A 57,671-nucleotide genomic window follows, 5' to 3' on the forward strand; every position below is an offset into this window, starting at 1 on the left:
CGGTACTCGGTCTGTGGGAGACCGCGGCGCGGGGTGATTGGTAGCCCACAGTGCGCTTACCCCTCGGTGCACTGGTCCGAACCGGTGATGTGGCACCCTGGATGCCGTGAGCGACACCTCCCAACGTGAGCGCGACGCGCGCACCGGGGATCCGCGTCGCCCGCAGGAGCGCCGCACCTCGGGTGAACCGCTGGCCGCCTCCTGGGCCCCGAAGCCACCGCCTCGCCGTCGTCCCGCCAGGTCCAGGGGCGCGCGCGGCATCCTCGCCACCTACGGCTGGCGGGTCTACGCCCTGCCCATCCTCCTGGCGGTGACCGCGCTCGTCGTCGTCCAGACAGCGGGGGAACAGGTCCCCGACACCACGGCCGCGGCCAACACCGAAGCCGTCATCGGACCCGGCCCGACCGAGGAGACCTCGCTCCCGCCGGACGTCCAGGAGACCCCACCCGCCCCCGTCGACGTGAACATCCCGTCGGCGGAGCTGCCCAACGGAGGCACCTACACGCAGGCAGGCGCGGGCAAGTGGCACGTCGTGCCCGGCGAGACCCCCAAGGTCGGCACCGGCACCAAGTTCTTCACCTACACCGTCGAGGTCGAGGACGGCATCGACGCGACATCGTTCGGCGGCGACGACACCTTCGCCAAACTCGTCGACCAGACCCTCGCCGACCCGCGCGGCTGGACCGCGGGCGGGCAGATCTCGGTGCAGCGGGTCTCGGCGGACTTCCCGAACCCGAGCATCCGGATCAGCCTGACCAGCCCCGACACCGCGCACCGCAGCGACATGTGCGGCTACTCGATCAAGTACGAGTCCTCCTGCTGGCGTGGCCCGGAGAAGCGGCTGATGATCAACCTCGCCCGCTGGGTGCGCGGCGCGGTGGCCTTCGGCGGCGACATGCTGACCTACCGGCAGTACGCCATCAACCATGAGATCGGCCACGCTTTCCGCAACGGCCACGTCGGCTGCGCCCAGGAGGGCGCGCTCGCGCCGGTGATGATGCAGCAGAGCTTCGGGGTCGCGAACAACTACGTCGCCCAGCTCAACCGGGCTGTCGGCGTGCGCGACGCGGTCAAGGCGGACGGGCTCACCTGCAAGCCGAACGCCTGGCCTAACCCGACGGCGAAGCCCGCGGGCTGATTCCCGCATGCTGGAACCCGGGGAAGCCCGAGTGGGATTTGGGTGTTGCATCGGATGACAATCGAGCACATATCCGTGTTCTAGGAGGACCTGATGCCAGGCACTTTGCCGCCGCTCGTCGAGCCGGCGCAGGAGCTGACCAAAGAAGAGGTCGAGCGGTACAGCCGCCACCTCATCATCCCGGACGTCGGCATGGCCGGGCAGAAGCGGCTGAAGAACGCCAAGGTCCTGGTCGTCGGCGCGGGCGGCCTCGGCAGCCCCGCGCTGCTGTACCTGGCCGCGGCCGGGGTCGGCACGCTCGGCATCGTCGACTTCGACGTGGTCGACGAGTCCAACCTGCAGCGCCAGGTCATCCACGGCGTCTCGGACGTGGGCAAGCCCAAGGCCCAGTCGGCCAAGGAGTCGATCGCCGAGATCAACCCGCTGATCAACGTGGTCCTGCACCAGGAGCACCTGAACTCGACCAACGCGCTGGACATCTTCGCCCCGTACGACCTGATCCTCGACGGCACCGACAACTTCGCCACCCGCTACCTGGTGAACGACGCCGCGGTGCTGCTGGGCAAGCCGTACGTCTGGGGCTCGATCTTCCGCTTCGAGGGCCAGGTGAGCGTCTTCTGGGAGGACGCGCCCAACGGCCAGGGCCTCAACTACCGCGACCTCTACCCCGAGCCCCCGCCGCCCGGCATGGTCCCGTCGTGCGCCGAGGGCGGCGTGCTGGGCGTGCTCTGCGCGTCGATCGGCTCGATCATGGTCACCGAGGCGATCAAGCTGCTGACCGGCATCGGCGACCCGCTGCTGGGCAGGCTGATGGTCTACGACGCGCTGGACATGACCTACCGGACCATCAAGATCCGCAAGGACCCGGAGACCAAGCCGATCGAGGGCCTGATCGACTACGAGGCCTTCTGCGGCGTGGTGACCGAGGACGCGCAGAACGCCGCGGCCGGGAACACGATCACCCCGCGTGAGCTCAAGGAAAAGTTCGACAAGGGCGAGGACTTCGCCCTGATCGACGTCCGTGAGCCGCACGAGTACGAGATCGTCAAGATCCCGGGCGCCGTCCTCATCCCCAAGGACCGCATCCTCTCGGGCGAGGCGCTGGCCGAGCTTCCGCAGGACAAGCCCATCGTCCTGCACTGCAAGTCCGGTGTCCGCTCGGCCGAGGCGCTGGCCGCGCTGCACAAGGCGGGCTTCGCCGACGCGGTGCATGTCGGCGGCGGCGTGCTGGGCTGGGCGCGCGATGTCGACACCAGTCTGCCGACGTACTGAACCAATGAAGCTCGGCACGGCACAGTGTCGATGAGCCGCGGGGAGGCGGAGTCCGGGTAGCGTGCGCGCCCGTGAGTACTCCGCCTCCCCAGCACGTCCGGGCCGCCTTCGGGGCCAAGAACGCGGAGCCCGTGCTGATCGAACACGGGCCGGTCTGGCGGTGTGACGACGTCGCGCTGCGCCCGGCGGCGAGTCCGGCCGAGGCCTCCTGGGTGGCGCAGACCCTGGGTGACCTCGACGTCGCTGACCTGCGGATCGCGCAGCCGATCCGGTCCAGCGACGGCCGCTACGTCGTCGGCGGCTGGGTGGGGTTCCGGTTCATCGACGGCCGCGCGGAGCCGCGCTACGACGAGGTGGTCGCCGCCTCCATGCGCCTGCACAAGGCGACGGCGGACCTGCCGAGGCCGCGTTTCCTGAACCTGCGCACCGATGTGTTCGCGCTCGCCGACCGGGCAGCGTGGAACGAGGAGCAGCCCGCGCTGGACCCGGATCTGGGCGGCAAGCTGTTCGACAAGTTCGCCCCGTCCAGGGAGAAGATCCAGGCCCGCCCCCAGGTCGTCCACGGCGACCTCTTCGGCAACGTCCTGTTCGCCGGGGACGCGGCGCCCGGGATCATCGACTTCAGCGCGTTCCACCGGCCCGCCGAGTGGGCGGCCGCGGTGGTCGTGGTCGACGCGATGGCCTGGGGCGGCGCCGACGACGGCATCGCCCAGCGCTGGTCGCACCTGCCGGACTGGCCGCAGTCGCTGCTGCACGCCTTACTCTTCCGGCTGGCCGTCCACGCTCTGCACCCGAAGTCCACGACCCGGTCCATGCGCGGTCTGGAACGCGCGGCCCACCGGATCGCTGATTTCCTTTAGGCCGCGCGTGTCGAGAGGGTCCCGCGTGGGCGTGACAGCGACACTTCGCTGTGATGTGCGTGACGTTACGTAAACCGCACAACTTGCCACACAGCGTCGAAGAATGTGGTGCTGGTCGCTTCTCACGGCCCAAAACAGGCCGCTGGGCAGGCAAGTTGTCCTGCCTGAAACATTGCCGAATCTTGAGGTAACACCGCGTCCTTAACGTCTGGATCGACCCACAAAGCCGATCCGGGAGCCCGGGATGACGCAGCTGGCCGCGCCCGCAGTCGACACGCACTGCCCGTACTGCGCCTTGCAGTGCGGTATGCGGCTGACCGGCGCCCGCGTCGAGCCGCGCCAGTTCCCGACCAACGGCGGCGGGCTGTGCCAGAAGGGCTGGACCTCCGGGTCGCTGCTGACCTCCGCCTCGCGGCTGACCACCCCGCTCGTGCGGGTGGACGGCGAACTGCGCCCGGCGAGCTGGGACATCGCGCTCGACCTGATCGCCCACAAGATCAAGGCGCTGCAGGCCATGCACGGCGCCGACTCCATCGCCGTCTTCGGCGGGGGCGGGCTGACCAACGAGAAGTCGTATCAGCTCGGCAAGTTCGCCCGGGTCGCGCTGGGCACCTCGCAGATCGACTACAACGGCCGCTTCTGCATGTCCTCGGCCGCCGCGGCGGGCATCCGCGCGTTCGGCCTCGACCGCGGGATGCCGTTCCCGGTCACCGATGTCGGCAAGGCCGACGCGGTCCTGCTCATCGGCGCCAACCCGGCCGAGACGATGCCGCCGTTCATCCAGCACCTGACCAACGCCGCCCGTTCCGGCGGTCTCATCGTCGTCGACCCGCGCCGCACGCCGACCGCGGAGCAGGCCACCCTGCACCTGCAGCCCCGCCCGGGCACCGACTTGGCGCTCGCCCTCGGCATCCTGCACGCCGTCGTCGCCGACGGGCACCTGCGCCATGACTACGTCGCCGAGCGCACCACCGGCTTCGACGCCGCCTGGCGCATCGCCGCCGCCTGGTGGCCCGAGCGGGTCGAGCGGGTGACCGGCGTCGCCGCGTCCGACCAGCGCCGCGCGGCCGCGATCCTGGCCGCGGCGAGCAACGCCTACGTGCTCACCGCGCGCGGCACCGAACAACACGCCCGCGGCACCGACATGGTCGGCGCCTGGATCAACCTGGCCATGTCGCTGGGCCTGCCTGGCACGCCCGGCAACGGCTACGGCTGCCTCACCGGGCAGGGCAACGGCCAGGGCGGGCGCGAGCACGGCCAGAAGGCCGACCAGCTCCCCGGTTACCGCAAGATCGACGACCCGGCCGCCCGCGCGCACGTCGCCGGTGTCTGGGGTGTGGACCCCGACTCGCTGCCCGGACCCGGCCGCTCCGCCTACGAGCTGCTCGACGCGCTCGGCACCGAGACCGGCCCGAAGGCGCTGATGGTCTTCGGCAGCAACGTGATCGTCTCCGCGCCGAGCGCGGGCTCGGTCGGCGACCGCCTGTCCTCTTTGGACTTCCTGGTGGTGGCCGACTTCGTCCTCTCGGAGACCGCCGCACGGGCCGACGTCGTGCTTCCAGTGACCCAGTGGGCCGAGGAGGACGGCACGATGACCAACCTCGAAGGCCGCGTCCTGTTGCGCACCAAGGCTCTCTCCGCCCCCGACGGCGTCCGCGGCGACCTGGATGTCCTGCGCGAGCTGGCGATTCGGCTCGGACAGCCCGAAGAGCGGTTCCCGGTCGAGCCCGAGACCGTGTTCGCCGAGTTGCGCCGCGCGTCGGCCGGGGGAGTCGCGGACTACGCGGGCGTCACCTACGACCGGCTGCGAGCGGGTGAGGCGCTGCACTGGCCGGTGCCGTCGGAGGACCACCCCGGCACGCCGCGGGTCTTCCTCGACCGCTTCAGCACCCCCGACGGCCGGGCCCGGTTCGCCGCGGTCGACCACACCGGCCCCGCGGAGCCGATCGACGACGAGTACCCGCTGATCGCCACCACCGGCCGCGTCCTGCAGCACTACCAGTCCGGTGCGCAGACGCGGCTGGTCGAGGAGCTGCTCAACGCGGTGCCGGAGGTCTTCATCGAGGTGCATCCGGACACCGCCGAGCGAGCCGGTCTCGCCGAGGGGGTGCTGGCCCGGGTGGTCTCCCGCCGAGGCGAGATGCGCGCGCGGGTCCGCCAGGTGTCGTCCATGCGCACCGACACGGTGTTCCTTCCCTTCCACTTCCCCGGTGAACAACGCGCCAACCTGCTGACCAACCCCGCGCTGGATCCGACCAGCCGGATGCCCGAGTTCAAGGTCTGTGCCGTCCGACTGGAGGTCTCATGAGCGCGCGACGGGTTGTCGTCGTCGGATACGGGATGGCGGGGTCGCGGCTGGCGGAGGAGATCCGCCGCCGGGACCGCGACGGAGAGCGCACCTCGGTCACGGTGATCGGTGCCGAGCCGCACCCGGCGTACAACCGGGTCCTGCTCTCGGCCGTGGTCGCGGGCACCATGACCCCGGAGTCCACCCAGTTGCATGACGCGGGCTGGGCCGCCGAGCACGGCGTCGACCTGCGCCTGGGTGTGTCGGTCACGTCGATCGACCGCGAGGCCCGTCAAGTCGCGCTCGACGATGGCTCCACTGTGGACTACGACGCGCTGGTGCTGGCCACCGGCAGCCAGGCCTGGGTCCCGCCGACCGAGGGCCTGCAGACCGACGACGGCTCGCTCGCGCCCGGTGTGGCGACCTTCCGCGACCTCGACGACTGCGCCGCGATCCTGGAGCACGCCCGTCCGGGTGCGCCCGTCGCCGTGCTGGGCGGCGGCCTGCTCGGGCTGGAAGCCGCACGTGGGCTGGCCGGTCGCGGCGCGCTCGTGACCGTCGTGCATCCCGTGGGACACCTCATGGAGCGCCAGCTCGACCCGGCCGGTGGCGCCGTTCTCGCCCGCGCCCTGGGTGAGATGGGCATCGAGTTCCGGCTCGGCCGCTTCGCCGCCCGCTACGTCCAAGGCGACGGGCTCAAGCTCGACGACGGCAGCCACGTCCCGGCCGACCTGGTGGTCGTCTCCGCCGGTGTGCGGGCCGACACGGCGCTCGCGGAGTCGATCGGCCTGACCGTGGACCGCGGCATCGTGGTCGACGACTCGCTGCGCACCAGCGACCACCGCATCCACGCCATCGGCGACTGTGCCAACCACCCGATGACCGTCTCTGGGCTGGTGCAGCCCGCGTGGGAGCAGGCCGAGGTGCTGGCCGACCTGCTGACCGGCGTGGACCCCGCCGCCCGCTATCGCGGAACGCCAGTCGTGACCCGGCTCAAGGCCAAGGGTGTGGACCTCGCCGCGCTCGGCGACGTGCACGCCGAAGTGGACGGTGACGCGGAGGTCCTGTGCCTGCAGGACCCCGTGCGCGGCCGGTACGCCAAGCTCGTCATCCGCGACGACCGGGTGACCGGCGCCATCGTCCTGGGCTCCCCGGACGCGGCGGCGACCATCACCCAGCTCTACGACGCGAAGACCCCCGCGCCGACCGACCGGCTGGGTCTGTTGCTGGGCCGGGCTTTGTCGTCCGCGGGCCCGGTGGCGCACAGCCCCGCGGACCTGCCCGCGTCCTCCGTTGTCTGTCGCTGCAACACAGTCACAAAAGGACAGCTGGTCAAGGCGTGGCGGGGCGGCGCGGCCACGGTTCCCGAGTTGGCCACGGCGACCCGGGCGACCACCGGCTGTGGTTCCTGCACGGACGCGGTGTGCGGAATCGTCGACTGGCTGGCCAGGGCCTGACCTCACCGGTCGGTTCAGCCAGACGTGCGGACATCGTGCCTTCCGTGTCACCGCGAGGTACATAAGCGAAATTTCCGGCCCGTAGCTTCTGCCGCAACGGCAGTACGAGGAGGACATCCATGAGTGTGGTAGCCGAGTCCCCGCCCACAAGCGAGCAGAAGACCAAGTCCCGCGGCGGACGCTGGATCGACCACTGGGAGCCCGAGAACGAGGAGTTCTGGGAGAAGACCGGCAAGCCCATCGCGCGCCGGAACCTGATCTTCTCCATCTTCGCCGAGAACCTCGGCTTCTCCATCTGGGTGCTGTGGTCCGTCGTCGTGCTGAACCTGTCGAACGCGGGTTTCGGTGGCGGCACGCCGTTCGCGGCCAGCGAGCTGTTCTGGCTGACGGCCCTGCCGAACCTGGTCGGCGCGACGCTGCGCATCCCGTACACCTTCGCGGTGCCGAAGTTCGGCGGGCGCCTGTGGACGACGATCAGCGCGGCCCTGCTGCTGATCCCGACGACCGCGCTGGCCGCCATGGTGCACTTCGACTTCGTGCGCAGCCAGTCCCATGACACGCAGTTCGTCATCCTGCTGATCGTGGCGTCGCTCGCGGGCGTCGGCGGTGGCAACTTCTCCTCGTCGATGGCGAACATCTCGTTCTTCTACCCGGAGAAGCGCAAGGGACTCGCGCTCGGTCTCAACGCCGCGGGCGGCAACCTCGGTGTCGCCACCGTGCAGTTGCTGACCCCGCTGGTTGTCATCATCGGTGTGCCGTACTCGATCGCGAAGAACCCGGTCCACCCGGTGCACCTGGCCTATGCGGGCATCATGTGGATGCCGTTCATCATCGCCGCCGTCGTGGGCGCGTGGTTCTTCATGGACAGTCTCACGATGGCCAAGGCGGACACCAAGTCCTACTCGACCTGCCTGAAGCACTCGCAGACCTGGGTCATGTCGATCCTCTACATCGGCACCTTCGGCTCGTTCATCGGCTTCTCGTTCGCGCTGCCGCTGGTGATCAAGCTGACGTTCCCGGAGTTCCTGATCCAGAACCCGTTCATCGGGACGTACCTGGCGGGCCTCGGCTTCCTGGGCGCGCTGATCGGCTCGGTCACCCGGCCGTTCGGCGGCTGGCTGTCCGACCGCATCGGCGGCGCGCGGGTCACGCTGTGGGTGTTCGTCGCGATGGCCGCGTTCACGATGCTGGCGATGTACGGGGTCAACCAGCGCAGCTTCCCGCTGTTCTTCGCCTCCTACATGGTGATCTTCGCGCTCTCCGGTGCGGGCAATGGCTCCACCTACCGGATGATCCCGGTCATCTTCGGCGCGCTCGGCCGCAAGGAGCACGCGGAGAAGGGCGGCGACCTCGACGCCACGCTGCTGAGCTTCAAGCGGCAGTCTGCGGCGGTCATCGGCATCGCGGGCGCGATCGGCGCCTTCGGCGGGTTCCTCATCCAGCAGATCTTCCGGCTGGCGAGCGTCCCGGCCAGCAGTGCCGTGGCGAGCGCGAAGACCCTGGAGGCCAAGGCCGAGGCCGCCGCGGCCAACGCCACCTGGTCCACGTCGGCCCTGGGCGTCTTCATCGTCGCCTACGTCATCTTCGGCGCGATGACCTGGTTCTTCTACCTGCGCAAGACGTCGGAGACCTCGCGGGTGCCGAGCCTGGCCTACGCCGGAGTCTGAGATAGGGACAGGGGAAATCCGGATGGCCCGCACTCGACGAGTGCGGGCCATCCGGCTGTTCAGGCCCGGTGGGCTTTCGCCGCGGCGAAGCAGTACACGCCGAACGCGGCCAGGCCCAGCGCGATCAGGATCAGCAGCGTCGCCCCATAGGGCTGGTCCGCGACGGTGTGCAGCGCCTTGTCCATCCCGCCGGATTCCGTGGGGTCGGCCGTGACCGCCGCCACGCCGACGAGCATGCTGATCACCCCGTAGGCCACGCCCTTGCCGATCCAGCCGACACGGCCTATGCGCTTCACCCATCGCCGCGTGCCGTCCGGCAGTTCCGACATGTCGAGGTCTCGGGTGAAGGACCGCTTGACGCCCTTGTGGAAGATGACCGCCGCGGTCACCAGGATGCCGATCGCGACCGCGCCCACCAGCCACTGACCGAACGGAAGCGCGAGCACACGCGCGGTGAGTTCCTGCTGCTCCCCGGTGGTGTCCGTGCCGCCCTGTCCGGTGACGATCTTGATGGCGCCGACGCCGATCAGCGAGGCTGTGACGGCTCGGACGGCCGCGCCGAGCCGCTTGCCCACCCGCTTGCGCTTCTCCGTGATGTACCGGAATCCCGAGGCCGCCTCGGCGAGCTGCCATAGGGCGAATAAGAGGAGGCCGATCGCCACGGTCCACAGCAGGACCGGGCCGATGGTGGTCGACGCGATCTCCGCGAGCGCGCCCTTGGAATCGGACTGGGCCCCGTCGCCCAGGGCTATCCGCAGGGCCAGCCAGGCGACCAGGACGTGCACCGCTCCGTAGAAGAGCATCCCCAATCGACCAGCCACTTGCACCGCGTTGTTGGTTCTGACCAAGTCGGCAGGGTTGTCCACTCAGAATAGGTACCCCGCTGGGATCCAGGTCACACGCACCACCTTTTGACCTGCGGCGGGAGGGATACGTAACAGCGGCGCAACATCAGAGACGTCGACCCGACACGGGCGGACCGCAGCATTACGGAAGCACCCAATCGAGGAGGCAGCAGTATGGCGCGGACACTCGTCGTCGTCGGCAACGGGATGGTGGGGCACCGGCTCGTCCAGGCTCTCCGCGACCGTGACGCCGAAGGCGGCTGGCGCGTCGTCGTCATCGCCGAGGAAGCCCGGCCCGCCTACGACCGGGTCGCCCTGACGTCCTATGTGGACTCATGGGACCCGATGACGCTGCAGCTCGAGGGCGCGGAGTTCACCGACGACGACGGCGTGGAGCTCCGGCTCGGCGACCCGGTCGTCATCGTTGACCGCGAGTCGAAGGTCGTGCGCACAGCAGGCGGGCTCGCCCAGTCCTACGACGCCCTCGTGCTCGCCACCGGTTCGGTCCCGTTCGTCCCGCCGGTGCCCGGCCGTCACCTGCCCGGCTGCCACGTCTACCGCACGATCGACGACCTCGACGCCATCCGCGACTCCGCCGCGCGCGCCCGCAAGGGCAAGGGCCGTGGCGCCGCGATGGTTCTCGGCGGCGGTCTGCTCGGCTTGGAAGCCGCGAAGGCCCTGCGCGACATGGGTCTGTCGCCGCACGTGGTCGAGCTCGGCCCGCGCCTGATGCCGCTGCAGGTCGACGAGGGTGGCGGCGCGCTGCTCAAGCGTCTCATCGAGGGCCTCGACGTGACCGTCCACGCGGGAACGTCCACCAGCTCCATCGAAGAGGACCGCGGCAGGCTGCTCGCCAAGCTGTCCAACGGAATCGAGCTCGACCTCGACCTCGTCGTGTTCTCCGCGGGCATCCGCCCGCGCGACCAGCTCGCCCGCGAGTCCGGCCTGACTGTCGGCGAGCGCGGCGGCATCGTGGTCGATGAGGGCTGCCGCACCAGCGATCCCGACATCTACGCCATCGGCGAGTGCGCCAACCTCGACGGCATGGTCTACGGCCTCGTCGCCCCCGGCTACTCCATGGCCGAGGTCGCCGCCGACCGGATTCTCGGTGGCACGGCGAGCTTCCCGGGCGCGGACATGTCGACCAAGCTCAAGCTCATGGGCGTCGACGTCGCCAGCTTCGGCGACGCGCACGCCGCCACCGAGGGTGCGCTCGACGTCGTCTTCAACGACGCGGTCAAGGGCTCCTACAAGAAGCTCGTCATCTCCGACGACGCGAAGACGCTGCTCGGCGGTGTCCTGGTCGGCGACGCGAGCGACTACGCGATGCTGCGGCCCATGGTCGGCCGCGCCCTACCCGGCGACCCCGGCTCGATCCTCGCGCCCTCCGGCGGCGGCGGGGGAGTGGGAATCGACGCGCTTCCTGACGAGGCGCAGGTGTGTTCCTGCAACGGTGTCACCAAGGGAGACATCAAGCACTCGATCCTCGAAGGCGGCTGCGCCGACGTCCCGTCGATCAAGTCGTGCACCAAGGCGGGCACGTCCTGCGGGTCCTGCGTGCCGATGCTCAAGCAGCTGCTCAACGCCTGCGGTGTCGAGCAGTCCAAGGCGCTGTGCGAGCACTTCGGCCAGTCCCGCGCCGAGCTGTTCGAGATCGCTCGGGTCACCGGGATCGCCACGTTCAGCGAACTCGTCGCCAAACACGGCAGCGGACGCGGCTGTGACATCTGCAAGCCCGCGGTCGCCTCGATCCTCGCTTCCCTTGGCAACGGCCACATCCTGGCGGGCGAGCAGGCGGCGCTACAGGACACGAACGACCGCTACCTGGCCAACATGCAGCGCAACGGCACGTACTCGGTGGTGCCGCGCATCCCCGGCGGCGAGATCACGCCGGAGAAGCTGATGGTCATCGCCCAGGTCGCTCAGGACTACGGCCTGTACACCAAGATCACCGGCGGTCAGCGGATCGACCTGTTCGGCGCCACCGTCGACCAGCTCCCCGCGATCTGGAAGCGGTTGGTGGACGCCGGCTTCGAGTCCGGCCACGCCTACGGCAAGGCACTGCGCACGGTGAAGTCGTGTGTCGGTGACACCTGGTGCCGCTACGGCGTGCAGGACTCGGTCGGCCTGGCCATCGAGCTGGAACTGCGCTACCGCGGCCTTCGCGCGCCGCACAAGCTCAAGTCGGCGGTCTCCGGCTGCGCCCGTGAGTGCGCCGAGGCCCGCGGCAAGGACTTCGGCATCATCGCCACCGAGAACGGCTGGAACCTCTACGTGGGCGGCAACGGCGGCATGATGCCCCGCCACGCCGACCTCTTGGTGTCCGAAGTGGACAAAGAGACGCTGCTCAAGGTCATCGACCGGTTCCTGATGTTCTACATCCGCACCGCCGACCGCCTGCAGCGCACGTCGACCTGGCTCGACGGCCTCGAAGGCGGCCTTGACCACCTGCGCGACGTCGTCGTGAACGACAGCCTCGGCCTGTGCGCCGAGCTCGAAGCCCAGATGGCGCAGCACGTCGACGACTACGCCGACGAGTGGGCCGGTGTGCTCGCCGACCCCCAGAAGCTCGCCCGTTTCAGCTCGTTCGTCAACGCGCCCGGCACGCCGGACCCGACGATCACCTTCCGCGAGGAGCGTGGCCAGAAGGTCCCGGTGCTGCTCGGCATCCCGGAGGTGAGTGCCCGATGACCGCTGAGGCCGTGCTGATCGAGACGACCTGGACCGAGGTCTGCCCGGTGGACGCCCTGGCCCGCGAGCAGGGTGTCGCGGTGCTGCTGCCCGACGGCACCCAGGTCGCGGTCTTCCGCACCCATGACGACGCGCTGTACGCCGTTTCCAATGTGGACCCGTTCAGCGGTGCGGCGGTGCTTTCCCGGGGTATCGTCGGTGACATCGGTGCGACGCCGGTCGTGGCTTCGCCGATGCACAAGCAGCACTTCGACCTCCGAACAGGTGTCTGCCTGGAGGATGCCGACGTGTCCGTGGCCACATACCCGGTCTGCGTCTGCGATGCGACCATCCTCCTGGGACAGCCATGACCATGCTCCTGGAGGTACCCGAGGTGACCGAGAGTCAGATCTCTCCCCTAGCCGGCTACACCATCGGCGTCACCGCAGCCCGCCGCGCGGACGAACTGGGTGCCCTGATGGAGCGTCGCGGCGCCACCGTGCTGCACGGCGCCGCGATCCGGATCATTCCGCTCGCCGACGACAGCGACCTGCTCGCGGCCACCACCAACCTGCTCGAAGGCGGCCCGGTCGACTTCGCCGTGGCCACCACCGGCATCGGCTTCCGCGGCTGGATCGAGGCCGCCGACGGTTGGGGCCTGGGCCAGCGACTGCTCGACGTCCTGCGCAAGGCCGACGTGCTCGCCCGCGGGCCCAAGGCCAAGGGCGCCGTCCGCGCCGCGGGCCTGGTCGAGAAGTGGTCGCCGGAGTCCGAGGCCAGCGCCGAACTGCTCGACTACCTGCTCGATGTGGGCGTCGAGGGCAAGCGCGTCGCGGTCCAGTTGCACGGCGAGCCGCTGCGCGAGTTCGTCGAGGCCCTGCGTTCCGCGGGTGCGGAGGTCGTCGAGATCCCGGTCTACCGCTGGACCGGCCCGGTCGACCCAGGTCCCCTGGAGCGGCTGATCGACGCGGTTCTGGCGGGTCAGGTCGACGCCATCACCTTCACCAGCGCGCCGGCCGCCGCGAGTGTCCTGGAGACAGCCGACCGCCTCGGCAGGCTGGAACCGCTGCTCGAAGCCTTGCGTGAGCGGGTGCTCGTGGTCGGCGTCGGCTCGATCACCGCCGGGCCGCTGACCAGCCTCGGCGTCCCCGTCGTGTGCCCGGAGCGCGCCCGCATCGGGGCCTTGGTCCGCGAGTTGGCGGTGACCTTGCCCCAGCGCGCCGTCCGGCTGTCGATCGAGGGCCGTGACCTGGAACTGCGCGGCCAGGCCGTTGTGTTCGACGGCGAACTCCGCCCGGTCCCGCCCGCCCCCATGGCCCTGCTGCGCGCACTCGCGGCGACTCCCGGCCGGGTGCTGTCGCGGCCCGCCCTCGCCGGTGTCCTGCGCAGGCACTCGGGCCGCGAGGCGGGTGTCGACGAACACGCCGTCGAGACCGCTGTCGGCAGGCTGCGCGCCGCCCTCGGTGACCCGTCGCTGGTGCAGACCGTCGTCAAACGCGGCTACCGCTTGGCGGTGCCGCTCGCATGACCCTCGTCCTGGTGGCGCACGGAACCCGAGCGGAATCCGGCGCCCGAACCACGCACGCCTTGGCCGACGAGGTGCGGGCCCTGCTGCCCGAGGTCCCGGTCAAGGTCGCCTTCGCCGACGTGCGGGCCCCCGACGTGACGACGGTCCTGCGCTCGGTGCGCGGGCCCGCGGTGGTCGTCCCGGCGTTCCTGGCCTCCGGCTACCACGTGCGGGTGGACGTCCCGGCCCAAATCGCCCTGTCCGGCGCGACTGACGTGTCGGTCACCCAGGCCCTGGGCCCGGCCCCCAGCCTGGTCGCCGCCATGCACGACAGATTGAGCGAAGCAGGCTGGCGCCCCGGCGACGCGGTCGTGATGGCCGCCGCGGGCTCGTCGGACCTACGCGCCCTGGCCGATGTCCGCCGCGCGGCCACACTGCTGAGCCACCGCACGGGCTCCATCGTCCGCATCGGCTACGCCGCCACGGCGGAGCCCCGGATCGCCGACGTGGTCGCGGAGGTCCGCGAAACCGCCGACCGGGTAGCCGTGGCGTCTTGGCTCCTGGCCCCCGGCCTCTTCCAACGCGCCGTCGCCGGTTGCCCGGCGGATGTCGTCGCCGAGCCGCTGGGCGATCACCCCCGCGTAGCCGATTTGGTAGTCCGCCGCTACGCCGAAGGCCTCTACTACCGAGCGGTGGCCTAGGTCGCCTCGGCCAGCCGCAGGTCGAATTCCCCGCTGTCGCCCATGATCTCGATGAGTTCAGCCGCCATCGGCCGCACGTCCTGATAGTGCAAGGCCTGGGCCGATCTCCGGTATACGGATGAGTCAGAAGTTCCGCTCGCGGGAAACGGTAGATCTTTGCCACCATCCCCGAACACGTCCGGCACTCACTACGTTGACGATCATGCTCACCGAGATCGTCGCCGGTGTCATGGCCGACTTTCGCCAGTTCGTCCTCATCGAGCCGGACGGCCTGGCCACTCTGTCCCCCCCTGAGCTGCGCCCGCACCGCCGGCGACATCGCGTTCGCCGGACCGGGTGGGGTCGTGTTCTTCTGCGCCGATCAGCTGCCGAAGCCGCGCGTGACGCTGCAGCAGTGGGCTGGCGAACCCGCGCGGCCATCGTCCCAGTGGCCGCGGACGTATGAGGGCGAGTTCACCGTGACCACGAGCCGGGTGATCCTCGGCTGTTTGACGGCGGCGCCCACTGATGTCGTGGTGGACCTGCAGGTCACAGGCACCTTTGGCATCCGCGTGCACTGGGAAGCCTGCGAGCGGGACGCCATAGAGGAAGACTGGCTTGTTGAACACTGGCTTATCCAAGGCTGGCCGATGCGATTGCCGGAATAATTGAACTCGCAACTAAGTTGTAGGGTTCAGCAGGCCACGCCGGGTGGCCGAGAGTGAGAGGAGGCCGAGATGCCTGCGATCACCGCCGACACCTTGACCCTGCCCCGTCTGCCGGACCTGCCGGAGTCGGCCACGTCATGGCGCGGCGTGCGCAAGGTCGTCACCGCCCAGCGGTTCTTCGAGGGCGAGGGCTTTCCGGTCCGCAGGCCGTTCCCGACCGTGGACCTGACCGACGCCGACCCGTTCCTGCTCCTCGACCAGATGGGGGCCGTCGAGTACGCCCCCGGTGAGGCCAAGGGCGCGCCCTGGCATCCGCACCGCGGGTTCGAGACGGTCACCTACATGATCGACGGCGCCATGCAGCACACCGATTCCATCGGCGGCGGCGGTCTCATCACCGACGGCTCCACCCAGTGGATGACCGCGGGCGCGGGCATCCTCCACAACGAGATGCCGCCGCAGGACATGGTCGCCAAGGGTGGCCTGTTTCACGGCGTGCAACTCTGGGTGAACCTGCCGCGCGCGCAGAAGATGATCCAGCCGCGCTACCAGGACATCGAGGCCCGCGACGCGAAGCTGCTCTCCAGCGACGACGGGGGCGCGCTCGTCCGGGTGATCGCCGGCGAGTTGGACGGCCACAAGGGACCGGGGTCGACCTACACGCCGATCACGTACCTGCACGCCACCCTGAACGCGGGCGCGCGGCTGACGATGCCGTGGCCCGAGGACTTCACCGCGATGGTCTATGTCCTGTCCGGCAGCGGAACCGTCGGCGTCGAGCGGCGCCCGCTGAACGAAGGCCAGTTGGCCGTGTTCGGCGCGGGCGAGGCCCTGACGATGCGCGGCGCCGACCGCCAGCCGGGCAACTCGCCGACCGGGTGGGAGGTTCTGGTGCTCGGCGGCAGGCCCATCCGCGAGCCCGTGGCCCGCTATGGACCGTTCGTGATGAACACGCGCCAGGAGATCCTGCAGGCGTTCGAGGACTATGAAGCCGGGCGGCTGGGCCAGATCCCCGCCATCCACCGCACGAGTTCGGACGAGGAGCTGACATGACCGATTTGATGACGCTGCTCGAGCAGGGCCGCCTGTACCGCGAGAGCGGCAACCCGTCGGTCGCCGCCCGCTACCTCGCCGAGGCGGCGGAGATGGAGCCACAGTCCCGCTCGGTGCTCACCGAGTTGGCGCTGGCGTACTTCCAGTCCGCGGCCCTCGGCCCCGCCGAGGCGATCGCCCGCCGCCTGGTCGACCTCGACCCGTCGGACGCCTACGCGCACACCCTGTTGGGCCGGGCCCTTGCCCGCCAAAGCAAGCACGGCGAGGCCCTGCCCCACCTGCGCCTTGCCGACGCGATGCTGAACACCGAGGAGTCCGCGGACGGTCTCGCTGCCTGCGAGGCACGGCTGACCCGCTGACTGTCCACTTGGGTCACTCAAGGATGGCGGTCGCCATCTCGGCGAACGCCTCCTTGAGGGCGAGCAGCGATTCCCGCTGGTAGATGACCTGAATACGGGTCTTCGGTGTCGACGCGTACAGCTCGACCGGACCCGTGTGGGCCGTCGGAAGCCGATAGGGCCGGACGCCGAGACTGCGCCGCTCGGCGCTGATCCGAAGCCCGGTCACCTCGACCGGCGCGTCATCGGCGAGACATTCATGCAGACGAGTGACGAGTGATTTATCAAGTAGCACCGTGTAATAGTCGGTAGCGCCCGGATAGACAGAGATTCTGCGCCGGTCAGTCGAAAGGTCGAACACGGTCGTGCAAGCGCCGAACGTCGGCGTGATTCCCTTGACACACCAACGACAAGCGAACCGCTGCATCGAAACTCCCCTGTGGACAACTGTTTGACCAGGTCAGGGTGAACGAGCACGCTCGGGATATGACTTTTCGAGTTGAACGACGTGCGAACGCGCACTGTGCGAGTTCGCACAGTGCGATGCGATCATCACCGCGTGACGCGGAAGAAACCGCCGTTCTTGCGGCGACGCCTGGGAAGACGGCTCGCCACCATGCGCGAACGCGCCGGCCTGACGATGGAACAGGCCGCTGCCCACCTGGAGAAGACCCGCACGGCCTTGTCGCGGATCGAGAGCGGCGACAGCCGGGTGGACGTGCACCTCGCCAAGTCGATCATGGAATCTACGACGCATACGAATCGGATCTGCTGGATCAGGTCCGTGAAGCGATGAAACCGAGGTGGTTCAGGGCGTATGGAGTGGAGGACCAGGGTTACGTGGACGTAGAGACCGAAGCCAACGTGGTGTGCGAGTTCGCGGGCTTGAACCTGCCCGGACTCCTGCAAACCGAGGCCTACATGCGCACGCTCCTGAAACGGGCCGCAGCCGAACACCCCAGGAACTAGAGAACGACGTGACGGTTCGCCTGATCCGTCAGAAGCGCCTGACCAGCGACGATGATCCACTCGAACTGTCGGTGGTGGTCGACGAGTCTGCCTTGCAGCGGCAGATCGGCGGGCCGGAGGTCATGCGCGACCAACTCGATCACATGGCCTTGGTGGCGGAATTGCCTACGGTCACCTTGCAGGTGCTCCCATACAGCAGCGGTCCGCACGCTGCGATGACGAGCGGCTTCACCTTGCTTTCGTTCCCGCAGCCGAATGATCCGCAGTTGCTGTTCATCGAGTACGTGACAGGCTCGGTTCATATCGAGAACGCGGAGGAGCTTCGTCGGGCTAGACTCATTTTCGACCAGCTTCGAGCCCAGGCACTCGGGCCGTCTGAGTCCATCGAGCTGATCAGCGAGCTAGCGAGGCGATAGCGGTGTCTGGCGAGGGTTTGGTCTGGCGCAAGAGCAGCCGTAGCGGCAACAACAGCAACGGCAACTGTGTCGAGGTTGCGTGGCGCAAGAGCAGCCGCAGCGGCAATGCCGCCAACGACAACTGTGTCGAGGTTACGATCACTGCTCCCGGCATCGCCATGCGCGACTCCAAGAACCCGCGGGGCGGTCAGCTCGCGCTGCCCACCGCGGGCTGGCACGCCTTCCTCACACGCACAACCAGCAGTACATCTGCTCCCCGCGCCCACTAGCCCGCCGCGCCAACGCGCTCAACGCCACCACGTCCTCGATCAGCAGCTCCACGTCCGCCCCGCCCTCCAGCGCGAACTCCTCGGTCTGGCTCCACGCGGGCACGACCGAGCGCAGCTGCGCCTCATCCGCCTCGGCCAGTGCGGTGAACAGCTCGTCGGTCACCGTGAGAACCAGCCGTTCCCCGTCGTCCGCCATCGCGATCATCGCCGCCGATCGCTCGTCTTCGATGACCTGATCCAAGGTTCGCCCGGTGAGCAGGGCCTCCAGCCTCGCCAGCTTGACCGCGGGATCGAGCCCCTTGAGCTGCACCGTGTCGAACTTCCCGCCCGGCCCGTCGATCGCCCCGGCGGCCGCCTCATCCGACGCGGCCGCGAAATAGTCCGTGAACATCCAGCCACCATGCAACGCCACTACCCTGACGCGGTGCGAACTGGTCAGCATCGAATCACTTTCACCGGCACCGGCGGAGAAGCCCTCGCGGGCACCCTCGACCTCCCGCCCAAGGAACCCGAGGCGTACGCGCTGTTCGCCCACTGCTTCACCGGCGGCAAGGACAACCACGCCACCCGCCGCGTCTCCCGCGCGCTCACCGACCGGGGTCTGGCCGTCCTGCGCTTCGACTTCACCGGCGTCGGCGACTCCGGCGGCGAGTTCGCGCACGCGACCTTCTCCTCCAACGTCGCCGACATCGTCCTGGCCGCGGCCCACCTGCGCGAGCACTTCACCGCGCCCTCGCTGATCATCGGCCACTCCCTCGGCGGCGCGGCCGTTCTCGCCGCCGCCGGCGACATCCCCGAGGTGCGGGCCGTCGTCACGATCGGCGCCCCCAGCGACCCCGCCCACGTCGCCCACCTCTTCGAGCACGCGCTGACCGACATCGAGCACGCGGGCGAGGCCGAGGTCAGCCTGGGCGGCCGCCTGTTCCGCATCCGCCGCGAATTCCTCGAAGACCTCCGCGAGCAGCGCCTGGCCAACCACATCACCCGCCTGGGCAAGCCCCTGCTGGTCCTGCACTCACCCGACGACGAGATCGTCGACATCACCAACGCCGCCGGCATCTACACCGCCGCCCGCCACCCCAAGTCCTTCATCGCCCTGGACGGCGCCAACCACCTGCTGACCTCACCGCTGCACGCCAAGCGCGTCGCCCAGTTGATCGCCGCCTGGGCGGACCCGTACCTGCCGGAGTCCTTCACCCCGGAGATCGACTGACCACCGCCTCTCGCGGCGGAGAGGTTCAGTCAGGCTCGTCGAGCCGCTGGAGCGCGCTGGTGAGGTCTCCGCTCCGGTGCATCCCAGCGAGAACTTGGAACATGTTCTCGATGCCCGGTTCGCGCACGATGAGGCCGTCCGAGACGTGGAAATACCGCCCGCCCAGCGCCTCGCCCGTGTCCTCCCACCGCTTCATCACCCGGTCGACCTCCGCGAGCGTCAAGATCGTCGCGCTGTACCACGAGCCGTCCTTCGACAGGCGCACTTCGACGTCCGCGTTGTCCACGTGGTCCGGGTCTTCGCCCGCACCGGGGAGGAACCTCGCTTCCAACGCGTCGGTTCGGACGACGTAGTAGGGCGTGTCCCACGCGCGTGAGATCACCGGCTCGTCGTTCACGGGCCCAGCTTAGGCGGGCCGAGTCCCGGTGATGAAGGAACCAAACCCCCTCCATCGCGTCCCATAGAACATGGGAATTGGTCTGCTCACGACCATCGTCGGCGCCGTCTTCCTGGTCGTGTGTCTGGTCTCGTTCTTGCGTCAAGATCACCCGTGACCTGGGCGAACACGCAGTGACCAACCGATGACCGTGCGGCACGCCTCCGTCTGGGGGGTTGTGGCGACCCCTATTGGGCTGAAAGAGTGAGCACATATTCCCGGCCGGCACGCCGTGGGATTCCCTGTGAGCAACCTCGATGCTCTTCGCGCGGCGGGCCGCCCCTAGGAAGGTTGCCCAGATGACGCTTGCCCACGAAGCACCCACGGTGGGTCGGATCGCCGCCGCCCGTGAAATCGAGTCGATGCACAACGCCGAGCAGTGCCACCGCGCCGCTCGCACCGTGGCCGACCACGCCGCCGACGCAGCCGACTGCCTGCAGCTCCTTGAGATGCTCGGCCTCGACCCCGAGACGGTCAAACGAGGCTAATCAATCAACGAACACCCCAGCGATAGGTCCGTAGATCGACCTTTTCGTTGACTGCCAGCACGCCCTCCGCCCGCAGCAGCTCCAACTGTCTGCGGGCGAGGTGCGGGGCAGGCGTCCCCGTCGCCCGCAGCACCCGGTGCCAAGGCAAGTCGTGGCCGTCCTCGGACAACACCCGACCGACCAGCCTGGGCGTCGGCGCCCGCGCGATGTCGGCGATGTCGCCGTAGGTCGCGACCAGGCCCGCCGGGATCGACCGGACCGCGTCACGGATCCGTTCGTGCAGGTGTTCGTCCACGCTCACCTGGCCACCTCACCCGCCGTCGACGCGCTCTTGTCGCTGATGAACTCGTCGATCAGCGCGGCGATTCCCGAGGGGTCCTCCAAGTAGACCATGTGCCCGAGGTCGAGCGCCGCGAGCCGGAAGTCGTCGCCCAGGGTGAACCGGCACGCCTTCACGAACTCGGGTCCCACGAACGCCTCGCGCGTCGCCTGCACGAGCAGGGTCGGCAGCCCAGGCGGAGGCAGCCGCGGCGCCCGGCACATCTCGCTCCACGCGGTGATCACCGCGGCCGGGCTGTAGCGCGGCCGCCAGTGGCCGTCGACCTCCACCCAGTTCGCCGCGACCTCTTCCTCGATGTGCTCCTCGGGCTCACCCGGCCAGTCGTGCCGCTGCGTCGCCAGGGCTTCGCCGCGGTCGTCGCGGATGACCTCCGCCGTCTGCGCGTACTCCGCCGCGTCCTCGGGAGTCACCTTCACCGCCGGATCCAGCAGCACGAGTCCGCGTACCCGCTGCGGTGCGAGCCGCGCCAGGTGCAGTGCCACCAACCCGCCGAACGAATGGCCCACCACCGGCACCGAATCGAGTCCGTGGACGTCGAGCACTCGCAGCAGGTCTGCGGCGTGCTGCTCCAGCGTCCACGGTGGGAGCCGGTCGGACAGACCGTGTCCTCGCAGGTCAGGCGCCACCACACGGTAGTCGCGGAGGTGATTCTCGGCGAGCCTGCGGAACCTCGCGCCATGACCGGTGATCCCGTGCAGGAACAGCACCGGCGGCGATTCGATCGACCCGTACGAGTGAACGTGTAAGGCATCGGCCATGTGCGGGATCATGCCATCTCGGCCTGCCCGGGCGTGCCGAGTCCAAGGCTGTCACCCCCTCGTGATGCAATCGGGTGTGGCCGCCGCGAGAACTCCCAACGCGCCGCAGCTCGTGCGCCGACCTGCGGCGCACCGGCAGGCCTCCGACTGGGGCGCCGAGGCCCAGCGGGTGCTCGCGGGCAGCGACGGCTTCGTCCGTGTCCTGGGCGGTCCGGGCACCGGCAAGACCACCCTGCTCGCGGAGCTCGCGGCCGACCGGATGCTGCGCGGCGGCGTCGACCCGGAGCAGCTGCTGGTGCTCACGTCGAGCCGCCGAGCCGCCGCCGACCTGCGCTCCCGCATCACCGCGCTGCTGACCGACCACGCCGACGAAGGCGCCCTCCGCACGGTCCGCGAACCGCTGGTCCGCACGGTCCACTCCTACGCCTTCTCGGTCCTGCGCATCCAGGCGATGCTCCACGACGAGCCCGGCCCCCGGCTGCTCACCGGCCCCGAACAGGACACGGTGATCCGCGAGCTGCTGGAGGGCGACGTCGAGTTCGGCGCCAAGTACTGGCCCGAGCGGCTGCGCCCGGCGCTGGGGGTGGCGGGCTTCGCCGAGGAACTGCGCGACCTGATCCTGCGGGCCGCCGAGCGCGGCCTCGGCCCCGAGGACCTGATCACGCTCGGCGAGCGGGAAGGCCGCGACGAGTGGGTCGCGGCAGGCCGGTTCGGCATGCAGTACGAGCAGGTCACGCTGCTGCACGGCGCGTCGGACAGCGCCGTCGCCCACACCAGTGCCCCCGCGCTCGACGCCGCCGAACTCGTCGCGAGCGCGCTGCTGGCCTTCGAGACCGACGACGAGCTGCTCGCCGCCGAGCGCGCCCGCGTGCGCTACTTGCTCGTCGACGACGCGCAGCACCTCGACCCGCTGCAGTACCGGCTGCTGCACCGGCTTGGCAGCGCCGCCAAGGAGTTCGTCGTGGCCGGCGACCCAGACCAGGCGATCTTCTCGTTCCGCGGCGCCGATCCCCGGCTGCTGCGCGAAGCCGAGTCGCAGGCCACGGTCGTCCTCGACACCGGCAGGCGGATGGCGCCCGCGATCCGCCGCGCGGTCTCCCAACTCGCCGCGCGGCTGCCTGGCGCCGGGCAGCGCAGAGTGGACAAGTCCAAAGACAAGGGCGGAACGGTCCAGGTCCGGCTGCACGCGTCGTCCGCGGCAGAGGCGGGCTGGGTCGCCGACCAGCTCCGCCGCGCGCACCTGCTCGACGGTGTCGCGTGGTCGGAGATGGCGGTGCTCGTCCGCTCCGCGACCCGCTCGGTTCCCGTGCTCCACCGGGCTTTGGCGGCGGCGGGTGTCCCGGTCGCCGCCCCCGGCGACGAGCTGCCGCTGGCCCAACAGCCCGCCGTGCGACCGTTCCTGGCCCTGCTGCGGTGCGCCGCCGTGCCCGCGCTGCTCGACCCGGCGATGGCAGCGATGTTGCTCAGCTCGCAGCTCGGCGGCGCCGACCCGCTGGCGCTGCGGAGGCTGCGGCGCGGCCTGCGCAGGCTCGAACAGGCGGCGGGCGGTGACAAGTCGAGCGACGACCTGCTCGTCGAGGTGCTCACCGACGACGACCGGCTCAGCGCCCTGGAAGCCGCCGAGGTGGGGCCGGTCCGCCGGGTCGTGAGCCTGCTTTCCGCCGCCCGCAAGGGAATTGCCGACGGTGCGGGGATCGAGCAGATCCTGTGGGAGGTCTGGCAGGGCAGCGGACTGGAAGCCCGCTGGGTCTCGACCGCGGCCCGCGGCGGCCCGGTAGGCGCCCAGGCGGACCGGGACCTCGACGCCATCGTCGCGCTGTTCCACGCCGCCGAGCGCTACGCCGATCGGCTGCCGGGCTCCGGCATCGCCGGGTTCGCCGAGCACCTCATCAGTCATCGCATCGCAGGCGATACCCTGGCTCCTTCCGCGCCCCAAGGCGAAGCGGTCGCCGTGCTCACCGCGCACGCCGCCGCGGGTCGCGAGTGGACGGTCGTCGCGGTTCCCGGCGTGCAGGAGGGATCCTGGCCCGACCTGCGACTGCGCGGATCACTGCTCGGCGTCGAGCGGCTCATCGACCTGCTGTCGGGGGTCGACAACTCGGAATCGCTGTCGGCCACCGCCCCGCTGCTCGCCGAGGAGCGCAGGCTGCTGCTCGTCGCGGCGAGCCGGGCCCGGGGCATGCTCCTGGTCAGCGCCGTGCGCGGCGAGGAGGAACAGCCGTCACGGTTCCTGGCCGAGCTGTCGGGCGTCGACGCGACCGACCCGGAGGCCGAGTCACTGATCCCGGTAGCCCAGCCCGAACGCGCGCTCGTGCTCGCCGACCTGGTGGGGGAGTTGCGTCAGGTCGTGTGCGACGGCGCCGCCGACCGCGGCAGGCGCGCCCTGGCCGCCCGCCAACTTGCCCGGCTCGCCGCGGCCAACGTTCCCGGCGCCCATCCTGACAGCTGGTACGGGCTGCCCGAGCTGTCGAGTATGGAACCGTTGCGCGCCAGAGCGGAGCCGGTCCGCGTCTCACCGTCCACTGTGGAGGTTCTGGCCAAGTGTCCGCTGCGGTGGGTCGTCGAGCGGCACGGCGGGCAGGACCCGGTCGAACTCGCCGCCGTCACCGGGACGCTTGTGCACGCCCTTGCCCAGGCCGCGGCGTCCGGCGCGTCGCGCGAAGAGCTGATGGCCGAGCTGGACAAGGCATGGACCCGGGTCGACGCGGGCGCGCCGTGGTTCTCCCGCCGTGAGCAGCAACGCGTGCGCGCCATGGTCGACACATTCCTGACATGGGTCCGCGACACCCGCGGCGAACTGACCCAGGTCGCCGTCGAACGCGACGTCTCAGTCGACCTTCCCGACGGGATCACCGTGCGTGGCCGGGTCGACCGGCTGGAGGTCGACAACGAGGGCCGCCCGGTGATCGTCGACCTGAAGACCGGCAAGCAGCCGATCAGCGCCGACGACGCGAAGGAACACCCACAGCTGGCCGTGTACCAGTTGGCTGCCGCATATGGAGCTTTCGCGGGCGACGGCCTCGCCGAGGTCCCCGGCGGTGCGCGCCTGCTGTACGTGGCCAAGAAGAGCCGCGGCAAGGCGACCGAACGCGGCCAGGAACCCTTGCGCGGCGAGGTTGTCGACCACTGGCTCAACATCGTCCGCGACGCCGCGGGGTCCATGGTGGGCCCGGAATACAACGCTTTCGAAAGCCCGGACTGCCCGCGCTGCCCGGTGCGTTTCACCTGCCCGCTGCACTCCAGCGGCAGGCAGGTGACCGAATAGAACTCGAACAGGTGATCGAATGGCTGATGACTCCGATTCGGCTGCTCGCCGGGGTAGATTAGGCCGCATGGGCTCGATCCGATCACTCCACTCCTACGATCCCCGCCGCCGATACTCGGTGGCGGAGTTCGCGGCATTACCGATGGATGACGACGATCGGTACGAACTCCGCGATGGATTGGTTGAAGTGAGTCCTCCGCCCGCGCCGAGGCACATGCTTGTCCTGGGCAGGATGTTCAGTCAGATTGACGCGCAACTAGGCGAAGGCCTGCAGGTGTTTCCTGAGGTCGGCGTGGTCGTCGGTGCTTCGACCGTGCGCGTGCCGGACGTGGTGATCACCCCCGCCGGGGTCGATTGCGATGCGCCGCTGATGAAGGCCGAGCAAGTGCTGCTCGCGGTCGAGGTCGTCTCGCCCGGCTCGAAACGAGTCGACACCACGGTCAAGCCGTTCGAGTACGCCGACGCGGGCATCCCGAACTTCTGGCTTGTCGATCCGAGCCCACCGGTCACTGTGACCGTGTACAGCCTGACGGGGGAGGACTATGAGGAATCGCTGCGGGCGGAGCATGTTCTGCGGGTCGAGGAGCCGTGTCCACTGCGAATCGATTTGGCCGCGCTGACGCGATGAAGCAGCTGTGAGTCTTCCGCTTCCAGGGCTGGCCCTTGTCGGCCCACGTGAACTCGCCCACGAACTCGGCCTGCCCCCGCCCACCGCCGAGCAGTGCCTGGTCATCGCCGCGCCCCCCGACCCGGCGCTCGTCGTCGCGGGTGCGGGTGCGGGCAAGACCGAGACGATGGCCGGGCGCGTAGTGTGGTTGGTGGCCAACGGTTTGGTCACCCCGGAGCGCGTCCTCGGCCTGACCTTCACCCGCAAGGCGGCTCGCCAGTTGGCCGACCGGGTGCGCTCCAGGCTGCGCAGGCTCGCGGGCTCGCGGCTGCTCGACAAGCTCGACCCGTCGGGGGAGCGGCGCGCCGCCGTGTTCGCGGGTGAGCCGACAATCTTGACCTACCACGCCTACGCCGGTCGCATCGTCGCCGAACACGGGCTGCGGCTGCCGGTCGAGCCGGGCGCCCGGCTGCTGACCGAGACGGCTTCCTGGCAGCTGGCGCACCGGGTGGTGTCCACCTGGAACCACGACCTGGAAACGGATCTGGTTCCCGCGACCATCACCAAATACCTGCTCGCCGTCGCCGGAGAGCTCTCCGAGCACCTCATCGACGAAGCGGCGCTCACCCGGCACGCCGAGACGATGTGCGCGTTGATCGAGTCCGCCCCGCGGGCCAAGGGCCAGCGCGCCGACCTGTCCCAGGATCTGCAGAAAGTCCTTGTCACCCAACGCTTCCGGGTGGCCTTGCTGCCGATGGTCGCCGCGTACTCCGACCGCAAGCGGCGCGAGGGAGCCGTCGACTTCGGTGACCAGATGTCGCTCGCGGCCAAGCTGGCCGCCGGGCACATCGAGGTCGTGCGCGGCGAGCGCGAGCGGTACGGCGCGGTGCTGCTCGACGAGTACCAGGACACCGGCCACTCCCAGCGTGTTCTGCTGCGATCGCTGTTCGGCAGCTCGCTCGAACATCCCGACGCGGAGCCGATGCCGGTCACCTCCGTGGGCGACCCGGCCCAGGCGATCTACGGCTGGCGCGGCGCCAGCGCGGCCAACCTGCCGCGCTTCACCACCGACTTTCCCCGACGCGACAACGGAAAGCTCGTCCCGGCCACCCGTTACGGGCTGCTCACCAGCTTCCGCAACCCGCCGGAAGTGCTCGACCTGGCCAACGCCGTCTCCGCCCCGCTGCGCGCCCTCGGCCTCGAAGTCGACGAGCTCCGCGCCCGCGACGGCGCGCCCGCGGGCGACATCCGACTCGCCCTGCTGTCCGATGTGGACACCGAGGTGCAGTGGGTGGCCAACCAGGTCGCCGACCGCTGGCACGCGGCCACCGAGGAGCACGACAAACCGCCGACCGCCGCCGTCCTGGTCCGCCGCCGAGCCGACATGGCCGACCTGGCGAGCGCCCTGCGCGAACGCGGGCTGCCGGTGGAGGTCGTCGGTTTGGGCGGCCTGCTCGACGAACCCGAGATTCGCGACCTGGTCAGCGCCCTGCGCGTGCTCATCGACCCGCTCGCGGGCACGGCCGCGGCCCGGCTGCTGACCGGCTCCCGCTGGCGCATCGGCGCCGCCGACCTCGCGGCGCTGTGGGGACGCGCGCGCAAACTCGCCGACGCGTTCGCGGGCAAGCCGATCACCGACGCCGCGGCCTCCGACGTCCTGCCCGGCGAAGGTGTCGAGCAGGCGGGCCTGGTCGACGCGATCGACGACCCGGGTCCCAAGGAGGCCTACTCGGAACTCGGCTACGAGCGCATCCGCTCGCTGGGCTCCGAGCTGACCATGCTCCGCCGCAGGCTCGACCAGCCCCTGCCCGAACTCGTCGCCGACGTCGAACGCACCATGCAGCTCGACATCGAGGCCACCGCCCGCCGCGGCGGCGCGGGCCGCGCCCACCTCGACGCCTTCTCCGACGTCGTCGCCGACTACGCGCGCGCCAGCCCGTCGGCGAGCCTGCCCGCCCTCCTCGACTACCTCGCCACGGCCGAGGCCGCCGAGGACGGCCTCGAACCCGGTGAGGTCGAGGTCGCCGAGGACCGCGTCCAAATCCTGACCGTGCACTCGGCGAAGGGCTTGGAGTGGGAGATCGTCGCCGTGCCGCACCTGGTCCGCGACGTCTTCCCCAGCGGCAGGCGCGGCGGCAGCTGGCTGCGCGCGGTCACCGAGATGCCCGCAGATCTGCGCGGTGACGCCGCCGACCTGCCCAAGCTCGACCTCACCAGCGCCGCCGACCGCAAAGAGGTCGAGCAGGCCCTCAAGGCGCACAACGAGGACTTCGCCGAACGCGGTCTCGTGGAGGAACGCCGGCTGTTCTACGTCGCGCTCACCAGGTCCGAGCGCTCGCTGCTGGTGTCCGGCCACTGGTGGGGACGCACCGGGGCCAAGCCGCGTGGCCCGTCCGACTTCCTGACCGACCTCGCCGACTACGTCACCGAACAAGAGTGGCCCGCCGAACTCCTCGATGTCTGGACTCCGCAGCCTGAGGAAGGCACGGAGAATCCGATCGCCACGGCCGTCAAGACCGCCACCTGGCCCGCCGACCCGCTGCGCGACCGCCGCTCCGACGTCGCCACCGGCGCCGCCCTGGTCCGCGCGGAACTCACGGCGATGCACGAGGGCGAAGACTTCGACGACGAGCCGGACGACCCGGACGGCTGGGTCCGCGACACGGATGTCCTCCTCGCCGAGCGGGCGGCCGCGTCCGCCAGGCGCGAGCAGGTCGTCCTCCCGGACCAGCTCTCGGTGAGCCAACTCGTCGAACTCGCCGCCGACCCGGAAGCCCTCGCGCGGCGCCTGCGTCGCCCGCTTCCATTCCCGCCCAACCCGGTCGCCCGCCGAGGCACCGCCTTCCACGCCTGGCTGGAAAAGCGCTTCGGCTCCCGCGCCCTGCTCGATTTGGACGAACTCCCCGGCGCCGCCGACGACGGCGCCGCCCCCGACGACGACCTCGACGCCTTGCGCGAGGCCTTCCTTCGCAGCGAGTGGGCTGACCGGGTCCCACACGAGGTCGAGGTCCCGTTCTCCACCGAGATCGACGGTGTCGCCGTACGCGGCCGCATGGACGCCGTGTTCCTCGACGCGGACGGCGGCTGGACGGTCGTCGACTGGAAGACCGGCCGAGTCCCCGACGAGGAACACCTGCCCGCCCTGACCGTCCAACTCGCCGCCTACCGCCTGGCCTGGGCAGGTCTGTCCGGAGTCGACATCAGCGAAGTCAGGGCCGCGTTCCACTATGTCCGGCACGACACCACCCTGCGCCCGGTCGACCTGCTCGACGCGGATGGCCTGCGGACTCTCCTGCGTTCGGTCCCGGTGCCGGAACCGAAGCAGCGCCCGACCGGTCACGCACCGACCGATCCGGCTAGCCTGCGCACGTGAGTCAGTGGATCTGGCGGGGGAACGCATGAGGCAGAAGCTGAAGTCGATGAGCCTCTACGAACGTGCGGAACACGAGCTCGTCGGAATCCTCCGCATGCCGGAATCCGCCGTCAGCCCGGTCACGGCGATCGCCAGGCGCGTGGTGTGGGCGCTGCTCGCGCTGTCGGTGGCCGTCGTGATCGTCTACTTGGACCGAGACGGCTACCGCGATGCCAACGGCGACGGCATCTCTCTTCTTGACGCGGTGTACTACGCGACGGTGTCCCTCTCGACCACGGGATACGGTGACATCACGCCGGTCAGCCAGTCGGCGCGGCTGATCAACATCCTGGTGATCACCCCGCTCCGCATCCTCTTCCTCATCGTCCTGGTCGGCACCACGCTCGCGGTGCTGACCGAACGGTCACGTCAGGTTTTCAAGATCCAAAGGTGGAGGTCGAAGGTGCGCGATCACGTGGTCGTCATCGGCTACGGCACCAAGGGCCGCTCCGCGGTCAGCGCCGTGCTGTCCGACGGGATCGACCCGAGTCGGATCGTGGTGGTCGACACCGACCAGGCCATGCTCGACGCGGCGTCGCTGCTGGGGCTGGTCACCGTGCACGGCTCGGGCACGCGGTCCGATGTGCTGCGGGTGGCGGGGGTGCCGCGGGCCAAGTCGGTCGTCGTCGCCGCCAACCGGGACGACTCGGCCGTGCTGATCACCCTGACCGCCCGCGAGATGGCGCCCAACGCGCAGATCGTCGCGGCCGTGCGCGAGACGGAGAACGTCCACCTCGTGCGCCAGTCCGGCGCCAACCAGGTCGTTGTCTCCAGCGAGACGGCGGGCCGCCTGCTGGGCATGGCGACGCACACGCCGACGGTGGTCGACATGGTCGAGGACCTGATCACCCCCGACGCGGGGCTGGCCATCTCCGAACGCGAGGTCGAGGACAGCGAGGTCGGCGGCTCACCCCGGCACCTGCCCGACATCGTCCTGGGCATCGTCCGCGCCGGAAAGCTCTTCCGGGTCGACTCGTCGGAGGCCGACGCCATCGAAGCCGGCGACCGCATCCTGTACATCCGCAAGGTGACTCCCGCAGACGATTAAGGCTGGATCCCCCCTGAATTCTGGTGCGATCTCGACTCGACATTGGATTCCGGGGAGGCGGACAAGTCTGCGAGGATCCGTGAGTGCGCCTGCCGCCTGAGCTTCGGATGCCCGCCGCGCAGGCGGCTGGGTCGGCGCTGTTCAGCATCCTGGTGGCGATCCTCGTCTCGCTGACCGGCGCACTGGGCCTGTGGTCGAACTCCGAGGAACGCGTGGAAGTCGACGCCAAAGTGGTCCAGGCCGTCGGCTGCGCCAAGGCCGACCGGCCCGAAGAGGTCACCTACCAGCGCGACGGCCGCGAGGAGCGGATCAAGCTCGACGCGTGCGGCCACGAGGTGGGCGAGCCCGTCCGAATCGCCCTCGGCGGCGAGACCGCCAGCCTCGCCCACGCCCGGACCGCCGCGTCCACCGACGCCCGACCGCTCGGCGTCGTCCTGTGTGTGTTCGCGGGGATCGCGGGCGCGGGCTTCGCCGAGTTGTACCGGCGAACGGCGGGCGAACCGCTCAGGAAACGTGCTGTGGGTCCATGACCCACGTGTTGCACTGGTAGGTCCGGTTCTTCGTGAACCCGTGTTCCATCCACGCGCCGTTGTTCTGCGGTGTCCCGTGGTCGCGGATGCGTCCTTCCCAGTCGCCGCGCTGGTAGGCGTCGGCGAGGGCTTCACTGATGATCGGGTTGGTCACCGACCCGCCACCGTGCTGGGCCCCCGCGAACCACATGCCCGCGAAGCAGGACGACTCGAGTTCGAGCCTGCGCGAGAGTTCGAGCCCGGCCGGAGTCTGGTCGCCCGCCTCGTATCGGGCGTCGCCGTAGGCTTCGAAGATCCCGGTCAGGTTCTGCACGTGGTGGCCGAACTCGTGGGCGAAGACCGACAGGTACACGCCCGACTTGTTGCCGAACCGCTCGGTGTAGAGCCCCGAGTACGGCATGTAGATCGTGTTGTCCGTGGGGCAGTAGAACGCGGGCGCCTGGTTCTTCGTCACCGTCCCGCACGGGCTGCTCCACGAGGTGCCCGTGGGCATCTTGACCACGGGCCGCGAGTACGGCAGACCCGCGCGCGCCATCGTGGGCTGCCACGCCTGCTCCATGCACGGCACGGCCGCGTTGAAGTAGGCCTCCGCGGCCGCCGGATCGCTACGCCACGCGGGCAGGGCGCACGTGGCCGCGTTGACCCCGTTCTCCGACCGGAAGATCGGGTTGTCGCCCAGGGCGTAGACCGGTTGCGGCTCAGCGGGTGTTGTCTTCGTAGGCGTGGTCGTCGTCGTGGTGCGGTCCGTTCGCGACGTCGTCGTCGTGGTGGTGGTCGTGGTGGTGGTCGTGGTCCTCGTCGTGGTCGTGCGGTCCGCTGTCGCCGTCGTGTAGGTCGTCGTCGGCGAGGAGTAGCCGACGTCGTTCGCGCGGCGCCGGTCCTTCTGCAGGAACCCGAAGCCCGCCGCCGCCACGATCGTCACGGCGACCAGGGTGATCGCGACGATCGGCCCGGTGTTTGACTTCTTCGGCATCGGCGCGTACATCGGCCGCCACGGCGGTGGCGCGAACTGTGGCTGCCCGAATGGCGGCCCTCCCGGCGGCGGCCCGTACGGCGGCCCACCCGCGGGCCTGCCGAACGGCGGCTGTGCGGGGTGCGGTTGGCCGGGGTGCGGTTGACCGGGGTGCGGTTGACCGAACTGGTGTGTTCCGCCCGGCGGCGGACCGAATCGCGGACCACCAGGCGGCGGGCCCGCGGGAGCGGTCCCCTGTGGCGGGTGGCCGGGCGGGGGAAGCGGCCGGGCGTACGGTGGCGGCGCGACCGGCATCGGTGGCGGGTAGGGCCCTTGTGGACGCCACGGCCCCCCAGGCGGCTGAGTCATTGTTCCCCCGTCGTAGATTTCGCCAGACGGTGCGTGAGCATATGGGCGCTCGGCTATCGTTCGCTGGCGTGTTCACGAATTGGGGGGTAGCCACCGCGATTGTGGTGGCCGGGATCTCGTTGTCCGCAGCTCAACCGTCGTTTCCGTCGCCACCGGCGGACGCGCCCACGATCGACTTCCCGGTGCCGAAACCAGGTTCGACACTGGCGCCGAGCAAGTCCGGGGCGCCGTCGATCGATCCGCGACCGCCCACGGTGAGCAGGTCGGGCCGACCGGAGCCATCGGGTGTGCCGACCACGCTCCCGCGCAGCGTCAACATCCAGCTCAAGGTCGAGCGCGACGGCAGGTTGACGGTCATCGAGCAGGTCATCGTCCAAGCGAAGTCCACGATGACCCGGGTGGCCCCGCTGCGGATCGGCGACCGCGTCTTCACCGTGCGGGACGCCACCGTGGACGGCAAGGGGACCGCCGAGGCCACGGCCGACACCTTCACCATCAAGCTGGAGGAAGGCGCGTCCACCGTCAGGTACACAGTGGATGGTGCGGTGGCCGACCTCGGCGACCACCTCCAGGTCCGCTGGCAGGTGGCCAACGGTTGGGACACCAAGCTCATCTTCCTGCGCGCCTCGCTGCTCACTCCCAAGCCGGGCAGCAACTTCGTCTGTCTGGCGGGCCAGCCGGGCACCGAGGACCTGTGTGACTCCGCGCTGATGGACGCCAGCGGCGTCCTGCGGGTGGTGCAGACCGATATCGACGCGGGCGCCCGGGTCGATCTGAGTGCCGACCTGCCCGCCGGACTTGTTCCCGCCAACGCGCGATTCGAGAGCACGAAGACCGGCGCGTTCGCGCTGACGCCGGTCAGCGGCACGGCTCTGGGGCTGCTGGCCCTGCTGCTGCTCGGCGGCTTCGGCGCGCTGTGGGTGGCGCGGGGGCGCGACACCAAGGCCGCCGCGGCCGACGTGGAGCCGGTCGAGGTCCTGATCTCCGAGGGCGGCCGGGTCGTGTTCGCCTCGCCTGACGGCGTGCTGCCCGGCCAGGCGGGCACGGTTATCGACGAGGTGGTCGACGCCCGAGACCTGACCGCCACGGTGATCGACCTCGCCGTACGCAACTACCTGTGGATCACCGAGGCGGGCGAGGACTGGCAGGTGGTTCGCCGCAACCCGGCCGACGACGCGCTGACCGACTACGAGCGCGCGGTCTACCAAGCGCTGCTCCCGGACGGCACGGAGTCGACCACGGTGTCCGCGCTGAGGTCCGCCCCGCCGAGTACCGCCGCGGCTCGTTCCGCCGTCCACGCCGACTCGGTGGCCCGCGGCTGGCTCAGCCGCACCCCCGCCAAGCTGCGACTAGTCGGAGCGGTGCTCGCGGTCGTCGGCGTCGCGGCGACCGTCGTACTCACGCTGACTGTCGGACACGCGCTCGCCGGTGTCGCACTGGTGATCGGCGGCCTTGCCCTCGCCGTCGGCGCACGGTTCCTTCCCGCGCGAACCAAGCGGGGCGCGCTGCTGGTCCAGCAGGTTCGGGGGGTGCACGGGTACTTGCGATCGGTGCCGCCCGAGTCGGTGCCCGCCGCCGACAGGGAACTGGTCTTCTCCCGCTCACTGCCTTACGCCGTGGCGCTGGAAGAGGCCGAGCAGTGGCTGATCCGCTTCGCCGCCCTCGACGTCGCAGCGGATGGCACACCGGGCCTCTACTGGTACGGCACCCAGGACGACGCCTACGACCAGGCCCGATTCGCGGAGCGCTTCCATGCCTTGATCGACAGCGTGGACGGAGTTTTCGGCAAGCGCTGATTATCGACCCTGATCACGATCGTGTTACCCCCGTCTGAGCAGCGAAAACTCAGACGGGGGTGGGCTGGTGATCGGATATCCACGCGGGGTACCGTTCGCCCACTTTCGATCGTCGACCATTCGCATGATGGTCAGGTTCAGGGGAGGCACGTTGCTTACTACCGTGACTCGTGTCGTCCTCGCGGCTGCGGTAGGCCTCACCATGGCTGTCTCCGCTTCCCCCGCGATGGCGCAAGAGCAGCCGACACCTCCGGTGGTCGAAGAGCCCACCGAGGTGGAGCGGCCGGAGCCGTTGATCTCGGCTGTGGCTAGCTGCGCCGAGAAGGTGGCGAGCCTGGACGTCTACGTCCTCGACAGTCGCGAAGACCCGTACTCGATCACGCTGCAGGGTGTCGGGTTCAACTTCAACAAGAGCCAGCCGACGGTCTACCTTCCCGATAAGGACCAGCACCACACCCTCTTCGCGAATCTTGCTCCCGGCCAGTACACGGTGCGCGCGGGCGGCCACCAGCCGTCTGACGACGTCGATGTGATCGTCAAGGAGTGCGCGGAGGCTGACCCCGCGAAGGGCGAGCTGAGCATCGAGGTCGAGTGCAAGGCGGGCTGGGGCATCGTCACCTTCGTGATCACCAGTCCCGCGACAGGCAAAACCATGCAGTACACGTTGAGCACGAGCGAATATCCCGGGGCGAAGTACGAGACGCTCACTCTTCCGGACGGCATGTTCCTCCGGATCACCGAGAACGGCTTCGAGGATGGCAAGTACTTCGCCACCCTCTCGGGCCCCACGCTCAAGGAGCCGATCACCGAGAAGTTCACCGTCGCGTGCGCGGCGGACAACGCGCCGAAACTCAGCGCCTTCGCGAACTGCGACGGCAAGGACGACATCACCTCGCCCGCGCCGCTCTACGTGGACGTGACGAACCCCAACCGCGCGACTATCGACTACACGATCAAGGTCGGCGGCGCCGAGCGAGTTCTCAAGGTCGGCGGCGGGGCGAACGGGTTCGTCGAGATGGACACACTGCCCGCGGGCGTGCACCGGGTCACGGTCTCCGGGTCCGACGGCACCGTGACGAAGACCGAGGTCGCGGTGGACGACTGCTCGGGCGTCAAGGTTGATGAGGACGGCCTGCAGGTCCAGACCCGTTGCGTCGACGGCAAGTCCGACGTGACCTTCCGGTTCTTCGACATCGGCGGGGATTACCCGGTCAAGCGCTCGTTCGGCGTCGACGGCACTGACCTGTTCGACTCGACGATCGAGTTCGACGCTGAGGGCCCATACCTGTGGTCCCGCCACACGGGTGAACTCGCCGACGGCGAGTACACCGCGCGGCTTGTCGGCGCCGGGCTGAACACGGTGGAGAAGTTCGCCGTGAAGTGCGCCGACCAGCCCACCACGACCGCCCCGTCGACGACCGGCCCGGTGCCGAGCACCACGCCCGCCCCGCAGGCGGGCACCGCCCCGGCGGTCGACGACACCCTCCCGGTGACCGGCGCGGCCGTCGGCACGATGGTCGCCCTGGGCCTCGCGGCGCTGGGCCTCGGTGGCTTCCTGGTGATCACCGCGCGGCGCAAGCGCACGTCGAAGTAGGTCTCCACTCGGGCGGGTCGGCGACGGCCCGCCCGAGTTGTCCACAGGCGAACACCAGACCCTGACGCGACCCCACCCCGCTCCCGTAGGCTCGCCTGGTGACCGTTTCCGAGCTGCACAGGTACACCCTGTCCAACGGGCTGCGCGTGGTGCTCGCCCCAGATTCGACCTCGCCCGTCGTCGGCGTGAGCGTGCACTACGACGTCGGTTTCCGGTCCGAGCCCGAGGGGCGGACGGGGTTCGCCCACCTCTTCGAGCACCTGATGTTCCAGGGCAGCGAGAGCCTGGAGAAGCTCGCGCACTTCCGGCACATCCAGTCCTCCGGCGGCACCTTCAACGGGTCCACCCACCCGGACTACACCGACTACTTCGAGGTCCTGCCGTCCGCGGCGCTGGAGCGGGCGCTGTTCCTCGAAGCCGACCGGATGCGCGCGCCGAAGCTGACCGAGGAGAACCTCCGCAACCAGATCGACGTGGTGAAGGAGGAGATCCGGCTCAACGTGCTCAACCGGCCGTACGGCGGGTTCCCGTGGATCCTCCTGCCGCCGGTGCTGTTCCAGACCTTCCCCAACGCGCACAACGGTTACGGCGGGTTCGAGGACCTCGAGCAGGCCACCGTCGCCGACTGCGCCGCCTTCTTCGACACCTACTACGCGCCGTCGAACGCCGTCCTCACGGTGGCGGGCGACTTCACCGTCGAGGGCGCGCAGGAGCTGATCGAGAAGCACTTCGGCGACGTCCCCGCGCGTCCCCGCCCGGAGCGGCCGTCGTTCGCCGAGCCGCCGCCCGCGGGCGAGATCCGCTCCGACCACGAGGACCGCCTGGCCCCGCTGCCCGCGGTCGCCCTCGGCTACCGGATCCCGGACCCGATCGACGAACTCGACGCCTACATCAACTACCTCGTCCTCGCAGGCGTCCTCGCCGACGGCGACGGCTCGCGCCTGCAGCAGCGCCTGGTCTACGGCGACCAGCTGGTCACCGATGTCGGCGCGGGGTGCGGCCTGTTCGGCCCGTTCGAGGCCCGCGACCCGGACACCTTCACGATCACCGCGATGTACTCGCCGGAGGTCGACGTCGACACCATCCTCACGGCCATCGACGAGGAGATCGACAAGCTCGCCAGCACCCCGCCGGACGCGGAGGAACTGGCCAAAGTGACCGCCCGCTGGGCCGCCACGCTGCACAAGGAGCACGACCGCCTGGTCAGCCGCACCCTCGCCCTGGGAGCGTTCGAACTCCTCTACGGCGACCCGGCCCTGGTGTACTCGCTGCCCGAGCGCATCTCCGCCATCACCCCGGACGCGGTGTCCGCCGCGGCCAAGTCCCTGCGCTCGGACTCCCGCGCGGTCCTGACGATCTCGCCCGCCCCCGGAGCCGCGGAGTGAGGTTCCAGCACACCGCTTCCCGGGGGTCGCGCGTCGAGGGCCCCGTGCCCCGCGCGTCGTGGTCCTTCCCATCCGAATCCACATCCCAGCGGGCGCGTCAGTCCGCCGTCACCGTCTTCGCAGGAGGAGTCCAGTGAGCCGCAGCGCCGACGAGATCGGGCGGACCGAGCGGGGCCCGCGCCCCCTGCCGCCCCTGGGCGAGCAGCGGGCGGCCACCGGTCTGTCCTCAGTGGACAAGGTGCTCGACAACGGCCTGCGGGTCATCGCCGTGCACCAGCCCACCGTGCCGATGATCGAGCTCCGCCTCCGCGTCCCGTTCGCGGGCGACGACCCGATGCACGCCGCCCGGGCCGAGGTTCTGGCGGCCACCATCCTCACCGGCACCGACAAGCGCGACCGGATCGCCTTCGACACCGACCTCGCGCTCGTCGGCGGCGAGCTGTCCGCGGTCGTCGACCCCGAGCTGCTGTCCATCGGCGGCAACGCCCTCGCCTCCGGGTTCGACACCCTCCTCGACGTCCTTGCCGACGCGCTCACCGGCGCGACATACCCCGACGACGAGGTCGAAGGCGAGCGCGGCAGGCTCATCGAGCGCATCACGGTGGCGCGCTCGCAGCCGAGCGTGATCGCCCGCCAGGCCTTGCAGAAGCACCGCTACGGCGACCACCCGTTCACCCGGGAGATGCCCGAGGCCAGTGACGTCGCCGTCGTCGAGGCCGCCGACGTGCGCGCTTTGCACACGGCGTGCGTCCTGCCGCGCGGCTCGGTCCTGGTGCTGGTCGGCGACGTCGAGCCCGCCCGCGCCATCGCCGCCGTCGCCGGCGCGCTCGGCGGCTGGCAGTCGGACAAGTCCGCGTCGGTGCTTCCCCCGCTGCCGGAGATCACCCCGCAGGACCTCCTGCTCGTCGACCGGCCGGGCGCGGTGCAGTCCCAGTTCCGCCTCTCGGCGCAGGCGATCAGCCGCACCGACCCGCGCTACCCGGCACTGCAGCTGGCGAACCTCGCCTTCGGCGGTTTCTTCTCCTCCCGACTGGTGGAGAACATCCGCGAGGACAAGGGCTACACCTACAGCGCCCGCTCGTCGCTCGAGTTCACCCCCGACGGCGCGACCCTGCTGGTCGACACCGACACCGCGAGCGCGGTCACCGCGGGCGCGCTGCTGGAGATCCGCTACGAGCTCGGCCGGATGGCCATGGTGCCGCCCACTGAGTCCGAAGTGGACACCGTGCGGCAGTACGCGATCGGCTCGCTGCTCACCTCGACGTCCTCGCAGGGCGGCCTGGCCTCCCAGATCGCCGCGCTGGCCATCCTCGGTCTCGGCGTCGACTGGCTGACCCAGCACCCCGACCGGCTCAAGGCGGTCACCGTCGAGCAGGTCGCCGAGGCGGCGCTGGAGTTCTTCGCCCCCACCCGCTTCACCGGCGTCATCGTCGGCGACGCGGCCAAGCTCACCGCCCTGCGGGCGCTGGGCGGGGTGACCCTGCAATGACAGCGGACACCAGGACCGGCGAGCCCTTCCGGCTCGCCGGTCCGCCCGCCCTCTCCCGCACGACGACCGTGCGCGACGAGATCGTGCGCAAAGACCCTGCCCGCCTCGACGAACTGTGGCGCGGCGGCAAGGTGCTGCTGCTCGACCGCACCGGCCGCACCCCGGTCACCGGCGACGCCACCGCCCTGGCTTTGCGCCACGCCTCGGCCATCCAGGCCGACCGCCCCGCCGAAGCGTCGCTGCTCGGTGAGCAGGGCGAGGTCGCCTACTGGTCCGTCCCGGCCGCCGAGCCGATGCGCCCCGACCCGGTGGTCCCCCCGAACGCCTGGGGATTGTGGCCCGGCGCGGTGTCGGAGGCAGGCGAGCAGTGGCACGACCTGCGCGGCATCGGCGCGCTCCTCAACGACACCGACGCGGGCCTGCTCACCGCCGCCGTCGCCCTGGCCAACTGGCACGCCCGCTCGCGCTACTGCGCCAAGTGCGCCCACCCGGTCACCCGCACCTGCGCGGGCTGGGCGGCCAAGTGCACCGGCTGCGACCGCGAGGAGTACCCCCGCACCGACCCGGCCGTCATCGTCCTCATCCACGACGACGAAGACGAGTACGTGCTGCTCGCCCGCCAACCCATCTGGCCGCCCGACCGGTACTCGGTCCTCGCGGGTTTCGTCGAGGCAGGCGAATCCCTGGAAGCCTGCGTCGAACGCGAGATGGAAGAGGAAGTCGGCGCCAAGGTCAGCGATATCCGCTACCTGGGCAGCCAGCCATGGCCCTTCCCGCGCTCGATCATGATCGCCTTCGCCGCCCAAGCCGACCGGACCGCCGACGTGCACCTGGCGGAAGGCGAGATCGAAGACGCCCGCTGGTTCACCCGAGCGCAGGTCCGCACCGCGTTCGACGGTGGGGGAGAGGGTGTTGGGCTCATCCTCCCGGGCCCGACCTCCATCGCCCACCACATGCTCCGCGCCTGGGTCGGGGAGTAGGCGCTCGAAGGCAGGCGCGGCTGTCAATCCGGTAATGGATATTCAGGAGTCCTGACTAACGTCCACTGTGGCTCGCAGGGTGCCCGCGCGGCGTGACCAAGTGGCACCCAGGACGGCCGCGAACGAGCAGCACATGACCGCTTGGTAGACCAGCGAGACGGGTGTGCTGCCCGCGATGTACGCCGCCAACTCGAGGTCGGACGACCACCACCCGGCGAGTATGCCCAGTGCGAATGCGTGCCATGCCAGGAACACGGCGCTGAACGCGAGCAGGGCTGCGCCCGGAGCCTGGTGCCGACGGGCGCGCAGCGCGGCGAACACCAACGCGGCGGCGTTGACAGGCAGAGCCGGCAGGGTCACCGCACCGAGTGTGGCGGCGTCGAATCTGTTCGGTTTCGCCTGGCGGTCCGCCGAACAACATCAGGCTCGCGCAGGTCTGCACGATCACGGCGCCAAGTCCCACTCGGGTAGGCCAGGGGGTGCGGCTGTCGTTCACCGTGGTTCCCTCTCGACGCGTGGATTGACGGCGCACACCTTCGCACGCGCCGCGCCCGGCAGGTATTGGCGGTGGCCGGATGCTTGGGGGTGGAGCACCCGTACCGGTGTGGCCTCGCGCTCACGGGCGCGAGGCCACACCCGTCTGTCAGACCAGAGACTCCTCCTCGACCACCGGCCCGGCGAACTGCGCCTGATACAGCGCGGCGTAAGCCCCACCCGCGGCCAGCAGCCCATGGTGGCTGCCCTGTTCCACGATGCGCCCGTCCTCCATCACCAGAATCAGATCCGCGTCCCGAATCGTCGACAGCCGGTGCGCGATGACGAACGACGTCCGGTCCGACCGCAGCGCCGCCATCGCGTGCTGCACCAGCAACTCCGTGCGGGTGTCCACAGAGGACGTCGCCTCGTCCAGGATCAGCAGGGCGGGGTTCGACAGGAACGCGCGGGCGATCGTGATCAGCTGCTTCTCGCCCGCGCTGATGTTCGATCCCTCCTCGTCGATCACCGTGTCGTACCCGTCGGGCAGCGAGTGCACGAACCGGTCGACGAAGGTCGCCCGAGCCGCCGCCAGGATCTCCTCCTCCGAAGCCGAAGGACGTCCGTAGGCGATGTTGTCCCGGATGGTCCCGTGGAACAGCCAGGTGTCCTGCAGCACCATCCCGACCTGCCCGCGCAGCTCCCGGCGCGGCATGGTGGCCACGTCGACGCCGTCGAGGGTGATGTGGCCCGAGTCGAGGTCGTAGAACCGCATGATCAGGTTGACCAGCGTGGTCTTGCCCGCGCCGGTCGGTCCGACGATCGCCACCGTCTGACTGGGTTCGGCCACCAGCGACAGATCCTCGATCAGCGGCTTCTCCGGCTCGTAGCGGAAGCTCACGTCCGAGAACTCCACCCGGCCGCGAGCGACGGTGGCCGCCGAACCGGCCGAGTCGGCGGGTTCCTCCGCGGCGTCGAGCAACTCGAAGACGCGTTCCGCGGAGGCGACGCCGGACTGCAGGAGGTTCACCATCGACGCCACCTGGGTCAATGGCTGGGTGAACTGCCGCGAGTACTGGATGAACGCCTGCACGTCACCCAGGCTCATCGTCCCCGACGCCACGCGCAGGCCGCCGACCACCGCGATCACCACGTACGTCAGGTTCCCCAGGAACATCATCGTCGGCATGATCAGCCCGCTGGCGAACTGGGCGCCGAATCCCGCCTTGAACAGTTCCTCGTTCTGGTCGGCGAACTGCCGCTCGACCTCGCGCCGCCTGCCGAAGACCTTCGTCAGGGCATGGCCGGTGAAGGCCTCCTCGACGTGGGCGTTGAGCTTGCCGGTGGCCCGCCACTGTGCGATGAACTGCTTCTGCGAGCGCTTCATGATGGCGCCGGTCACCGCGATCGTGAGCGGGATGGCGACGATCGCGATGAGGGCCAGCGTCGGGCTGATCCAGAACATCATGGCGAGCACGCCGACGACGGTCAGCAGCGAGGTGAGCAGCTGGCTCATCGTCTGCTGCAACACCTGGGAGACGTTGTCGATGTCGTTGGTGACCCGGCTCAACAACTCGCCGCGCGGCTGCTTGTCGAAGTAGGACAGCGGAAGCCGGTGGATCTTGTCCTCGACTTCGGCTCGCATCCGCAGCATGGTCCGCTGGACGACCCCGTTGAGCAGCAACCCCTGCGTCAGACCGAGCGCCGCCGACCCGACGTACAGCACGAGCACGATTGTCAGCACCGTGCCGACCGCGCCGAAGTCCACACCCTGGCCGGGCAGGACGTTCATCGAGGACAGCATGTCGGCGACCCGGTTGTCGCCCGCCGCCCGCAGGCGCTCGACGGCTTCCTCCTTCGTGACGCCCGCGGGCAACTGCTTGCCGAACAGGCCCTCGAAAATGAGATCCGTCGCCGTGCCAAGGAGTTTCGGGGCGATCGACATCAGCGCCACACTCGCCACGGCGAGCGCCAGCACCGCGAGCACCTTCACGCGTTCCGGGGCCAGCCGGGCGAAGAGCCGCTTCGCCGAGGGGCCGAAGGTCATCGACTTCTGCCCGACCATGCTCGACCCGAACGGGCCGCCGCGTCCCGGCCCGCCCATGCCCTGGACGCGCTCGGTCACCTTCATCGTGGTCATGCCGCGTCCTCCGCGCTGAGCTGCGAAGCGACGATCTCCGCATAGGTCGGGCAGGTCTCCAAGAGTTCTTCGTGCGTCCCGAGTCCGACGATCTCGCCGTCCTCCAGCACCACAACCTGGTCCGCGTCCAGCACGGTCGAGACCCGCTGGGCGACGATGATCACCGTCGAGTCGCGGGTGACCGGCCGCAGCGCCGCCCGCAGCCGCGCGTCGGTCGACACGTCGAGCGCGGAGAACGAGTCGTCGAACAGGTAGATCTCCGGCCTGCGCACCAAAGCGCGCGCGATGGCGATGCGCTGACGCTGTCCTCCCGACAGGTTCGTCCCACCCTGGGAGATCGGCGCGTTCAGCCCCTCGTCCAACGCCTCGACGAAGTCCTTCGCCTGCGCGATCTCCAAGGCCGCCCATAGTTCCTCGTCGGTCGCCGCGGGCTTGCCGTAGCGGAGGTTCGACGCGATGGTGCCGGTGAACAGGTACGCCTGCTGCGGCACGAGCCCGATCTTGCTCCACAGCACGTCCTGGTCGAGCCGCCGGACGTCCTCGCCGTCGACCCGCACGACACCGCCGGTGGCGTCGAAGAGCCGGGGGATCAGGTTGAGCAGTGTGGTCTTGCCCGCGCCGGTCGACCCGATGATCGCCGTGGTCTGCCCGGGCCGGGCGGAGAACGACACGTCGCACAGCACCGGGTCGGTCGCGCCCGGATAGGCGAACGACACCCCGTCGAAGTCGACCTCGCCGCTGGCATCGACCGTCATCACCGGATCGGTCGGCGGAACCACGGAGGAGTCGGTGTCGAGCACTTCCTTGATCCGCACGGAGGCGACAGCCGCGCGCGGGACCATCATCAGCATGAAGGTCGCCATCATGACGGCCATCAGGATCTGCATGACGTAGTTCAGGAACGCCGTCAGCGAACCGACCTGCATCAGGCCGTCGTCCACCCGGTGCCCGCCGAACCACAGCACGCCGATCACCGACACGTTCATGATGAACATGACGAACGGGAACATCGCGGCCATGTAGCGCCCGGTCTTGGTGGCCACGTCGGCGAGCGCGGTGTTCGCCCCGGCGAACCGCGCGGTCTCGAACGGCTCGCGGACGAACGCGCGCACCACGCGGATGCCGGTGATCTGCTCGCGCAGCACCCGGTTCACGTCGTCGACGCGCACCTGCATGTCCTGGAAGCCCGGGACCATTCGCTTGATGATGAAACCCAAGCCCACGAACAGGATCGGCACACAGACCAGCAGCAGCCAGGACAGCCCGACGTCCTCCTGCAGGGCCATGACCACGCCGCCGACCATCATGATCGGCGCGGCCACCATCATCGTGGTCGTCATCATCACCAGCATCTGCACTTGCTGGACGTCATTGGTCACCCGCGTGATCAGCGACGGCGCGCCGAATTTGGACACCTCGCGCGAGGAGAACGAGCCGACCTGGTCGAACACCCCCGCCCGCAGGTCACGGCCGAACCCCATCGCGGTCTTCGCGCCGAAGTACACCGCGACGACCGAGCAGGTGATCTGCACCAGCGACACCAGCAGCATCCACCCGCCGACGCGCACGATGTAGCCCGTGTCGCCGTTGACGATGCCGTTGTCGATGATGTCGGCGTTCAGGCTCGGCAGGTAGAGCGATGCCATCGTGCCGACCAACTGCAGGCCGACGACGTAGGTGAGCCAGGTCCGGTATCTGGACAGGTACTCCCGGAGCACCTTGATCAACATCTGTGTTCCCCCTCTTTGGTGACGCCGTGGAGCAGGACGAAGGCGATCTCGTCCGGTGTGATCTCGTCGAAGTCCATGCCGGGGTGCCGCGAGCCGAACACGAGGCTGCGGAGCGCGACCGCGGCGGTCTCGGGCGCCACGGACAGTTCGTCGCGGTGCTCGGCGAACATCTCGGTCAGGGCGGTGTGGAGCGACCGGTTGGCCTCGACGATGAACTTCGGCGGGCCGTCCGACGGGCGGTCGCCGGACATCAGGACGCCGCGGACGGCGATCATGACCGCCATCGTCTTGCGGAAGCGTTCGAGCAGGTGAGCGGTGATGCGCCGGACCTTGTCGTGGAGGTCGTTCGCTCCTTCGAGCGCTGCGGCAAACGTTTGCGCCCGATCTTGCGGGTTCATCGTCTCCTCGGCGGCGGCAACCATGAGGGCGCACTTGTCGGGGAAGGCCCGGAAGATCGTCCCCTCGGCGATGCCCGCCGCCTCGGCGATCTGTTTCGTGGTGACGGCCTGGCCGTGCTCGATGAGCAGGGGGATGACCGCTTTGACGATCGCCTTGCGGCGGTCGTCCGGGGTCATGCGTGGGGCTCGCTGCCGTTCCGTCACCTAGGCGAGTGTAATGAGTGAGTGCTCACTCATCAACTGGATTATCGGCGGACGCTGTCGGACCGGCTTTCAGTCAGCTGAGGTCGGCCAGCAGCAGTGGGAGGACGACCTCTTCGTCGACCGCCCAGCCCGCGCGCAGGGCCTCGGTCAAGACGGGCTCCCACGGCGCCGCCCCCGGATCCGGGCCAAGGGGCGGGAGGTCGACGTTCTCGGCCCTGGCCAGGTCGAGACCTTCGCGGTAGTCGTCGGCGCCCATCCGCCATGGGACGCCATCGGTCACGGCGAGGACGTGCCGGGTGAGCAGCAGGCCGGTGCGGTCGAAGTCGGCGTGACAGTGGATGACCGCTCCCGACGCGGCCAGCCGCGACAGGAGTTGGCGGGTGACGGTGTTCAGCCCGCCGGAGAGGCAGACCAGCGGCTTGGTCAGCCCGGCGTCGATCGCGGCCTCGACCAGGCGAGGGTTCTGGCACACCCAGACGACCGTTCCCGGCGCCACCAGGTCTCTCGGGGCGCCGCCGAGGTCTCGCAGGTCCGCGTGGCGCGGCAGCGGCAGGCCGACGCTCAGGACAGTGGCGGACAGGCCGTCCAAGGCGATCCCGCACCGCTCCCACAGGACGCGTTCGTCGTCCGCGGTCTTCGGGAACTCGAAGCCGTGCGCCAGGGCCGCGGCGCGGAGCACCAGACCTGCCACCTTCTGGCCCCGGTCCAACGCGCGCGGGTCCGCGGCCAGGTCGGTTCGGGCGATCCACTCGGTGGGGATCGCGCCGGGGGTGAGGGTGAGACGGGACAGGATCGCGATTGCCTGGGCGGCCGGTTCCGCCAGTTGCTCCGGCGGGAGCTTGGCATACCGGCGGACGTGGTCGATCCACAGCGACGCCCATGGGGCGCTCTGGAGTCCGGCCGCGGTCAGGGCTTCGGTGAGGATCTTGTCGGACCACTCGCGGCGGGAGGCGTCCACCGAGGGCTGTTCCGGGCTGAACACCACGGGTTCACCATGGACGGCCGCGAGCACCTCGCCCAGTCCACAATGGAACTCACCGGTGCGCAGCCGTTCGTCGAGATCGGCGACGACGATCGTGGTGCCGACCAGGGCGGTCAGCTGCCTGCCGATCAGGTCCGACACAGCCGCCGCGGCCGCCGGATTCGGCGCCTTGTAGCCGAGTTTGACCTGGCCCCGGGCGACCGCCTTGCGGGCCTGGCGCCACAGGACCTCGTACTCGGGCCTGCCGTAGACCTCGCGCATCGTCACGGGTCGTCGCGCTCCAGTCCGCCGCCGTCCCATGTGGTGTGCGTGCACGCGACGCCGTGGCCGGACTTGGGGCGCAGCACGTCGTAGATGTGCATGCGCGGGATGCGGTCGGACACGCCCCAGCCGCTGGGCCAGGTGATGACCCAGTCCATGTCGAGGTCCACGAGCAGGCCCAGCATCCGGGCGATGGTCGGGTCGTCGAGCCGCTCGAACGCCTCGTCGAGCAGGACCAGCCGCAGCGGCGACATGCGTGACGTCGCCGCGACACCCGCGCTGATCGCGCCGTAGAACGCCGCCGCGGCGGCGAAAAGCGTGACGTAGGAGATGAGGCGGGTCTCGCCGGAGGAAAGCTGGCGCAGTCGCCGCGAGCGTGGCTTGCCGTCCGGGGCGCTGTCGCGGACCCGCACGGTGAAGGCGAACCAGGAGCGGTAGTCCAGTGCCCGCGCCAGGATCTCCGTGTAGCCACCCGAGGCGGAGTCGCGCTCGGCTTCGATGCGGTCGGTGAACACCTGCTGCAGCCGGGCGTCCTGTTCCTCGCTGCGGTCGGCGAACGGCATCCGCAGCAGCCGCAGCGCCTCCACAGTGGACTCGTCGAGCCACGCGGCGGGCTGCCAGTCGAGTTGCACGTGCACGCCCTGGCTGGAGCGCGCGGTGTCGAGCACATCGTTCATCCGCCGGGTCAGATCTTCTGCCACCGCGATCTGGCCGGACAGCCGCTCGGCGAGCTCACGGACCAGGTGCAGGGCGAAGATCCCCTGGTACTGCTCGGTGAGGAAGCCGCGGCGCTCCGCGAGCCGGTCGGCGACCCGCTTGGCCGCGACCGCGACCGGAGCGGGGCCCTCCTCGGCGGACACGACGACGGTGAGGATGCCCGCGTGCCGCTCGGGCAGCACGTTGTGCGTGCCTGCCAGCGACGCCTGCAGCGCCTGCAGCTTGGTGATGACGTTCTCCTCGCTCGGCAGCCGTTTCGCCTGGGACACAGCGGTTTCCAGGAGGGCGAACGCCTCGTCGTCGTCAGCCGGGCGGTCCGCGTCGATCGCAGCGGGCCACACACCGGGCGCGGCCAGCGCGTCGGCGAAGGACCGCGCGGCTGTGGCGGCGGCAGCGCGCTTGCCGTCGATCTCGGCGACGCGGGTGTCGAGCAGGGTCTGCGTCTTCACCACCTGGTTGGACAGCTCCGTCGCGGACTTGCGGGCCGCGGGCAGCTCCTCCCGCGTGGTTCGGCGCTGCCGTTCCAGCTCGGTCAGCTGGCGGGCGACGCTTTCGGCCTCGCCGCCGATCGCGGAGGTCAGTTCGGCGAGCGCGGCCGCTTCCCGGTGGAACGCCACGCACTTCTCGTTCGCGACGGCCTCGGCGGTATCGCGGTCGTCGACGGCGGCATTGTGGTCGTGCAGCGCCTCGACCAGGTCGCGGACCGTTCCCGCGCACCGCTTGGCAAGCGCGTCGCGTAGGCTCTCGGCGGTACCCCTGGCCTGCGTCGCCGCGCGGTGGGCTTGGCGCAGCGCTTCGGTGTCGGCGGGCAGCCCGGCCGCGCCGGCGTCCTGGGCCAGCTCGGTCTCCATCGCCTTGACCCGGCCGTCGGCGCTGAGGTGCTCGGCGCGCAACAGGTCGGCCTTCGCCGAGGTCTCGGCGGCCAGCCGCTCGGACTCGATCGCGCTGACCCGCCCGGCGATGAGGTCGCGGTCGTCGGGGAACGCGTCGAGGTGCGACTCCCACACCTCGACGGCCTGAACCCGTTGGCGCAGCTCGGCTTCCGCGTCCGCCAACTGCTCGTGCATCGTTTCGAGTGCGACGCCCAACTCGGTGATCGACCGCTTGCGCGCGGCCTCCCGGGCGCCCGCGCCGACGAACTCCGCGTCCTTTTTGGACAGCGCGCCGGTGAGCACGCCCGCGCGCCACCGGCCCGACGACCACACGGTCAGCCCCGGGTGCTCGCCCTCGTAGGACACCGCGTCGAGCAGCCGCGCCACGACGTCGGCGGGAACAGGGCTGTCCGGCTCGACCGCGGGCGTCAGCACGGCGGACAGTGGCCGCGCCGCCTTGGTGTCCACGGTGGCGAGCACGTCGGAGACGGCCGGGTCGGCGAGACCGTCGGCGGTGACCCAGGCGTTGAGCAGCCCGCTGGCCTGTAGCGCCGCCTCGAGGCCGGGATCGGGCTTGCCCGCGGCGAAGTCGACCAGACGGTAGAACGGCCTGCCCGCGGCGGGGTCGCGCTCGGCGTCGGCGTACTGCGGCGCCGGGGGAGTGGCGTCGACGCCCTTGCGCAGCTCGATCAGCCGCGCCTCGGTGTCCTTGATCCGGCCCACGAGGTCGTCGACGACCTGGCGGGCGCCCACGACCTGCTGGCGCAGCGCCGAGAGGTGCGGCGCCGCCCACTGCCGCGCCGAGTCCCGTGCCTGCCTGCTGGCGTCCGGCACCTCTTCGATGCGGGCGACGGAAGGCTGACCCGGGGGGCGGGGAGCGTGGTCCTGGGCGAACGGGCCCGCCTTGCTCCACGCGCGCGCCTGTTCGCACCACATCTCCGCGCCGACGCCGAACCGTTGGCGCGCCTCATTTCGGCGGCCCGCGGTCTCCGTGGCCTCGATCTGCGCCTCGCGGGCCTTCGTCTGCAGGCGGTCGAGTTCGGCCCGCTCGGCGTCGAGCTTGCGCGCGCGCTCGTGCAGCGACATCGCCAGCGCGCCGCGCTGGGCGAGCTGGGACCCGGCCTCGGTGACCCGCGCGGCCGCGGCGGTCAGCTCCGCGTCCAGCTCGTCCGGGGCGATCTCCGGCGGCGTGCGGCGCTGGATCTCCAGCGGCTCGGCCTCCGGGTCGGGCTTGGCCCGCACCTTGTCGGATTTGGTGCGCGCCAAGGGCTTCGGTGCGACGGGAAGCGGTGGGCAGAGGATCGGGTCGAGCCCGGCGGCCACCAGTCCGTCCACTGTGGAGTGTGCGAGTTCGGTGGCGTCCTCGAGGTCGCCGCCGAGCCTGCGCAGCACGGTCAGCACGGTCTCGACCGCGCGGTCGGCGTGGTTGCGCTGGGTGGCGGCGTTGTCGAGTGCGGCGCCCGCCGCCTCGCGGGTGCGCTCGACGAGCCGCTCGCGGTCCTGCAGATCGCGCAAACCCTGGTAGGCGGGGAGCGACTTGAGCGAGTCGATGCTGTTCTCCAGCTCGGCGTCGCGCTCCTCCAGCAGCTGGACTTTCTCCTCCGCGCCGCGGTGCTTGCCGCTGTCGGTGGCGAGTTTCCCTTGCAGGGTGCGGATTTCGGCGTGCGCCTTGTCGAGGACGCCGTTCGCTCCGGCGGCCCGGCTGCCCGCCGCGTGCAGCGCGTTGAGGGCGTAACCCGAGTAGCCCGAGAGGAACGCGCTCATCGCCTCGTCGGCCGAGCTGAGCCGCCCGATGTTCTCCCGGATGGACTCCAAGTCCTCGAACGAGGTGGCGAGCTGCTCGACGACGCCGATGTCGAGCGGCGGCAGGGCGTCGGACAGGATCTGCTCGAGCTGCCCGTCCTGGACTTTCAAGCCGATGTCGGGGTTTCGCAGGGTGCGCTGCAGGTGGAGCAGGTCGCCGTAGCGGCCGCCGGGCACGCCGTAGACCGTCTCCGCGACCTTCGCTCGGAAGGCGGCCTCGTCGTAGATCCGATCGGCGCCGAGGACATCGCGCAGTGCGGCCGGACCCAGCGGGACCCGGTCGGCCGAGGCGAGCTGGAAGTGCGTGCCCACCCGGGAAGGCGTGACGAACCGCCACGAGTCGCTGATCTGCTGCGACGTGGCGGAGGCCTTCACGCCGATGCCGCAGGTCAGGTACTCGTCCTGACCGGCAGCGTCGGTGCGGTGCAGCTCGATCCACGCGTAGCCGATGCGGTTGGGGCCGCCGTCGTAGTCGTCGAGCATGAGCCTGCGGATCGACACCGTGCCCGCGCCCTTCGAGCCCAGGTAGCGCAGGTCGCCGTCGAGGCACAGCGGCAGCAGCAACTCAAGGGTGCGTGACTTGCCGGAGCCGTTGGTGCCCTGGAAGATCGCGCGGCCGCCGGAGAAGTCGAAGGTCTGCTCGCGGTACTGCCAGATGTTGACGATCCCGCCCCGGTGCAGCCGCCAGCGGCCCACCACCGGAGCCGCTGTCGGATCGGCCGTGGTGTCATCCGGCGTGCTCACGATGCCCCTTCCTCGTCGAACAGCGACCACCCCGGTTCGGGGGCGTACTGGACCGGCGTCACGGTGTTGCGCGCGGGTGTGTCGTCCGGCTGCGGCAGCCAGCGGTGCGCCGCCGGGCTGATGAGCCACCCGTCGCCGTCCGGTACCGCCAGCGTGAGGCGGGTCAACAGGTCCGCGATCGAGGCGACAAGTGTCTCCAGGTCTTCGGTGGCCTGACGGGCCCACGCGGCCGGGTAGTCCTCGACCAGATTCGCGCAGACCTCGCGCAGTCGGGCGGCCGACACCGGCACCCGCCCGTCCGGCCGGTCGGTCTCGTCGAGCAGTTCCGGCAGGGCGAGCAAGGCGATGCGAGCGACCGTACTCGTGCCGGGGAAGACCACGTCGGTCAGGTACTCCTCCGGGTCGGTGACGGCCACGCCCTCGGCGCGGGTCTCGGTGATCAGGCCGAAGCAGCGCTCCAAGACCACGGATTCGCGGCGCTGCCTGCGCAGCAGCCAATCGGCCTCGGTGGCGGGGAGGTCCGCGTGCAGCGTCACCGGGTTCTCGACCAGGCGGCGACGCACCGCGTGCTCGATCTGGCCCGGCGCCGCGGCGACCGCGACGAGTTCCTCGGCGGACTCGGCCTCGGCGAGCGAACCGGCGAGGAGCTGGCCGAGCAGGTCGGTGTGGATGGTGATCAGCGCCTCCGCGGGGGCTTCGCCGATCAGGGCGGCGACAGTGCCGTCGGTCTCGCTGATCACGCCGAGGCCGATGAGGTGGCGCAGCGCGGCGGTCAGGGCGCGGCGGTCGGTGATGTCGTCGACCACGGCGATGCCCGCCTCGCTCGCGGTGGCCCGCACGTCGGCGACCAGCCGCGACAGCAGCACTTGCCTGCCGACGCCGGTCAGCGCGGCCATGGTCAGGCAGACGTAGGCGTAGCCGCGGGGGGACAGGGCGGGCTCACCGCGGGTCGGGTCGGTGCCGGGGCCCGCTTTGTAGAGGCGGGCGAAGCGGCGTTCGACGACGAGCCGGTAGCCGAGCAGCGCGGCGAACATCTCCTGCAGCGCGGTGCGGTACCGGTACACCATCGGCAGCAGGTCGCCGTCCGGGCCGCCGGGACGCAGCAGCGGATGGCGAAGCAGGACTTTCGCGCAGCGGGCGACGTTGGCCGCGTCGATGTCGGAAAGGCCTGCGAGGGGGTCTCTGGCGTCAGCGCGCACCGCGCACCTCCGCCCGGGCGATGCCGACCGCGGTGTCGCGCAGGGTCAGGGTGCCCGAGGTGCTGCGGATCGTGGTGGTGCGGCCGGACTCCGGGGTGAGCGTGAGGGTCAGGCCGCGGACCTGGTCGGTGGCCGCGCCGGGGTCGTCGGCGCCCTCGCGCTGGGCCATGGCCAGGGTGAGGAGCTCGCAGAACGCGCCGAGCGCCTCGCCGGACAGGGTCACGTTGCCCAGGTCGGTGGCCGCGGCGGCGAGTTCGGCGGACGCCGACTCCCGGCGCTCGTCGGCCTCACGGGCCTGGGCGAGCAGGCCCTGCTCGGTGATCGGGTCGTCCATGATCCGCGAAGTCCGCCCGCGCGCGCCCCGGTCGCCTCGACCGCGCACGCTCACGGAGACGTCGACGGCGGGACCGTCGCGCCAGGGGGTGTGCTCGTCGTCGCCGTCGTGCTCCGGCGCGGGCAGCAGGTTGCGCGCGGAGTACATGCCGAAGGCTGCCGCGTAGATCGAGTGGGCTTCGTCGGGGGTGGCCGCGTCGAACCAGCCAGCGAGGCGGACCAGCTCCGCGCGCCTGCTCGGCAGCAGGCCGCCGCCGGTCGTGGCCCGGCGGACCGTCGCGAGGAGGGCGCCGATGGCGCGTGTCGTCGCGTCGCGCAGGGCGGTGACCTGGCTGGGGTTGCCGGGGCGGTCGGCGAACCAGTCGGTCAGGTCCTGCCAGTCCTTGTCGCGGCGGCCGCGGGTGCGTTCCACGGCTGTGCCCAGCTGCTCGGCGGGCCGCAGCAGGTTGAGCAGCTCCGAGCGGGCGCCCGCCAGGGTGGACAGGGTCGCGGCGATCTTCGGGGTGTGCCGCAGGACGTCCTCGACGACGACCTGGATGTACTCGACCAGCAGGTTCCGGAAGCCGGAGATCTCCTCAGGGGCCAGGTGGTGGCGGGTGAGGATCTGGCCGAGGTAGGCGTAGAAGTCGCGGACCGTGGCGGCCAGCTCGGCGTGCTGCAGGAACAGGGTGGTGACCCGCTCGGCCAGCAGCTCCCGGGCCCGGCGCGCGGGCAGCGACCCGGCGTCGAGCTGGGTGCGCGCCGACGCGGTGGCCAGCGTCTCACCGAGCTGGACCAGGCCGCGCTCGATGGCGGGCAGCAGCTCACGCGACACCTCGCGGGCGCCCTCGGGCACCCGCAGCAGCTCGTCGACGTCGCGCTGCACGCGCACGGCCAGCTTGCTGACCTGGTAGCGCATGCTGCCCTGCTGGAACTCGGCGATGCTCGCCGCGATCGTCTCGCGGCGGCCGTGCACGAGGTTGCCCCACTCCACGAGCTGTCGCAGCCGGGGAATCACCACGTCGACGTGCGACTCACCGATGTCGATGCGCCCGTCCCGCTCGGCGGCGGCCAGGGCGGAGGACACCTCGCCCGCCGAGAGGTCGGCCAGCAGGGTCGAGGTGAACAGCCGCATGATCGCGAGATAGGTGCGGTGGTGCTCACGCGGCTGCAGATAGGCGTAGAGCTGAAGCCTGTGCTCGGTGTCGGTCTCCTGCTCTGGCTCCACGGCGGCCCACGATAGCCAAGGGGGCCGACACCCGCGCACTCCGGGACCGGGCGCGCGATACGGTTCCCTCTCCAGGGGGAATCTTTGCGAGGAGGGCCCGTGTCGTCGGCGCGCGCTATCGGACTGCTGTTAGGCGTCGCCGCCGACGTCGTCCTGGGGGACCCACGACGCTGGCACCCGGTCGCAGGCTTCGGCACCGTCGCCCAGCGCGTCGAGCGGACGCTCTACCGCGACCACCACGTGCCCGGCATCGCCTACACGGCTGCCCTGGCGGGTTCGGCTGCGGCTTTGGGGGTCGCTGTCGAACGGGCGGGCAAGCGCCGCCCCTGGGTCCGGGTCCTCGGCACGGCGACAGCCACCTGGGTCGTCCTGGGCGGGCGCTCCCTGGCCGCGGAGGGCGCGATGATCGGTCGCCACCTCGACGCGGGAGCGGTGGAGGCGGCCCGGGAACGCATCCCCCACCTGTGCGGCCGCGACCCGAGCACCCTGGACTCCCCGGCGATGGCCCGCGCCACCGTCGAGTCGGTCGCCGAAAACACGTCCGACGCAGTCGTGGCCCCCCTGTTCTGGGGTGCCGTCGCAGGCGTCCCCGGCCTACTGGGCTACCGCGCGATCAACACCATGGACGCGATGGTCGGCCACAAGTCCCCCCGCTACCGCCGCTTCGGCTGGGCCTCAGCCCGCCTGGACGACCTCGCGAACCTCTTGCCCGCCCGACTGGCGGCGGCCCTGACGGTGATCGGCGCCCCCGTGGTCGGCGGCGACCGCAAGGGCGCCTGGACAGCCTGGCAACGAGACGCGGCAGCCCACCCCAGCCCCAACGCGGGTCGGGTCGAGGCGGCGTTCGCGGGGGCCTTGGAGGTCCGCCTGGGTGGACGCACGGTGTACCCGCACGGTGTGGAAGACCGCCCAGTCCTCGGAACCGGGCGCATGCCGGACGCGGGACATGTGACCAGAGCGGTGGAGTTGTCGAGGGTGGTGGGCGGTTTGACGGCCGTGGTGGCCGCCACGATCGCTTTGATTACAGGCAACAGGCGCAAGCACTAACCCGCCAGTTCCCAACGGCACCTGCCCTGCGCGGGCCGTGGCCGCAAATCACTGTGCCATCCGCGCCATCCGCACCCCACCAATTGGCGCAGAGGCGCACTCTGATGGCGCCACCCGAATCCAGCATGCCCGGCCGCATCGCAACTCACGGTCCGGCGGCGCCTCTTGCCCACCCCACCCGACTGCGCCCCCCAGGCGAGCGACCGTGACCAACCCACCCCAACAGCCCCGCCCCCGGACGCACGAACCTCTCAGGAATGGTCCTGTGCACCGGACGGGCGGGCATGAGCATGCTTTTGATCCCTGTTCCGCCAAGGGGAAATGCAGGGGCGAAGAGCCGTCCCTGAAGGTGACCCCGTCCGGCGCCAAGGCGAAGAGCCATGTCTGAAGTTGGCCGGGTCGGAGGTGTGACGATGCAGGATGCCATCGAGGCTCACTCGTCCGGGGCAGGGCAGGGGCAGCACGAAACGGGTCAGCTGGCGTGGGCCTCGTCATCGGCCAGGATCTCGGCCACCGAACGTCGTTTGGGGGCGTCCGTGCGCAGCAGGCCGCCGGGTTTGATCTCTCGCCAGGTGAAGTACACCAAACCAAGCAGGGCCATCGCGCCGAAGGCGATCCACTGCAAGGCGTAGGACAAGTACGGGCCCACGTCCAGTTGGGGCAGTGGTAGGGCGCCCAGGACGCCGGGGGAGCCTTCCTCCAGTTGTGCGTACCCGGGTCGCAGGGTCAGCCCGGCCGCCTGGCCGACCGTGCGGGAGTCCACCGCGTAGACGTGTTTGCGGCCTTCCTCGGTGAAAGCCGGTCTGCCCTGTGGGTCGCGTTCATCCGCCCGGACGCGCGCGACCAGGTTCACCTGGCCGGTTGGTGCCGGTGCGAAGTCGGGGACACGGACGCCCTCGATGGGGCGGACGAACCCCCGGTCGACCAAGACCACCTCGCCGGTGGCCAGCCGGAACGGGGTCAGGACTTCGAACGCCGCCGCGCCCTGCACTGTCCTGAGGCGGGCTACGGCCTCCGCTTCCGGCAGGTACGTGCCGGACAACGTCACCCGGCGCCACTGGGTCGCGGGGTCGGCGGACTCGATGGGGATGGGCGCGGCTTCGAAGGACGCCCCGATGGCGTCGTTGGTGGCTTTGCGGTCCTCGTAGCGGGTGAACTGCCAGGGAGCGAGCAGGGTGAAGCACGCCGTGGCGAAGACGACCACGACGAAAGCCAGCATCAGCCACCCAGGGCGCAGCAGCGACCGCACCCCGCAACGGTAGACCGGCACCCGCTGTGACCTGGCTCCCGGTCCCGAGACCCCCGCCGGAAGCCCGTTAATGGCAAATGGGAATGGTAAATGGGAATTACTGTCGGGAACTGCCTCCGGTCGCCGGTTCTAATGAAACGGCCTCTTGGTTAATGTCCAATTTCGGGATCAGTGTCCTTACCGATGATTCCGCACGGAGTCCACCCTGCGCCCGGACTCGGAACCTCTGAGGTCACGAGTCTGGGTAACTCCAGAAGGAGCATTACCTTGAGGTTTCGACGAATTAGCGGCTTGATGCTGCTGATGGCGGGCGTACTGGCGGTGTCGACGGCTCCCGCGGGCGCCCACGACCCCGAGTCCCCGGAGGGTCAGGCCGCCGCGAGGGCGTTCATGGCCGACTACGAGCCCGCCGACCGCCGCGCCGCGATCACCGGGACCGCCGCCGGCGTGCCGTGTGTCAACGGCAAGGCCGACATCTACCCCTGCAAGAACGTCGACCTGCTCAGCGTCCTGCCGCTGTCCAACATCGGCGGCGGCAACGGCAACGACATCTGGGGCTGGACCGACCCCACCAACAACAAGGAATACGCGATCATGGGCCGTACCAACGGCACCGCGTTCGTGGACATCAGCACGCCGACCTCGCCGAAGTACCTGGGCAACCTGCCCTCCAACGGCGGCAGCAGCACCTGGCGTGACATCAAGGTCTACAAGAACCACGCCTACATCGTCGCCGACCAGATCAGCGGCCACGGCATGCAGGTCTTCGACCTGACCCGCCTGCGCACCGTGACCTCCGCGCAGACCTTCACGGCCGACACCATCTACAAGGGCTTCGGACCCGCGCACAACATCGCGATCAACGAAGCGACCGGCTACGCCTACGCGATCGGCTCGAACACCTGCAGCGGCGGCCCGCACATGGTCGACATCCGCACGCCGAAGAGCCCGGTCAACGCGGGCTGTGTGTCCCAGGACGGCTACACGCACGACAACCAGTGCGTCATCTACAGCGGCCCGGACACCCGCTACACCGGTCGCGAGATCTGCTTCAACTCCAACGAGGACACGCTGACGATCGTCGACGTGACCACGAAGACCAACCCGGTGCAGCTCTCCCGCACCGGCTACTCGGGAGCCCAGTACTCACACCAGGGCTGGCTCACCGAGAACCAGCGGTACTTCCTGATGGACGACGAGCTCGACGAGCAGCGCAACGCCACCAACAAGAAGACCAAGACCTACATCTGGGACCTGGCGAGCCTGACCGCGCCGCGGCACACCGGCACGTACAGCTCCCCGGTCGACGCGATCGACCACAACATGTACGTCAAGGGCGACTACGTCTACCAGGCGAACTACCGCGCGGGTCTGCGCATCCTCGACATCAAGAACGTCGCGTCGGCCTCGCTGACCGAGGCGGGCTACTTCGACATCTACCCCTCGGCCGACGGCGCGCAGTTCAACGGCGCGTGGAGCAACTACCCGTACTTCCCGAGCGGCAACGTCGTGATCAGCGGCATCGAGCAGGGTCTCGTCGTCGTCAAGCCGAACCTGACCGGCACCCCGGACCCCGACCCGACCCCGGGCGGCAAGTTCGAGAACACCAACAACGTCAACATCCCGGACTACGGCTCCGCTGTCACCAGCGACATCGCCGTCACGGGCCAGTCGGGCAACGCCCCGTCGACGCTGCAGGTGGCCGTGGACATCAAGCACACCTGGCGTGGTGACCTGGTCATCGACCTGGTGGCCCCGGACGGCACGGCCTACCGCCTGAAGAACTCCTCGGGCAACGACTCGGCCGACAACGTGATCGCCACCTACACGGTGAACGCGTCGGCCGAGGTCGCCAACGGCACCTGGAAGCTCAAGGTGCAGGACGTCTACCGCTACGACACCGGCTACATCGACGCCTGGAGCCTTCAGTTCTAGGCCGCCGATGGGACCCCGCCGCGGGCGGGGTCCCATCGGTCAGCCATTTTCCCGAAACTGACAAGAATTACCGGAATAACCCACGGAATAGGCGATGGCTACCGTTCACGGACGGCGGCATCGCCTATTCAGTGTTTCTTGGGTCTGTATTACCCGACTCGGGAATGCGTTTGATGGACGCTGCATGGCCGGGTTCTTCAGTGCGTCCGGACCCAGTCCAGCAGGCCGGGGCAGGCCGCTTCCACCATGGCCAGCACCTCGGCGAAGCCCGCGGCGTCGCCGTAGTACGGATCGGGGACGTCGAGGTCGGCTCCCGCGTCGGGGTCGAACTCGCGCAGCAGTCGGACGGTCGTGGGGTCGGGCACCCGGGCGCGCAACGCGCGGGCGTGTCCGGCGTCCAGCGCGATGAGCAGGTCCGCGTCAAGATGGTCGTCGCCGACCTGGGCGGCGCTGTGGTCGGTCGGGTAGCCGCTGTCGGACAGGACCCGCACGGTCCGTGGGTCGGCGGGGTCGCCGACATGCCAGCCGCCGGTGCCCGCGCTGGTCACCCGGACCTGATCGGCCAGCCCGTCGCGACGCAGGTGTTCGCCGAACACCAGGGCGGCCATGGGGGAGCGGCAGATGTTGCCGGTACAGACGAAGCAGATGTGCACAGGGGAAGGGTAGGGATGGACGAGGAGCCGTGGTGGTCACCGGAGCGAATCCGGCGGCTGCCGGCATCGGAGCGGGCCAAGGCGATGACCAAGCTGACCGAGGCCGTCGAACACCACCTGACGGTCCGCACCGCGACCGACGACCTCGCCCGCCTGCGCTCTAAGCGCTGGTTACGCGAACACGGCCTCACCGCATTGGTGGATTAGATTCTTCAACTCGGTCGAGCCATTCGTGGACCAGGGCGTTGGTGGCCAACCGCGAAGGCCCGGCTGTCCCGGGAGTTCGACGTAGTCGCGGTCGAAGACCTCAACATCAGAAACATGAGCCGGTCGGCGAAGGGCACGGTCGACACCCCCGGCCGGGGTGTGCGGCAGAAGGCGGGCCTGAACCGGGGAATCCTGGTCAACGGGTGGGGCCTGCTTGTGACCCGGCTGGAGCACAAGGCTCGGGGCCGGGTGGTGAAGGTCGACCCGATGTTCACCAGTCCGCGTTGCTCGGCATGCGGGATCGTGGATCGGCAGGCGCGTGAGAACCAAGCCGCCTTCCGGTGCCGATCCTGCGGATTCGCCGCCAACGCCGATGTGAACGCGGCCTGCGGTATTCGAATCGCGGCTGGGCATGCCATGACTGCACGGGGAGGCTCGCCGTTGGGCGAGCCTGCGAACCGTGAACCTCGACGTGACCTCCTCCTCGTGGGGTAGTCGCTGTTGGAATCCCCTGCCTTCCGGCGGGGGAGGATGCCAATAGAATCTCCCCGATGACCAGCACCGGATCCGACGAGCACGCCCTGTTGCGGCACCACGGCGATGTCGACGCCGCGCCTGGCCTGCTCGACTTCGCGGTGAACGTGCGCGGCGAGCGTCCGCCCGCGTGGCTGCGCGACCGGCTCGTCGCCGCGGTGGACCGGCTCGGCACCTACCCGTCCGCCGCAGACGACCTCGCCGCCCGCACCGCCGTCGCCGAC

Annotated in this window: 51 protein-coding genes and 1 pseudogene (2 of these 52 cut by a window edge); 34 read left to right on the forward strand and 18 right to left on the reverse strand. The window is 70.0% G+C overall.

Annotated elements, in window-relative coordinates:
* From GPZ80_RS24910 to GPZ80_RS24940, 7 genes are all read left to right on the forward strand, one after another.
* Positions 1-44, forward strand: partial view of an alpha/beta fold hydrolase gene (locus tag GPZ80_RS24910; RefSeq protein WP_312880558.1) — the end only. It extends 937 nt beyond the left edge of the window; only the last 44 of its 981 coding nucleotides appear in the window; the start codon falls outside the window, past its left edge; its stop codon occupies positions 42-44.
* Positions 45-106: 62 nt separating this feature from the next.
* Positions 107-1,138 (forward strand): DUF3152 domain-containing protein, encoded by a 1,032-nt coding sequence (locus tag GPZ80_RS33810; protein WP_312880559.1) that lies wholly within the window; start codon positions 107-109, stop codon positions 1,136-1,138.
* Positions 1,139-1,231: 93 nt separating this feature from the next.
* Positions 1,232-2,410, forward strand: coding sequence for an adenylyltransferase/sulfurtransferase MoeZ (moeZ, locus tag GPZ80_RS24920; RefSeq protein ID WP_187223506.1), 1,179 nt, complete (start codon positions 1,232-1,234; stop codon positions 2,408-2,410).
* 71 nt (positions 2,411-2,481) lie between these two features.
* Positions 2,482-3,270 carry a TIGR02569 family protein gene (locus GPZ80_RS24925; RefSeq protein ID WP_187223507.1) on the forward strand — a complete coding sequence of 263 codons (789 nt, stop codon included), beginning with the start codon at positions 2,482-2,484 and terminating at the stop codon, positions 3,268-3,270.
* Between the two features lie 244 nt (positions 3,271-3,514).
* Positions 3,515-5,578, forward strand: a complete 2,064-nt coding sequence (locus GPZ80_RS24930; RefSeq protein WP_187223508.1) for a molybdopterin oxidoreductase family protein — start codon at positions 3,515-3,517, stop codon at positions 5,576-5,578.
* The gene (locus GPZ80_RS24935) at positions 5,575-7,014 is read left to right on the forward strand and encodes an FAD-dependent oxidoreductase (RefSeq protein ID WP_187223509.1); all 1,440 of its coding nucleotides are present in this window, start codon (positions 5,575-5,577) and stop codon (positions 7,012-7,014) included. The genes GPZ80_RS24930 and GPZ80_RS24935 overlap by 4 nt, the downstream gene beginning before the upstream one ends.
* A gap of 119 nt (positions 7,015-7,133) precedes the next feature.
* A complete protein-coding gene (locus GPZ80_RS24940) occupies positions 7,134-8,681 on the forward strand; it encodes an MFS transporter (protein ID WP_187223510.1) in 1,548 nt (515 codons plus the stop codon).
* A gap of 59 nt (positions 8,682-8,740) precedes the next feature.
* Here the strand turns inward: GPZ80_RS24940 and GPZ80_RS24945 are convergent, their stop codons facing one another.
* Positions 8,741-9,484, reverse strand: coding sequence for a DUF1206 domain-containing protein (locus GPZ80_RS24945; protein ID WP_187223511.1), 744 nt, complete (start codon positions 9,482-9,484; stop codon positions 8,741-8,743).
* Between the two features lie 216 nt (positions 9,485-9,700).
* Here GPZ80_RS24945 and nirB point away from each other — a divergent pair, with 216 nt between their 5' ends.
* The 7 genes from nirB (at position 9,701) to GPZ80_RS24980 (ending at position 16,463) form a co-directional block, all read left to right on the forward strand.
* Positions 9,701-12,217 (forward strand): nitrite reductase large subunit NirB, encoded by a 2,517-nt coding sequence (nirB, locus tag GPZ80_RS24950; protein WP_187223512.1) that lies wholly within the window; start codon positions 9,701-9,703, stop codon positions 12,215-12,217.
* A complete protein-coding gene (gene nirD, locus GPZ80_RS24955; protein ID WP_187223513.1) occupies positions 12,214-12,567 on the forward strand; it encodes a nitrite reductase small subunit NirD in 354 nt (117 codons plus the stop codon). The genes nirB and nirD overlap by 4 nt, the downstream gene beginning before the upstream one ends.
* Before the next feature lie 23 nt (positions 12,568-12,590).
* Positions 12,591-13,724: a uroporphyrinogen-III synthase gene (locus GPZ80_RS24960; RefSeq protein ID WP_312880560.1), complete on the forward strand. Its 1,134-nt coding sequence runs from the start codon at positions 12,591-12,593 to the stop codon at positions 13,722-13,724.
* Positions 13,721-14,404, forward strand: coding sequence for a sirohydrochlorin chelatase (locus tag GPZ80_RS24965; protein ID WP_187223514.1), 684 nt, complete (start codon positions 13,721-13,723; stop codon positions 14,402-14,404). The genes GPZ80_RS24960 and GPZ80_RS24965 overlap by 4 nt, the downstream gene beginning before the upstream one ends.
* 344 nt (positions 14,405-14,748) lie before the next feature.
* Positions 14,749-15,051: a hypothetical protein gene (locus GPZ80_RS24970; RefSeq protein WP_187223515.1), complete on the forward strand. Its 303-nt coding sequence runs from the start codon at positions 14,749-14,751 to the stop codon at positions 15,049-15,051.
* A 69-nt stretch (positions 15,052-15,120) separates the two neighbouring features.
* Positions 15,121-16,104: a pirin family protein gene (locus GPZ80_RS24975; RefSeq protein WP_187223516.1), complete on the forward strand. Its 984-nt coding sequence runs from the start codon at positions 15,121-15,123 to the stop codon at positions 16,102-16,104.
* Positions 16,101-16,463 carry a tetratricopeptide repeat protein gene (locus GPZ80_RS24980; protein ID WP_187223517.1) on the forward strand — a complete coding sequence of 121 codons (363 nt, stop codon included), beginning with the start codon at positions 16,101-16,103 and terminating at the stop codon, positions 16,461-16,463. Before GPZ80_RS24975 ends, GPZ80_RS24980 begins: the two co-directional genes overlap by 4 nt.
* A gap of 13 nt (positions 16,464-16,476) precedes the next feature.
* On the opposite strand, the gene GPZ80_RS24985 is transcribed toward GPZ80_RS24980, so the two are convergent.
* Positions 16,477-16,869 (reverse strand): hypothetical protein, encoded by a 393-nt coding sequence (locus GPZ80_RS24985; RefSeq protein WP_187223518.1) that lies wholly within the window; start codon positions 16,867-16,869, stop codon positions 16,477-16,479.
* A gap of 132 nt (positions 16,870-17,001) precedes the next feature.
* On the opposite strand from GPZ80_RS24985, the gene GPZ80_RS32950 reads away from it, so the two are divergent.
* The 3 genes and pseudogenes from GPZ80_RS32950 (at position 17,002) to GPZ80_RS25000 (ending at position 18,096) form a co-directional block, all read left to right on the forward strand.
* Positions 17,002-17,238 carry a helix-turn-helix domain-containing protein gene (locus GPZ80_RS32950; protein ID WP_312880561.1) on the forward strand — a complete coding sequence of 79 codons (237 nt, stop codon included), beginning with the start codon at positions 17,002-17,004 and terminating at the stop codon, positions 17,236-17,238.
* Positions 17,235-17,827: pseudogene (locus tag GPZ80_RS32195) on the forward strand (DUF5753 domain-containing protein). The gene GPZ80_RS32950 and the pseudogene GPZ80_RS32195 overlap by 4 nt, the downstream one beginning before the upstream one ends.
* Before the next feature lie 2 nt (positions 17,828-17,829).
* Positions 17,830-18,096 carry a DUF397 domain-containing protein gene (locus GPZ80_RS25000; protein ID WP_187223520.1) on the forward strand — a complete coding sequence of 89 codons (267 nt, stop codon included), beginning with the start codon at positions 17,830-17,832 and terminating at the stop codon, positions 18,094-18,096.
* Here the strand turns inward: GPZ80_RS25000 and GPZ80_RS25005 are convergent.
* Positions 18,053-18,487, reverse strand: coding sequence for a hypothetical protein (locus GPZ80_RS25005; RefSeq protein ID WP_187223521.1), 435 nt, complete (start codon positions 18,485-18,487; stop codon positions 18,053-18,055). The two genes, GPZ80_RS25000 and GPZ80_RS25005, sit on opposite strands and share 44 nt — an antisense overlap.
* Before the next feature lie 33 nt (positions 18,488-18,520).
* On the opposite strand from GPZ80_RS25005, the gene GPZ80_RS25010 reads away from it, so the two are divergent.
* On the forward strand, positions 18,521-19,309 hold the full coding sequence (locus GPZ80_RS25010) for an alpha/beta hydrolase family protein (protein WP_312880562.1): 789 nt from the start codon (positions 18,521-18,523) through the stop codon (positions 19,307-19,309).
* 25 nt (positions 19,310-19,334) lie between these two features.
* On the opposite strand, the gene GPZ80_RS25015 is transcribed toward GPZ80_RS25010, so the two are convergent.
* Entirely contained in the window at positions 19,335-19,706 is a 372-nt protein-coding gene (locus GPZ80_RS25015) for a hypothetical protein (RefSeq protein WP_187223523.1), read from the reverse strand.
* A 338-nt stretch (positions 19,707-20,044) separates the two neighbouring features.
* On the opposite strand from GPZ80_RS25015, the gene GPZ80_RS25020 reads away from it, so the two are divergent.
* Complete coding sequence (locus tag GPZ80_RS25020; RefSeq protein WP_091383386.1) at positions 20,045-20,233, forward strand: hypothetical protein; 189 nt, start codon at positions 20,045-20,047, stop codon at positions 20,231-20,233.
* 4 nt (positions 20,234-20,237) lie between these two features.
* On the opposite strand, the gene GPZ80_RS25025 is transcribed toward GPZ80_RS25020, so the two are convergent.
* Both GPZ80_RS25025 and GPZ80_RS25030 read right to left on the reverse strand, forming a co-directional pair.
* Positions 20,238-20,528: an MGMT family protein gene (locus GPZ80_RS25025; RefSeq protein ID WP_187223592.1), complete on the reverse strand. Its 291-nt coding sequence runs from the start codon at positions 20,526-20,528 to the stop codon at positions 20,238-20,240.
* A gap of 2 nt (positions 20,529-20,530) precedes the next feature.
* Positions 20,531-21,331 carry an alpha/beta hydrolase gene (locus GPZ80_RS25030; RefSeq protein ID WP_187223524.1) on the reverse strand — a complete coding sequence of 267 codons (801 nt, stop codon included), beginning with the start codon at positions 21,329-21,331 and terminating at the stop codon, positions 20,531-20,533.
* Between the two features lie 64 nt (positions 21,332-21,395).
* On the opposite strand from GPZ80_RS25030, the gene GPZ80_RS25035 reads away from it, so the two are divergent.
* From GPZ80_RS25035 to GPZ80_RS25055, 5 genes are all read left to right on the forward strand, one after another.
* The gene (locus GPZ80_RS25035) at positions 21,396-24,596 is read left to right on the forward strand and encodes an ATP-dependent helicase (RefSeq protein WP_187223525.1); all 3,201 of its coding nucleotides are present in this window, start codon (positions 21,396-21,398) and stop codon (positions 24,594-24,596) included.
* A 19-nt stretch (positions 24,597-24,615) separates the two neighbouring features.
* On the forward strand, positions 24,616-25,224 hold the full coding sequence (locus tag GPZ80_RS25040) for a Uma2 family endonuclease (RefSeq protein ID WP_222719822.1): 609 nt from the start codon (positions 24,616-24,618) through the stop codon (positions 25,222-25,224).
* Between the two features lie 7 nt (positions 25,225-25,231).
* On the forward strand, positions 25,232-28,576 hold the full coding sequence (locus GPZ80_RS25045) for an ATP-dependent helicase (RefSeq protein WP_312880563.1): 3,345 nt from the start codon (positions 25,232-25,234) through the stop codon (positions 28,574-28,576).
* 25 nt (positions 28,577-28,601) lie between these two features.
* Positions 28,602-29,663 (forward strand): potassium channel family protein, encoded by a 1,062-nt coding sequence (locus GPZ80_RS25050; protein WP_187223527.1) that lies wholly within the window; start codon positions 28,602-28,604, stop codon positions 29,661-29,663.
* Positions 29,664-29,746: 83 nt separating this feature from the next.
* Positions 29,747-30,193 carry a hypothetical protein gene (locus GPZ80_RS25055; RefSeq protein WP_187223528.1) on the forward strand — a complete coding sequence of 149 codons (447 nt, stop codon included), beginning with the start codon at positions 29,747-29,749 and terminating at the stop codon, positions 30,191-30,193.
* Here GPZ80_RS25055 and GPZ80_RS25060 read toward each other — a convergent pair.
* The gene (locus tag GPZ80_RS25060) at positions 30,168-31,166 is read right to left on the reverse strand and encodes a neutral zinc metallopeptidase (RefSeq protein ID WP_187223529.1); all 999 of its coding nucleotides are present in this window, start codon (positions 31,164-31,166) and stop codon (positions 30,168-30,170) included. The two genes, GPZ80_RS25055 and GPZ80_RS25060, sit on opposite strands and share 26 nt — an antisense overlap.
* Before the next feature lie 478 nt (positions 31,167-31,644).
* A complete protein-coding gene (locus tag GPZ80_RS33815) occupies positions 31,645-31,812 on the reverse strand; it encodes a hypothetical protein (protein WP_222719823.1) in 168 nt (55 codons plus the stop codon).
* Between GPZ80_RS33815 and GPZ80_RS25070 the strand changes: the two genes are divergently transcribed.
* From GPZ80_RS25070 to nudC, 5 genes are all read left to right on the forward strand, one after another.
* Positions 31,802-33,310, forward strand: a complete 1,509-nt coding sequence (locus tag GPZ80_RS25070) for a DUF2207 family protein (protein WP_187223531.1) — start codon at positions 31,802-31,804, stop codon at positions 33,308-33,310. The two genes, GPZ80_RS33815 and GPZ80_RS25070, sit on opposite strands and share 11 nt — an antisense overlap.
* Before the next feature lie 202 nt (positions 33,311-33,512).
* Complete coding sequence (locus GPZ80_RS25075; RefSeq protein ID WP_222719824.1) at positions 33,513-34,904, forward strand: hypothetical protein; 1,392 nt, start codon at positions 33,513-33,515, stop codon at positions 34,902-34,904.
* A gap of 98 nt (positions 34,905-35,002) precedes the next feature.
* A complete protein-coding gene (locus GPZ80_RS25080) occupies positions 35,003-36,289 on the forward strand; it encodes a M16 family metallopeptidase (RefSeq protein WP_187223533.1) in 1,287 nt (428 codons plus the stop codon).
* A gap of 133 nt (positions 36,290-36,422) precedes the next feature.
* Positions 36,423-37,778, forward strand: a complete 1,356-nt coding sequence (locus GPZ80_RS25085; RefSeq protein WP_187223534.1) for a M16 family metallopeptidase — start codon at positions 36,423-36,425, stop codon at positions 37,776-37,778.
* Entirely contained in the window at positions 37,775-38,758 is a 984-nt protein-coding gene (gene nudC, locus GPZ80_RS25090; RefSeq protein ID WP_187223535.1) for an NAD(+) diphosphatase, read from the forward strand. Before GPZ80_RS25085 ends, nudC begins: the two co-directional genes overlap by 4 nt.
* Before the next feature lie 42 nt (positions 38,759-38,800).
* Here nudC and GPZ80_RS25095 read toward each other — a convergent pair whose 3' ends face one another.
* The 8 genes from GPZ80_RS25095 to GPZ80_RS25130 all read right to left on the reverse strand — a co-directional run bounded on the left by GPZ80_RS25095 (position 38,801) and on the right by GPZ80_RS25130 (position 51,822).
* Entirely contained in the window at positions 38,801-39,118 is a 318-nt protein-coding gene (locus tag GPZ80_RS25095; protein WP_187223536.1) for a hypothetical protein, read from the reverse strand.
* Positions 39,119-39,401: 283 nt separating this feature from the next.
* Positions 39,402-41,336 carry an ABC transporter ATP-binding protein gene (locus tag GPZ80_RS25100; protein ID WP_222719840.1) on the reverse strand — a complete coding sequence of 645 codons (1,935 nt, stop codon included), beginning with the start codon at positions 41,334-41,336 and terminating at the stop codon, positions 39,402-39,404.
* Between the two features lie 32 nt (positions 41,337-41,368).
* The gene (locus GPZ80_RS25105; protein WP_187223538.1) at positions 41,369-43,102 is read right to left on the reverse strand and encodes an ABC transporter ATP-binding protein; all 1,734 of its coding nucleotides are present in this window, start codon (positions 43,100-43,102) and stop codon (positions 41,369-41,371) included.
* The gene (locus tag GPZ80_RS25110) at positions 43,096-43,704 is read right to left on the reverse strand and encodes a TetR/AcrR family transcriptional regulator (protein WP_312880565.1); all 609 of its coding nucleotides are present in this window, start codon (positions 43,702-43,704) and stop codon (positions 43,096-43,098) included. The genes GPZ80_RS25105 and GPZ80_RS25110 overlap by 7 nt, the downstream gene beginning before the upstream one ends.
* A 73-nt stretch (positions 43,705-43,777) precedes the next feature.
* Positions 43,778-44,947: a DUF2399 domain-containing protein gene (locus tag GPZ80_RS25115; RefSeq protein ID WP_246477466.1), complete on the reverse strand. Its 1,170-nt coding sequence runs from the start codon at positions 44,945-44,947 to the stop codon at positions 43,778-43,780.
* 2 nt (positions 44,948-44,949) lie between these two features.
* A complete protein-coding gene (locus GPZ80_RS25120) occupies positions 44,950-49,083 on the reverse strand; it encodes a TIGR02680 family protein (RefSeq protein WP_312880566.1) in 4,134 nt (1,377 codons plus the stop codon).
* Entirely contained in the window at positions 49,080-50,282 is a 1,203-nt protein-coding gene (locus GPZ80_RS25125) for a TIGR02678 family protein (protein ID WP_187223540.1), read from the reverse strand. Before GPZ80_RS25125 ends, GPZ80_RS25120 begins: the two co-directional genes overlap by 4 nt.
* Positions 50,272-51,822: a DUF2397 domain-containing protein gene (locus GPZ80_RS25130; protein WP_312880567.1), complete on the reverse strand. Its 1,551-nt coding sequence runs from the start codon at positions 51,820-51,822 to the stop codon at positions 50,272-50,274. The genes GPZ80_RS25125 and GPZ80_RS25130 overlap by 11 nt, the downstream gene beginning before the upstream one ends.
* Positions 51,823-51,921: 99 nt before the next feature.
* Between GPZ80_RS25130 and GPZ80_RS25135 the strand changes: the two genes are divergently transcribed.
* Positions 51,922-52,869 carry a cobalamin biosynthesis protein gene (locus GPZ80_RS25135; RefSeq protein WP_187223541.1) on the forward strand — a complete coding sequence of 316 codons (948 nt, stop codon included), beginning with the start codon at positions 51,922-51,924 and terminating at the stop codon, positions 52,867-52,869.
* A gap of 472 nt (positions 52,870-53,341) precedes the next feature.
* Here GPZ80_RS25135 and GPZ80_RS25140 read toward each other — a convergent pair whose 3' ends face one another.
* Positions 53,342-54,139, reverse strand: a complete 798-nt coding sequence (locus tag GPZ80_RS25140) for an SURF1 family cytochrome oxidase biogenesis protein (protein ID WP_446678431.1) — start codon at positions 54,137-54,139, stop codon at positions 53,342-53,344.
* A 246-nt stretch (positions 54,140-54,385) separates the two neighbouring features.
* On the opposite strand from GPZ80_RS25140, the gene GPZ80_RS25145 reads away from it, so the two are divergent.
* A complete protein-coding gene (locus tag GPZ80_RS25145) occupies positions 54,386-56,053 on the forward strand; it encodes a choice-of-anchor B family protein (RefSeq protein WP_187223542.1) in 1,668 nt (555 codons plus the stop codon).
* A 197-nt stretch (positions 56,054-56,250) separates the two neighbouring features.
* Here the strand turns inward: GPZ80_RS25145 and GPZ80_RS25150 are convergent, their stop codons facing one another.
* Positions 56,251-56,706, reverse strand: coding sequence for a low molecular weight protein-tyrosine-phosphatase (locus GPZ80_RS25150; RefSeq protein WP_187223543.1), 456 nt, complete (start codon positions 56,704-56,706; stop codon positions 56,251-56,253).
* A gap of 15 nt (positions 56,707-56,721) precedes the next feature.
* On the opposite strand from GPZ80_RS25150, the gene GPZ80_RS25155 reads away from it, so the two are divergent.
* From GPZ80_RS25155 to cobC, 3 genes are all read left to right on the forward strand, one after another.
* Entirely contained in the window at positions 56,722-56,913 is a 192-nt protein-coding gene (locus GPZ80_RS25155; RefSeq protein ID WP_187223544.1) for a hypothetical protein, read from the forward strand.
* A 114-nt stretch (positions 56,914-57,027) separates the two neighbouring features.
* Complete coding sequence (locus GPZ80_RS25160) at positions 57,028-57,408, forward strand: zinc ribbon domain-containing protein (RefSeq protein WP_187223545.1); 381 nt, start codon at positions 57,028-57,030, stop codon at positions 57,406-57,408.
* A gap of 56 nt (positions 57,409-57,464) precedes the next feature.
* Positions 57,465-57,671: the 5' end (the start) of an Rv2231c family histidinol phosphate aminotransferase CobC gene (gene cobC, locus GPZ80_RS25165; RefSeq protein WP_187223546.1), read on the forward strand. 858 nt of this gene lie beyond the right edge of the window; the window shows 207 of its 1,065 coding nt (coding positions 1-207); it begins with the start codon at positions 57,465-57,467; the stop codon falls past the right edge of the window.

It is taken from the genome of Actinokineospora xionganensis (assembly GCF_014323725.1).
GTDB classification, from domain to species: domain Bacteria; phylum Actinomycetota; class Actinomycetes; order Mycobacteriales; family Pseudonocardiaceae; genus Actinokineospora; species Actinokineospora xionganensis.

Coding starts and splice junctions, on each gene's coding strand:
- GPZ80_RS24980 (WP_187223517.1), top strand. CDS start 16,101: ATGACCGATTTGATGACGCTGCTCGAGCAGGGCCGCCTGTACCGCGAG.
- GPZ80_RS24945 (WP_187223511.1), bottom strand. CDS start 9,484: ATGCTCTTCTACGGAGCGGTGCACGTCCTGGTCGCCTGGCTGGCCCTG.
- GPZ80_RS25035 (WP_187223525.1), top strand. CDS start 21,396: ATGCAATCGGGTGTGGCCGCCGCGAGAACTCCCAACGCGCCGCAGCTC.
- GPZ80_RS25160 (WP_187223545.1), top strand. CDS start 57,028: ATGAGCCGGTCGGCGAAGGGCACGGTCGACACCCCCGGCCGGGGTGTG.
- moeZ (WP_187223506.1), top strand. CDS start 1,232: ATGCCAGGCACTTTGCCGCCGCTCGTCGAGCCGGCGCAGGAGCTGACC.
- nudC (WP_187223535.1), top strand. CDS start 37,775: ATGACAGCGGACACCAGGACCGGCGAGCCCTTCCGGCTCGCCGGTCCG.
- nirD (WP_187223513.1), top strand. CDS start 12,214: ATGACCGCTGAGGCCGTGCTGATCGAGACGACCTGGACCGAGGTCTGC.
- GPZ80_RS24930 (WP_187223508.1), top strand. CDS start 3,515: ATGACGCAGCTGGCCGCGCCCGCAGTCGACACGCACTGCCCGTACTGC.
- GPZ80_RS24985 (WP_187223518.1), bottom strand. CDS start 16,869: ATGCAGCGGTTCGCTTGTCGTTGGTGTGTCAAGGGAATCACGCCGACG.
- GPZ80_RS25050 (WP_187223527.1), top strand. CDS start 28,602: ATGAGGCAGAAGCTGAAGTCGATGAGCCTCTACGAACGTGCGGAACAC.
- GPZ80_RS25105 (WP_187223538.1), bottom strand. CDS start 43,102: ATGTTGATCAAGGTGCTCCGGGAGTACCTGTCCAGATACCGGACCTGG.
- GPZ80_RS25020 (WP_091383386.1), top strand. CDS start 20,045: ATGACGCTTGCCCACGAAGCACCCACGGTGGGTCGGATCGCCGCCGCC.
- GPZ80_RS24975 (WP_187223516.1), top strand. CDS start 15,121: ATGCCTGCGATCACCGCCGACACCTTGACCCTGCCCCGTCTGCCGGAC.
- GPZ80_RS25115 (WP_246477466.1), bottom strand. CDS start 44,947: ATGCGCGAGGTCTACGGCAGGCCCGAGTACGAGGTCCTGTGGCGCCAG.
- GPZ80_RS25060 (WP_187223529.1), bottom strand. CDS start 31,166: ATGCCGAAGAAGTCAAACACCGGGCCGATCGTCGCGATCACCCTGGTC.
- GPZ80_RS25005 (WP_187223521.1), bottom strand. CDS start 18,487: ATGTTCACGGACTATTTCGCGGCCGCGTCGGATGAGGCGGCCGCCGGG.
- GPZ80_RS25155 (WP_187223544.1), top strand. CDS start 56,722: ATGGACGAGGAGCCGTGGTGGTCACCGGAGCGAATCCGGCGGCTGCCG.
- GPZ80_RS25075 (WP_222719824.1), top strand. CDS start 33,513: ATGGCTGTCTCCGCTTCCCCCGCGATGGCGCAAGAGCAGCCGACACCT.
- GPZ80_RS24965 (WP_187223514.1), top strand. CDS start 13,721: ATGACCCTCGTCCTGGTGGCGCACGGAACCCGAGCGGAATCCGGCGCC.
- GPZ80_RS25100 (WP_222719840.1), bottom strand. CDS start 41,336: ATGGGCGGGCCGGGACGCGGCGGCCCGTTCGGGTCGAGCATGGTCGGG.
- GPZ80_RS24935 (WP_187223509.1), top strand. CDS start 5,575: ATGAGCGCGCGACGGGTTGTCGTCGTCGGATACGGGATGGCGGGGTCG.
- nirB (WP_187223512.1), top strand. CDS start 9,701: ATGGCGCGGACACTCGTCGTCGTCGGCAACGGGATGGTGGGGCACCGG.
- GPZ80_RS25030 (WP_187223524.1), bottom strand. CDS start 21,331: ATGGCCGATGCCTTACACGTTCACTCGTACGGGTCGATCGAATCGCCG.
- GPZ80_RS25040 (WP_222719822.1), top strand. CDS start 24,616: ATGGCTGATGACTCCGATTCGGCTGCTCGCCGGGGTAGATTAGGCCGC.
- GPZ80_RS24940 (WP_187223510.1), top strand. CDS start 7,134: ATGAGTGTGGTAGCCGAGTCCCCGCCCACAAGCGAGCAGAAGACCAAG.